Annotated in this window: 58 protein-coding genes, 1 pseudogene and 2 riboswitches (1 of these 61 running past the window's edge); of the genes and pseudogenes, 30 read left to right on the top strand and 29 right to left on the bottom strand. The window is 71.2% G+C overall.

Annotation, left to right across the window (positions count from 1 at the left end):
* The 9 genes from AB0E90_RS38910 to AB0E90_RS38870 form a co-directional block, all read right to left on the bottom strand.
* Nucleotides 1-112: the beginning of a hypothetical protein gene (locus tag AB0E90_RS38910; protein WP_360417070.1), read on the bottom strand. The gene continues 146 nt to the left of window position 1, outside the view; only the first 112 of its 258 coding nucleotides appear in the window; its start codon is at nt 110-112; the stop codon falls past the left edge of the window.
* A gap of 110 nt (nt 113-222) precedes the next feature.
* Nucleotides 223-1,029 (bottom strand): CPBP family intramembrane glutamic endopeptidase, encoded by an 807-nt coding sequence (locus tag AB0E90_RS38905; RefSeq protein WP_360417068.1) that lies wholly within the window; start codon nt 1,027-1,029, stop codon nt 223-225.
* A gap of 93 nt (nt 1,030-1,122) precedes the next feature.
* The gene (locus AB0E90_RS38900; RefSeq protein ID WP_360417066.1) at nt 1,123-1,887 is read right to left on the bottom strand and encodes a class I SAM-dependent methyltransferase; all 765 of its coding nucleotides are present in this window, start codon (nt 1,885-1,887) and stop codon (nt 1,123-1,125) included.
* 46 nt (nt 1,888-1,933) lie between these two features.
* The gene (locus AB0E90_RS38895; RefSeq protein ID WP_360417064.1) at nt 1,934-2,458 is read right to left on the bottom strand and encodes a hypothetical protein; all 525 of its coding nucleotides are present in this window, start codon (nt 2,456-2,458) and stop codon (nt 1,934-1,936) included.
* Between the two features lie 88 nt (nt 2,459-2,546).
* Complete coding sequence (locus tag AB0E90_RS38890) at nt 2,547-3,545, bottom strand: LacI family DNA-binding transcriptional regulator (protein WP_360417062.1); 999 nt, start codon at nt 3,543-3,545, stop codon at nt 2,547-2,549.
* Between the two features lie 80 nt (nt 3,546-3,625).
* The gene (locus tag AB0E90_RS38885; protein WP_360417060.1) at nt 3,626-5,503 is read right to left on the bottom strand and encodes a beta-L-arabinofuranosidase domain-containing protein; all 1,878 of its coding nucleotides are present in this window, start codon (nt 5,501-5,503) and stop codon (nt 3,626-3,628) included.
* Nucleotides 5,504-5,513: 10 nt separating this feature from the next.
* A complete protein-coding gene (locus tag AB0E90_RS38880) occupies nt 5,514-6,323 on the bottom strand; it encodes a carbohydrate ABC transporter permease (RefSeq protein ID WP_360417058.1) in 810 nt (269 codons plus the stop codon).
* Nucleotides 6,320-7,258, bottom strand: a complete 939-nt coding sequence (locus AB0E90_RS38875; protein ID WP_360417056.1) for a sugar ABC transporter permease — start codon at nt 7,256-7,258, stop codon at nt 6,320-6,322. The genes AB0E90_RS38880 and AB0E90_RS38875 overlap by 4 nt, the downstream gene beginning before the upstream one ends.
* A complete protein-coding gene (locus AB0E90_RS38870; RefSeq protein WP_360417054.1) occupies nt 7,255-8,508 on the bottom strand; it encodes an extracellular solute-binding protein in 1,254 nt (417 codons plus the stop codon). The genes AB0E90_RS38875 and AB0E90_RS38870 overlap by 4 nt, the downstream gene beginning before the upstream one ends.
* 145 nt (nt 8,509-8,653) lie before the next feature.
* On the opposite strand from AB0E90_RS38870, the gene AB0E90_RS38865 reads away from it, so the two are divergent.
* The 3 genes from AB0E90_RS38865 (at nt 8,654) to AB0E90_RS38855 (ending at nt 11,429) form a co-directional block, all read left to right on the top strand.
* Nucleotides 8,654-9,673 carry a LacI family DNA-binding transcriptional regulator gene (locus AB0E90_RS38865; RefSeq protein WP_360417285.1) on the top strand — a complete coding sequence of 340 codons (1,020 nt, stop codon included), beginning with the start codon at nt 8,654-8,656 and terminating at the stop codon, nt 9,671-9,673.
* Nucleotides 9,674-9,820: 147 nt separating this feature from the next.
* Entirely contained in the window at nt 9,821-10,807 is a 987-nt protein-coding gene (locus AB0E90_RS38860) for a nitronate monooxygenase (protein WP_360417051.1), read from the top strand.
* A 76-nt stretch (nt 10,808-10,883) separates the two neighbouring features.
* Complete coding sequence (locus tag AB0E90_RS38855) at nt 10,884-11,429, top strand: GNAT family N-acetyltransferase (RefSeq protein ID WP_360417049.1); 546 nt, start codon at nt 10,884-10,886, stop codon at nt 11,427-11,429.
* On the opposite strand, the gene AB0E90_RS38850 is transcribed toward AB0E90_RS38855, so the two are convergent.
* Nucleotides 11,393-11,968 (bottom strand): dienelactone hydrolase family protein, encoded by a 576-nt coding sequence (locus tag AB0E90_RS38850; RefSeq protein ID WP_360417047.1) that lies wholly within the window; start codon nt 11,966-11,968, stop codon nt 11,393-11,395. The two genes, AB0E90_RS38855 and AB0E90_RS38850, sit on opposite strands and share 37 nt — an antisense overlap.
* 38 nt (nt 11,969-12,006) lie before the next feature.
* Between AB0E90_RS38850 and AB0E90_RS38845 the strand changes: the two genes are divergently transcribed.
* Nucleotides 12,007-12,906, top strand: coding sequence for an AEC family transporter (locus AB0E90_RS38845; RefSeq protein WP_360417045.1), 900 nt, complete (start codon nt 12,007-12,009; stop codon nt 12,904-12,906).
* A 134-nt stretch (nt 12,907-13,040) separates the two neighbouring features.
* A complete protein-coding gene (locus AB0E90_RS38840) occupies nt 13,041-13,853 on the top strand; it encodes a hypothetical protein (RefSeq protein ID WP_360417043.1) in 813 nt (270 codons plus the stop codon).
* Here the strand turns inward: AB0E90_RS38840 and AB0E90_RS38835 are convergent, their stop codons facing one another.
* From AB0E90_RS38835 to AB0E90_RS38825, 3 genes are read right to left on the bottom strand one after another with little or no spacing between them, the layout of a single operon-like run.
* Nucleotides 13,854-14,606 (bottom strand): hypothetical protein, encoded by a 753-nt coding sequence (locus AB0E90_RS38835; RefSeq protein WP_360417041.1) that lies wholly within the window; start codon nt 14,604-14,606, stop codon nt 13,854-13,856.
* Between the two features lie 54 nt (nt 14,607-14,660).
* The gene (locus tag AB0E90_RS38830) at nt 14,661-15,335 is read right to left on the bottom strand and encodes a response regulator transcription factor (RefSeq protein ID WP_360417039.1); all 675 of its coding nucleotides are present in this window, start codon (nt 15,333-15,335) and stop codon (nt 14,661-14,663) included.
* A complete protein-coding gene (locus AB0E90_RS38825) occupies nt 15,332-16,495 on the bottom strand; it encodes a histidine kinase (RefSeq protein ID WP_360417037.1) in 1,164 nt (387 codons plus the stop codon). The genes AB0E90_RS38830 and AB0E90_RS38825 overlap by 4 nt, the downstream gene beginning before the upstream one ends.
* A 70-nt stretch (nt 16,496-16,565) precedes the next feature.
* Between AB0E90_RS38825 and AB0E90_RS38820 the strand changes: the two genes are divergently transcribed.
* Entirely contained in the window at nt 16,566-16,775 is a 210-nt protein-coding gene (locus AB0E90_RS38820; protein ID WP_360417035.1) for a glyoxalase superfamily protein, read from the top strand.
* Nucleotides 16,776-16,874: 99 nt separating this feature from the next.
* Nucleotides 16,875-17,198, top strand: coding sequence for a YciI family protein (locus AB0E90_RS38815; RefSeq protein ID WP_360417033.1), 324 nt, complete (start codon nt 16,875-16,877; stop codon nt 17,196-17,198).
* An 8-nt stretch (nt 17,199-17,206) separates the two neighbouring features.
* Here the strand turns inward: AB0E90_RS38815 and lexA are convergent, their stop codons facing one another.
* The 4 genes from lexA to AB0E90_RS38795 form a co-directional block, all read right to left on the bottom strand.
* Complete coding sequence (gene lexA, locus AB0E90_RS38810; protein ID WP_360417031.1) at nt 17,207-17,848, bottom strand: transcriptional repressor LexA; 642 nt, start codon at nt 17,846-17,848, stop codon at nt 17,207-17,209.
* A 73-nt stretch (nt 17,849-17,921) separates the two neighbouring features.
* A complete protein-coding gene (locus AB0E90_RS38805) occupies nt 17,922-18,725 on the bottom strand; it encodes a hypothetical protein (RefSeq protein WP_360417029.1) in 804 nt (267 codons plus the stop codon).
* 30 nt (nt 18,726-18,755) lie between these two features.
* Entirely contained in the window at nt 18,756-19,016 is a 261-nt protein-coding gene (locus AB0E90_RS38800; protein ID WP_360417027.1) for a hypothetical protein, read from the bottom strand.
* 7 nt (nt 19,017-19,023) lie between these two features.
* A complete protein-coding gene (locus AB0E90_RS38795; protein WP_360417025.1) occupies nt 19,024-19,371 on the bottom strand; it encodes a cupin domain-containing protein in 348 nt (115 codons plus the stop codon).
* 16 nt (nt 19,372-19,387) lie between these two features.
* On the opposite strand from AB0E90_RS38795, the pseudogene AB0E90_RS38790 reads away from it, so the two are divergent.
* A pseudogene (locus tag AB0E90_RS38790) lies at nt 19,388-19,642 on the top strand (hypothetical protein); the annotation flags it as partial.
* Between the two features lie 71 nt (nt 19,643-19,713).
* Here AB0E90_RS38790 and AB0E90_RS38785 read toward each other — a convergent pair.
* The 3 genes from AB0E90_RS38785 to AB0E90_RS38775 form a co-directional block, all read right to left on the bottom strand.
* On the bottom strand, nt 19,714-20,433 hold the full coding sequence (locus tag AB0E90_RS38785) for a helix-hairpin-helix domain-containing protein (protein WP_360417023.1): 720 nt from the start codon (nt 20,431-20,433) through the stop codon (nt 19,714-19,716).
* A 53-nt stretch (nt 20,434-20,486) separates the two neighbouring features.
* Nucleotides 20,487-21,434, bottom strand: a complete 948-nt coding sequence (locus AB0E90_RS38780) for a hypothetical protein (RefSeq protein ID WP_360417021.1) — start codon at nt 21,432-21,434, stop codon at nt 20,487-20,489.
* Between the two features lie 213 nt (nt 21,435-21,647).
* On the bottom strand, nt 21,648-23,801 hold the full coding sequence (locus tag AB0E90_RS38775) for a glycoside hydrolase family 3 C-terminal domain-containing protein (RefSeq protein ID WP_360417019.1): 2,154 nt from the start codon (nt 23,799-23,801) through the stop codon (nt 21,648-21,650).
* A gap of 72 nt (nt 23,802-23,873) precedes the next feature.
* Between AB0E90_RS38775 and AB0E90_RS38770 the strand changes: the two genes are divergently transcribed.
* The 15 genes from AB0E90_RS38770 to AB0E90_RS38700 all read left to right on the top strand — a co-directional run bounded on the left by AB0E90_RS38770 (nt 23,874) and on the right by AB0E90_RS38700 (nt 38,164).
* On the top strand, nt 23,874-24,461 hold the full coding sequence (locus tag AB0E90_RS38770; RefSeq protein WP_360417017.1) for a helix-turn-helix domain-containing protein: 588 nt from the start codon (nt 23,874-23,876) through the stop codon (nt 24,459-24,461).
* Nucleotides 24,462-24,548: 87 nt separating this feature from the next.
* The gene (locus tag AB0E90_RS38765) at nt 24,549-25,517 is read left to right on the top strand and encodes an alpha/beta hydrolase (RefSeq protein ID WP_360417015.1); all 969 of its coding nucleotides are present in this window, start codon (nt 24,549-24,551) and stop codon (nt 25,515-25,517) included.
* Nucleotides 25,518-25,526: 9 nt separating this feature from the next.
* Nucleotides 25,527-26,504, top strand: coding sequence for a helix-turn-helix domain-containing protein (locus tag AB0E90_RS38760; protein ID WP_360417013.1), 978 nt, complete (start codon nt 25,527-25,529; stop codon nt 26,502-26,504).
* 135 nt (nt 26,505-26,639) lie between these two features.
* Nucleotides 26,640-27,803: an NAD(P)-binding domain-containing protein gene (locus tag AB0E90_RS38755; protein ID WP_360417011.1), complete on the top strand. Its 1,164-nt coding sequence runs from the start codon at nt 26,640-26,642 to the stop codon at nt 27,801-27,803.
* Nucleotides 27,803-28,954, top strand: a complete 1,152-nt coding sequence (locus tag AB0E90_RS38750; RefSeq protein ID WP_360417009.1) for an ATP-grasp domain-containing protein — start codon at nt 27,803-27,805, stop codon at nt 28,952-28,954. The genes AB0E90_RS38755 and AB0E90_RS38750 overlap by 1 nt, the downstream gene beginning before the upstream one ends.
* Entirely contained in the window at nt 28,954-30,285 is a 1,332-nt protein-coding gene (locus AB0E90_RS38745; protein ID WP_360417007.1) for a hypothetical protein, read from the top strand. Before AB0E90_RS38750 ends, AB0E90_RS38745 begins: the two co-directional genes overlap by 1 nt.
* Nucleotides 30,286-30,465: 180 nt before the next feature.
* Entirely contained in the window at nt 30,466-30,903 is a 438-nt protein-coding gene (locus AB0E90_RS38740; RefSeq protein ID WP_360417005.1) for a CBS domain-containing protein, read from the top strand.
* Between the two features lie 355 nt (nt 30,904-31,258).
* A riboswitch (SAM riboswitch) is annotated at nt 31,259-31,374 on the top strand.
* Between the two features lie 33 nt (nt 31,375-31,407).
* Nucleotides 31,408-32,754: an aminotransferase class V-fold PLP-dependent enzyme gene (locus tag AB0E90_RS38735; protein WP_360417003.1), complete on the top strand. Its 1,347-nt coding sequence runs from the start codon at nt 31,408-31,410 to the stop codon at nt 32,752-32,754.
* Nucleotides 32,755-32,824: 70 nt separating this feature from the next.
* Nucleotides 32,825-33,652, top strand: coding sequence for a hypothetical protein (locus tag AB0E90_RS38730; RefSeq protein WP_360417001.1), 828 nt, complete (start codon nt 32,825-32,827; stop codon nt 33,650-33,652).
* A 201-nt stretch (nt 33,653-33,853) separates the two neighbouring features.
* Complete coding sequence (locus AB0E90_RS38725; protein WP_360416999.1) at nt 33,854-34,189, top strand: antibiotic biosynthesis monooxygenase; 336 nt, start codon at nt 33,854-33,856, stop codon at nt 34,187-34,189.
* A 75-nt stretch (nt 34,190-34,264) separates the two neighbouring features.
* Complete coding sequence (locus tag AB0E90_RS38720) at nt 34,265-34,996, top strand: DinB family protein (RefSeq protein ID WP_360416997.1); 732 nt, start codon at nt 34,265-34,267, stop codon at nt 34,994-34,996.
* Nucleotides 34,997-35,038: 42 nt separating this feature from the next.
* Nucleotides 35,039-35,878: a hypothetical protein gene (locus AB0E90_RS38715; RefSeq protein WP_360416995.1), complete on the top strand. Its 840-nt coding sequence runs from the start codon at nt 35,039-35,041 to the stop codon at nt 35,876-35,878.
* Between the two features lie 342 nt (nt 35,879-36,220).
* A complete protein-coding gene (locus AB0E90_RS38710; protein ID WP_360416993.1) occupies nt 36,221-37,174 on the top strand; it encodes a serine hydrolase in 954 nt (317 codons plus the stop codon).
* A gap of 30 nt (nt 37,175-37,204) precedes the next feature.
* Nucleotides 37,205-38,005 carry a hypothetical protein gene (locus AB0E90_RS38705; RefSeq protein ID WP_360416991.1) on the top strand — a complete coding sequence of 267 codons (801 nt, stop codon included), beginning with the start codon at nt 37,205-37,207 and terminating at the stop codon, nt 38,003-38,005.
* A 6-nt stretch (nt 38,006-38,011) separates the two neighbouring features.
* Nucleotides 38,012-38,164, top strand: a complete 153-nt coding sequence (locus AB0E90_RS38700) for a hypothetical protein (protein ID WP_360416989.1) — start codon at nt 38,012-38,014, stop codon at nt 38,162-38,164.
* A gap of 7 nt (nt 38,165-38,171) precedes the next feature.
* On the opposite strand, the gene AB0E90_RS38695 is transcribed toward AB0E90_RS38700, so the two are convergent.
* The 7 genes from AB0E90_RS38695 to AB0E90_RS38665 form a co-directional block, all read right to left on the bottom strand.
* On the bottom strand, nt 38,172-38,804 hold the full coding sequence (locus tag AB0E90_RS38695; protein WP_360416987.1) for a DinB family protein: 633 nt from the start codon (nt 38,802-38,804) through the stop codon (nt 38,172-38,174).
* Between the two features lie 21 nt (nt 38,805-38,825).
* The gene (locus AB0E90_RS38690) at nt 38,826-39,485 is read right to left on the bottom strand and encodes a Type 1 glutamine amidotransferase-like domain-containing protein (protein ID WP_360416985.1); all 660 of its coding nucleotides are present in this window, start codon (nt 39,483-39,485) and stop codon (nt 38,826-38,828) included.
* 74 nt (nt 39,486-39,559) lie between these two features.
* Nucleotides 39,560-39,913, bottom strand: a complete 354-nt coding sequence (locus AB0E90_RS38685; RefSeq protein WP_360416983.1) for a nuclear transport factor 2 family protein — start codon at nt 39,911-39,913, stop codon at nt 39,560-39,562.
* Entirely contained in the window at nt 39,910-40,359 is a 450-nt protein-coding gene (locus AB0E90_RS38680) for an SRPBCC domain-containing protein (RefSeq protein ID WP_360416981.1), read from the bottom strand. Before AB0E90_RS38680 ends, AB0E90_RS38685 begins: the two co-directional genes overlap by 4 nt.
* The gene (locus tag AB0E90_RS38675; protein ID WP_360416979.1) at nt 40,356-40,700 is read right to left on the bottom strand and encodes a metalloregulator ArsR/SmtB family transcription factor; all 345 of its coding nucleotides are present in this window, start codon (nt 40,698-40,700) and stop codon (nt 40,356-40,358) included. The genes AB0E90_RS38680 and AB0E90_RS38675 overlap by 4 nt, the downstream gene beginning before the upstream one ends.
* A 44-nt stretch (nt 40,701-40,744) precedes the next feature.
* Entirely contained in the window at nt 40,745-41,143 is a 399-nt protein-coding gene (gene coaD, locus AB0E90_RS38670; protein ID WP_360416977.1) for a pantetheine-phosphate adenylyltransferase, read from the bottom strand.
* A gap of 5 nt (nt 41,144-41,148) precedes the next feature.
* A complete protein-coding gene (locus AB0E90_RS38665) occupies nt 41,149-42,246 on the bottom strand; it encodes a glutamylcysteine synthetase (protein ID WP_360416975.1) in 1,098 nt (365 codons plus the stop codon).
* A 165-nt stretch (nt 42,247-42,411) separates the two neighbouring features.
* Nucleotides 42,412-42,514, top strand: a riboswitch (glycine riboswitch).
* A 127-nt stretch (nt 42,515-42,641) separates the two neighbouring features.
* On the opposite strand from AB0E90_RS38665, the gene AB0E90_RS38660 reads away from it, so the two are divergent.
* The 3 genes from AB0E90_RS38660 (at nt 42,642) to AB0E90_RS38650 (ending at nt 49,581) form a co-directional block, all read left to right on the top strand.
* A complete protein-coding gene (locus tag AB0E90_RS38660; RefSeq protein WP_360416973.1) occupies nt 42,642-43,979 on the top strand; it encodes an L-serine ammonia-lyase in 1,338 nt (445 codons plus the stop codon).
* 69 nt (nt 43,980-44,048) lie between these two features.
* Nucleotides 44,049-49,157: a diguanylate cyclase gene (locus AB0E90_RS38655; RefSeq protein WP_360416971.1), complete on the top strand. Its 5,109-nt coding sequence runs from the start codon at nt 44,049-44,051 to the stop codon at nt 49,155-49,157.
* 4 nt (nt 49,158-49,161) lie between these two features.
* Nucleotides 49,162-49,581: a VOC family protein gene (locus AB0E90_RS38650; protein ID WP_360416969.1), complete on the top strand. Its 420-nt coding sequence runs from the start codon at nt 49,162-49,164 to the stop codon at nt 49,579-49,581.
* Here the strand turns inward: AB0E90_RS38650 and AB0E90_RS38645 are convergent.
* Nucleotides 49,554-50,180, bottom strand: a complete 627-nt coding sequence (locus AB0E90_RS38645) for a helix-turn-helix domain-containing protein (RefSeq protein ID WP_360416967.1) — start codon at nt 50,178-50,180, stop codon at nt 49,554-49,556. The genes AB0E90_RS38650 and AB0E90_RS38645 overlap by 28 nt on opposite strands.
* Nucleotides 50,181-50,264: 84 nt before the next feature.
* On the opposite strand from AB0E90_RS38645, the gene AB0E90_RS38640 reads away from it, so the two are divergent.
* Nucleotides 50,265-51,359, top strand: a complete 1,095-nt coding sequence (locus AB0E90_RS38640; protein ID WP_360416965.1) for an epoxide hydrolase family protein — start codon at nt 50,265-50,267, stop codon at nt 51,357-51,359.
* Here AB0E90_RS38640 and AB0E90_RS38635 read toward each other — a convergent pair.
* Complete coding sequence (locus AB0E90_RS38635; protein ID WP_360416963.1) at nt 51,356-51,949, bottom strand: TetR family transcriptional regulator C-terminal domain-containing protein; 594 nt, start codon at nt 51,947-51,949, stop codon at nt 51,356-51,358. The two genes, AB0E90_RS38640 and AB0E90_RS38635, sit on opposite strands and share 4 nt — an antisense overlap.
* 127 nt (nt 51,950-52,076) lie before the next feature.
* Between AB0E90_RS38635 and AB0E90_RS38630 the strand changes: the two genes are divergently transcribed.
* From AB0E90_RS38630 to AB0E90_RS38620, 3 genes are read left to right on the top strand one after another with little or no spacing between them, the layout of a single operon-like run.
* Nucleotides 52,077-53,555 carry an APC family permease gene (locus AB0E90_RS38630; protein ID WP_360416961.1) on the top strand — a complete coding sequence of 493 codons (1,479 nt, stop codon included), beginning with the start codon at nt 52,077-52,079 and terminating at the stop codon, nt 53,553-53,555.
* Nucleotides 53,552-55,495 (top strand): primary-amine oxidase, encoded by a 1,944-nt coding sequence (locus AB0E90_RS38625; protein WP_360416959.1) that lies wholly within the window; start codon nt 53,552-53,554, stop codon nt 55,493-55,495. The genes AB0E90_RS38630 and AB0E90_RS38625 overlap by 4 nt, the downstream gene beginning before the upstream one ends.
* Nucleotides 55,492-55,821, top strand: coding sequence for a hypothetical protein (locus tag AB0E90_RS38620; RefSeq protein WP_360416957.1), 330 nt, complete (start codon nt 55,492-55,494; stop codon nt 55,819-55,821). The genes AB0E90_RS38625 and AB0E90_RS38620 overlap by 4 nt, the downstream gene beginning before the upstream one ends.
* Nucleotides 55,822-55,982: the final 161 nt, after the last annotated feature.

Below are 55,982 nucleotides of genomic sequence, written 5' to 3'. Positions count from 1 at the left end.
GCTGCACGAACAATACGGTCGGACTGGCGGCGTGGAGCAAGCCGCGCCCGCTCCACGCCGCCGTCGCGGACGGCTCGGTCGGCTGATCGACCGGATTCCACTGGAAGTCCATGGCGAGGATCTTGCACTCGCGTTCACCACTCACGGAAGGCCGTGCACGAAACCTCCACACGATCTCCTTGCCGTCGGACCGTCTGAAGCAGACGGTCCGACGGCTTCCGGTCAGACGAGGCCGAGGGCCAGGGCGAGGGTGCCGATGGTGGCCATGAGCAGGGTCGTGCCGGCGTGCATGCCGATCGAGATCCGGAGGTCGCGCTTGCGCCAGACCAGCCAGATCGCCGGGAGCATGAAGATCACCTTCGAGACGGCGGTCCACGGTGCCCAGAAGTGGTAGATCGCGAACAGGACGGCGCTGAGCACGGGCGCCTTGGCGCCGAGGTGGGCGATGCGGGGCAGCAGGAAGCCGCGGAAGTAGAGCTCCTCGATCAGCGGGAGGGCGAAGCCGGTCAGCGGGAGGCTGATCAGCATGGTGATGACCAGCAGTGAGTGGGGGTAGCCGTCGAGGTAGGTGGTGGCGCTGCCGCCGGCGCCTTCGAAGGGGATCCAGGTGAAGAATCTGTCGAAGATGACGTTGTCGAGCGGGGTGAGCGCGAGCGAAACGACGGTCATCCAGACGATGAGGCCGGCGATCAGGGCGACGATCTTCCCGCGTGGGATCGGTTTCTCCCGGTAGGCGACCACGCCGCGCAGTGAGAGTCGGCCGTTGCGTTCGCGGCCGAGCCAGAGCAGGCCGATCAGGACCGGCACGAGCACCATGACCAGGGCGATCGCCCAGGCCAGGAAGATCGGGTAACCGATGGCGGTGACGAGGGGTTCGGCGAGCAGCAGGTAGGCGGCGACGATCAGGATGCCGGGCACGAGGTGCAGAGCGATCGACAGCCTGAGGGAGTGGCGGTCAAGCAGAAGCTCGGTGAAGCGGCCCAGGCGGGAGGTCTTGACGGTGGCGGCGGGGATCAGCGTGTCGGTCATGCCGCAAAGACTCGGCGTCCGGTCAGTCACGGCCCTGCCACGCCCCTGACACGACGGGAAGACCGCTGACAGCCACGGGTGGCCTGACGAAACCTAGCCGGGTTTCGTGGCCTTGATGACGTAGTAGGCGGGCAGCGCGCCCGCGTCGTCACCCAGCCCGGCGTAGAGAGCGGGCGCCGCCCCCTCGACGAACGCGTCCAGCCGCAGGCCGGCGTTGATCAGCGCCATCACGACATCGCTGATCGGCCACACGAATACCGACAGCGCCTCGCCGCGCGCGCCGGTCGGCCGCTTGGTGTCGTCCTGGTCGGCGTTGGGCCGGTCGCGCCCGAAGTAATCGCCGGCCACCGCCAGCCGGCCTTCCTCGCGAACGGCCAGCACCTCCCAGGCCGGATGGTGGTCGCACAGAAGGACCGACCCGCCCGGTTGTAGCCGCGCGGCGACGATGCCGGCGAAGACCGCGAGATCCGGCACCCAGCAGATCGCACCCCAGCTGAGGTAGATCAGGTCGAGGTCGACCAGGTCGGCGGGCAGGTCGAACATGTCGGCGCGGCGGAAGTCGGCCGCGATGCCCGCCTCGGCGGCGCGCCCCCGGGCGGTCTCGACGGCGACATCGGAGATGTCCGCCCCGATGGCGGTCGCGCCGAGGGTGGCCCACGAGAGCACCTCGTCGCCGTAGGAGCAGGCCAGCTGCAGGACGCGGCGTCCGGTCACGTCGCCGGCCAGTTCCCGCTCGAAATCCTCGAGGCACACCTCGCCCCGCCGGTGACGCTCGATGGAGATGCCGGACCGGCGCTGGGCGATCAGGTTCCAGCCGGCGCGGTTGGCCTCGGTGACGGTCTCGATCGCCGCATCCACGACGATCAACATATACCGGTCCGGGCCGGCGGACGCTGCTTCCCGTTCAGGCGCGTTTGAGGGCGACTGCCACCTGGTGCGCGGTGGCGAAGATCGCGCCCGCCCAGCCGCCGGCGTCGCGGAACGCCAGGCTGGTCGCATCGTGCTCGGTCCGGTCGCCGATGATCGTGAAACTGCCGAGTGCCAGCTGACGCCGGTAGAACGCCAGCACGGTCTGCGAGTCGGGTGCGGTCAGAACGAACGACGCCCCGGATTCCTGGTCGGAGAGGCGAGTCACGTTGCTGCCGGGCGGCAACGCGAAGGCGGCCGGCACGTTCGTCATGCCGGTCTGAGTCATGCCGGTCTGAGTCAAGCCGGTCTGAGTCAAGCCGGTCTGAGTCAAGCCGGTCTGAGTCGAGCCGGTCTGAGTCGAGCCCACGGCGCGAGCGGCGGTCCGGCCGACGACCGAGCGGCCGGGGGTGACCGCGGCGGCCTCAGTGCGCCGTGCCTCGGCGGTGACGGTCCCGCCGGCGCCGGCGCCCACGACGGCCACCAGGGCGGCCACGACGGTGGCGAATCGCTTGGCGATCATCGCTCGCCTTCCTGTTGTGGTTCGGTCCCGTGGGACCGATCCTCGATCACCCGGTTCATGCTCGAATTCTCTCAGGGAACCTTGCCGCTCAGGCCGACACCGTCGAGTCGCGGATCACCAGCTTGGCGGGATGGCGGTGGAGGCCCGGGGCCGGGCTGCCGTCGATGGCCTTGAGCAGCAGTTCGGCGGCCGCCCGGCCGAGGCCTTCCAGGTCCATGTCGATGCTGGTCAGCGGGGGCCGGCTGGCCAGGGCGATGACGTCCCAGTTGTCGAAGCCGACCAGGGCCACGTCGCGCGGGACATGCCGGCCGGCCTCGCGCAGGGCGTCGGCCACGCCGCGGGCGATCTGGTCGCTGCCGCAGACCACGGCGTCGAAGTCCACGCTCTGGGCCAGCAGCAGACCGGCCGCCTGGCGGCCCCACGCCTCGCTCCACTCGCCGTGCAGCGGGGGAGCGGCGAGGGCGTCGCCGAGGTGGGTGGTGGCGGCCTGGGCGCGGACCCGGGCGGAATGGTGATGCTCGGGACCGGTCACCACGGCCACCCGGCGGCGGCCGACGGTGCGCAGGTGGTCGACGGCCAGCCGGGCGCCGCCCTCCTCGTCGGGGACGACCGAGCAGTCGGCGGGGGCGGCCGAGGCCAGGAACGCGTAGACCACCGGGACGCCGCCGGCGGTGCTGAGCGGGGCGCGGGTGCCGGCCCGGCGGCCGGTGACGATGATGCCGTCGACCCGGCGGCCGAGCAGCACGCGCAGGTGGTGCTGCTCGCGTATCGGGTCGTCGCGGGCGTCGCACAGCAACACTGACATCTCGCCGGCGCCGAGGGTGTCTTCCGCCCCGATGAGCAGCGGGATCGAGAAGCGGCCGATCGTGTCCGTGGTGATCATGCCGACCGTGAAGGTGCGGCCGGCGTGCAGGCTGCGGGCGGCCGGGTTGGGGTGGAAGTCGAGCTGCGAGGCGGCCTGCTTGACCCGGGCCACGGTGTCGGCGCGCAGCGAGCCGCGCCCGTTGAGCGCCTTCGACGCGGTGCCGACCGAGACACCGGCGAGCGCGGCCACGTCACGGATGGTGGCGGTGCGCGGCCGGGTCATGCCAGCAAACTACCGTGCCGTCGCGAGAAGAGGCGGGCGGGCCGGGATCGCGCAGGCGGCCCCGGCCCGATCACCTCAGGTCAGCTGGAGGGAACATCCAGGGGGATCCAGACCCGCATCGGCCCGGCTTCCCGGTTCGCCCACAGGAAGTAGGGGATGGCGGGCACGGCCGCGACCGGGCCGCCGGCTTCGCTGGGGGAGAGCGGCCGATAGGGCAAATTCGATGCGGGTGTACGGGCGTGAAGAGTGGGCAGGAGCGTCACCGGCGCGATGCCGGTGCCGAGCCCGATCGGCGCACCGGCGTCGAGCGCCAGGTCCTCGAACTCGATGCCGTCCAGCGACCGGGGCAGGTCGGCGTGCTCGAGGCAGTAGACGACCGGACCGCGGGTGAGGGCGACGCTGCCGCGTACCGCATCGACCCGCGGGTGGGCGGCCACCACCTGCGGCGGCATGGCGAGGGTGAGCTCGACGACGTCCCCGGCCTTCCACACCCGATGAATCGGCAGATATCCGGACTGTGCGCCGGTCCGGATCAACGACCCGTTGACGGTCAGACGGGCGTCACGGCACCACGCGGGCACCCGCAGCGACAATGTCGACGGCTCGTCGGCCGACGAAACGACGGTCAGCGTCACGGTGGCGTCCCACGGATACGACGTCCGGACGTCCAGGGTCAGGCCGCCGCCGGTGACCGTGCCCGCGGCGTACAGATGCAGCTGAAGCCCGGCGGAAGTCGACGTCGCCGCGTACGCATGCAGCGAGGCCATCAGCCGGGCCAGGTTGGGCGGGCAGCAGGCGCAGGAGTACCAGGTGAGCCGCTGCGAGGGGGTGTCCTCGTGCGAGCCGTCGTGCCCGGTGCGCAGCTGCAGCGGGTTGGAGTAGAAGAACGACTTCCCGTCGAGGGCGGTGCTGGCGGCGATGCCGTTGTAGAGCAGCCGTTCCATCTCGTCGGCGTAGCCGGACCGGCCGGTGGCCAGCAGCAGCCGCCAGGCGAGCTGGAAACTGCCGATCGCCGCGCACGTCTCGGCGTAGGCCCGGTCCGGCGGCAGCTCGTACGGGTCGCCGAAGCCTTCGTCCTTGTGCCGTGACCCCTGCCCGCCGGTCAGATAGGTCTTGGTGGCCAGCGCCGAGTCCCAGAGCCGTTCGACCGCTTCCAGGAGAGGGGCGTCGTGGGTCTCCACCGCCACGTCGACCGCGCCGGCCAGCAGGTACACCTGCCGCACCGCGTGCCCGGCCATCTCGGTTGCGGAACGGAGCGGCTCGTGGTCCTGCCAGTAGCGCGGCCCGAACCGGCCCTCGCCGAGCATCCCGTGGCCACGCAGGTCGAGGAACCGCTTGGCCAGCGCCAGGTACGGCTGGTGGCCGGTGACCCGGTACAGCTCGACGAGGGCGGTCTCCACCTCGGGATGGCCGTCGATCAGCTCTTCGCCGCCGGCGCCGAAACGGCGTACGAGCAAATCGGCGAACCGGCGTGCCACCGTGAGCAACTGGGGAGCCGCGGCGCCTCGCGCCGCGGCGACGGCCGCCTGGATCAGATGCCCGGCGATGTACATCTCGTGGCTGAAGCCCAGGTCGGACCACTGCTGGTCGTGCCGGTCGACCTGGTAGTACGAATCCAGGTAACCGTCGGCCTCCTGCGCCTTCTCCAGCAGCGCGGCGGTGTCGGTGAGGAAATCCGGGAAGGTGCCGGACCAGGCGGCCGCCTCGAGGGCCTTGTAGACGTCGGTGTCGGCGAACCACATGCCCTTGAACTCGGCGTCCGCGTCACCGGTGACCCGGCGCAGGTTGTCGAGGTTGCCGTAGGCGGTCAACTGCTCGATGACGTGCGGCAGCGTGGCGTCCACGTTGCGTTGCTGCCAGCCGCCGAGCAGACCGTCCGGGTCGAGCCGGACCGCGTCCAGCGGGAGCGGGTGCAGGGCGGCAAGTGCCGACGGCGTCGGCGCGGCGGGGCCGGTCATGGGCGTTTCCTCAATCTTTCACGGCGCCGGCGGTGACGCCGGCGGCCACGTAGCGCTGAGCCAGGATGAGCAGCAGCGTGGCGGGGATGGAGGCGACGACGGCGGTGGCCATGATCGCGTTCCATTGCTGGTTGTTGTTGCCGATGTAGTGGTAGATGCCGAGCGTGATCGGCTGTTGCGTGCCGCCGCCGTCGAGCGTGCTGGCGAAGATGAAGTCGGACCATGCCCAGAGGAACGCGAACAACGAAACCGTCACGACGGCGTTGCGGCTGACCGGCAGAACCACCGACCAGAAAGTCCGAAATGTCCCCGCGCCGTCGATTTCAGCCGCGTTGATCAGCTCGGTGGGAATCCCCGACATGAATGCGGTGAAGATCAACACACCGAACGGCACCGCGATGGTGGAGTCCGCCAGCACCAGACCCGCAGCGCTGTTGAGCACGCCGAGCTTGAGGTAGATGGCGTAGAACCCCATCGCCATGATGATCCCGGGAATCATCTGCGCCATGAGCAGCACGAACGACAGCGCTCCGCCGCCGCGGGGCCGCAGCTTGGCCAGCGAGTAACCGGCCGGCGCGGCCAGTGCGACGGTCAGGATCACCGTGCCCAGGCCGACGAGCAGACTCGTACCCAGATAGGGCATTTGCTGGTGAAGGACGGCCCGGTAACCCTCGAGCGTGCCGTGGAAAGGGAACAGCAACGGCGGGTCATGGCGCATGTCGGTGTCGCGAGTGAACGACACGTTGACCATCCAGTAGACCGGGAACAGCATGATCGCGGTCAGCACGATGCCGATGCCAGTTTTGACGTGCCGGGTCATGACGCCTGCCTGCGCTGCATGCGGATGTAGAGGAGCCCGAAGATCAGCGCGATGATGATCAGAAGGTTGCCGACCGCCGCGCCCGGCCCGAACTGCGGCACGAGGGTGCCGAAGCCGAGCTTGTACGACCAGGTGGCGAGGGTGGTCGACGAGTCCGTCGGGCCGCCCTTCGTCATGATCCAGATGATGTCGAAGACCTTGAGCGTGTAGACCAGCCCGAGCAACAGGGTGATCGCCGAGACCGGCCGCAGCAGCGGGAACGTGATCCGCCAGAACCGCTGCCAGCCGCTGGCCCCGTCGAGCGACGCCGCCTCGTAGATCTCCGACGGGATCGCCTGCAGCCCGCTGTAGAGGACGACCAGGTTGAACGGGATGCCGATCCAGATGTTCGCGATGATCACCGACGTGAGCGCCCAGCTCGGCGAGGTGAGCCAGTTGACCGGGTCGATCCCGACGGCGTGCAGGGCGAAGTTGACCACGCCGGAATCGCTGTTGAGCATCCACGACCAGGTGGAGGCGCTCACGATCAGCGGCAACAGCCAGGGCACCAGGAAGAGTGCTCGAAGTGTCGCCGACAACTTGAAGTTCTGGGCGAAGAAGACAGCTAGAACCATCCCGATGGAGAACTGGAACAGCAGCGACACCCCGGTGAACACGAAGGTGTGCAGGAGCGCCGGCCAGAACGTCGCGTTCTCCACCACGGTCCGGTAGTTGTCCAGACCGCTGAACGGCGCGTCACCCTGCACGAAGGACCGCACCGTGTAGTGCCGCAGCGACAGATCCAGATTGCGGTACAGCGGATAGGCGTAGAACGCGACCAGGTAGATCACGACCGGGGCGAGGAACGCCCAGGCGGCCCACTGGCGGCTCTTCTTGTCCGACCGCGCCGAGGCAGCCGGAGCCGCCTCGGCGCGGGTCATGAGATCCATCGTCATTTGGTAGCCGAGGCCGCCGCCGTCTGCGCGGCCTTCAGCGCATCCTCGGGCGACTTACCACCCGAAAGGGCGGCCTGGAACGCGCCCCAGAGCGGCTCGGAGATCTTCGGGTACTTCGTGCCGAGGTTGTCCGACGTGCGGCCCTTCGCGGCCTTGACCGCCTCGACCCACACCTTCAGGTCCGGGTTCGCCGCGACCTGCTTGGCCTGCACGGCGTCGGTGGCCGCCACGTAGGACAGCGTGGTGTCGGTGGTGAGCGCGTTGTCGGCGCTGGACAGGCAGCCGATCAGCTTCGCGGTGGTGGCATAGCGCTTGGTGTCGGTCTGCACCGGCGCGGTCACGAACTCGCCACCCGTCGGCGCCGGGGCGGTGCCGCCCGCCTGCGACGGGATCGGGATGATCCCGTACTCGAAGCCGGTCTTCTTGGCATTGGCCAGTTGCCAGGTGCCGTTCTCGCTGAACGCGAAGTTGCCGGCGGCGAACTCCTGCCAGCTGGTGGTCTGGGTGTTGTTGAGCACCGAGTTGGGCGCGTAGCCCTTCTTCAGCCAGTCGGTCCAGAGGTTGAGGGAGGCCACGCCCTGCGCCGAGTCGAGCTGGGTGAGCTGCGCGCCGGAGCCCCAGAACCACGGCAGGAACTGGAACGAGCCCTCCTCGGTGCCGATCGCCGAGAACGTGATGCCCTTCTTGCCGGCCGCCTTGACCTTCTCGAGCGCGGCGGTCAGCGAGGCCCAGTCCTTGATCGTGGCCGGGTCGACCTTCGCCGCGTCCAGAACCTTCTTGTTGTAGTAGAGCGCCAGGGTGTTCGCGCCGATCGGAATGCCGTACGTCTTGCTGTCGAGCTGCCCGGCGGCGAGCAGGTTGGGCTCGACCGCGGAAGTGTCCACCTTGGTGTCGTCGGTGGTGGTCAGCACGCCGGCGTCGGCGAGCGTGGAGACGACCGGGTTGTCGACGATCAGCACGTCGGGGGAATTGCCCTGCTGGGCGGCGAGCAGCGCCTTGTTGGTGAGGTCGGTGGTGTCGTAACCGGTGCGCTTGACCGTGACACCGGCGTCGGTGCCGCACTTGGTCAGCAGCTTGACCCAGTCGGACGAGTCGTCGAACTGCGGGTACGGATCCCAGATGTTGTAGGTGCCGCCACCGCTGGAGGTCGTGGTGTCGTCCTTGGCGCTGGAGTTCGAGCAGGCGGTTACGAGGCAGGCCGCAACAGAGAGAGCCGCGATGGCGCGCAGCCCCCGGCGGGAGAGGGTCATTTCAGGTACCCCTTGGCTGTGAAGAGGACGAGCATTGGAGGCAACGGAAGGAAAACGATTGCCCTGACGCTAAGGAGGGCCTTGCGGGCATGTCAAGAGGAAGTTACGGTTCGATTGCCGGAGCCGGGAAACGCGGGAGGAAACACTGGGAACCATCGATCGGGCCGCCACCATCAGCGAGGTCGCGGCCCTTGCCGGAGTTTCCCCGGGCACCGCGTCCAAGGCGCTCAACGGGCGAGGCGCGCTGCGTCCCGAGACCCGCCAGCGCGTGCAGCAGGCCGCCGAACAGCTCGGTTTCGTGGCGAACGCCGCGGCCCGCAGCCTGCAGGCCGGCCGCACCTACACGGTCGGCATGATCACCACCGACAGCATCGGCCGCTTCAGCATCCCGCTGCTGATCGGCGCGGAGGACGCGCTCGGCGCCGGCCAGGTGAGCGTCTTCCTGTGCGACGCCCGCGACGACCCGATCCGCGAGCAGTACTACCTGCGCACCCTGCTCGGCCGCCAGGTCGACGGCATCATCGTCACCGGCCGCCGCACCCAGGCCCGCCCCCCGATCGGCCCGGCCGCCCTGCCGGTCCCGGTCGTCTACGCCTTCATCAGTTCCACCGACCCGGACGACTGCTCGGTGGTCCCCGACGAGGCCGACGGCGCCCGCCGCGCGGTCGAACACCTGCTGGCCATCGGCCGCCGCCGGATAGCCCACGTGACCGGCCCCGAACACCACCACTCCGCCACGGTCCGCGCCGACGCCGCCCGGCACGCCATCGAAAATGCCGGCCTCGAACCCGCGGCCCCCGTCCTGTTCGGCGAGTGGAGCGAAGCCTGGGGCCGCCAGGCCGCCGGCATCCTGCTCTCCACCGGCGCCGACGTGGACGCGGTCTTCTGCGGCAGCGACCAGATCGCCCGAGGCCTGCTCGAGGCCCTCCAGGAAGCCGGAAAACGCATCCCCGGCGACGTGGCCCTGGTCGGCTTCGACAACTGGGACGTCATGGTCGACGGCTGCCGCCCCGCCCTGACCAGCATCGACATGGACCTCGAGGGCATCGGCCGCACCGCCGCCGAACTCCTGCTGGCCGCGATAAACGGCACACCCGCCCACGGCCGCCTGGCCTTGCCCGGCCGCCTGATCCCCAGAGGATCAACAGCGGTAAACCCTTTTTGATACGGCGTGGACCGGTCCCGCCACCCCAGTTGAAGCCGCCTGCAACACCGGGCCGTCCGCCCGCTGCGGCCCGGCTTCTGCGTGCCCGGCCGCTCGGCTGTCCGGCGGCTGACAGGATTCGGCGGCCGGATCGGACAAGGTCGGGGGATGGAACTCCGCACCCGCTTCACCGAGGCCTTCGGCCTGACCACCCCGATCGCCCAGGCCGGCATGGCCTTCGTCGGCATGACCCCCGACCTGGCCGTGGCCGTCGGCAACGCCGGCGCGCTCGGCTCACTGGGCGTCGGCCTGATGCCACCACCGGCGATCACCGAGGTGATCACCGCAATCCGGGCCGGCACGCCCGCCCCGTTCCACGTCAACTTCATCACCGTCTTCACCGACCAGGCCCAGATAGACGCCGTCTGCGAGGCCGCGGTCCCGGCCGTCTCGTTCCACTGGGGCCACCCGTCGCAGGCCTGGATCGACCAGCTGCACAGCGTCGGCATCAAGGTCTTCGAGCAGGTAGGCGCGGTCGACGCGGCCAAGCGAGCAGCCGGCGACGGCATCGACGTGATCGTCGCCCAGGGCTCGGAGGCCGGCGGCCACAACTACGCGACCCTGCCCACCTTCGCCCTGATCCCACTGGTCGTCGACGCGGTCTCCCCGGCCCTGGTGCTGGCGTCCGGCGGCATAGCCGACGGCCGAGGCCTGGCCGCCGCCCTCATGCTGGGCGCCGACGGCGCCTGGATAGGCACCCGCCTGGTGGCCACGGACGAGTCCCTGGCCCACGACGACTACAAGGCCCGCCTGGTAACGGCGCCAGCAACCGACACCGTCCGCACGTCCCTGTTCGGCCCGGAGACCCCCGAGTTCAACCCGATGCGAGTGCTCCGCACCCGGGTGATCGACGAGAAACCACGCTTCACCGCCGAGCGCCCGATCATCGGCCACACCGTGCTGGGCGGCCGGCCGATGGACGTCCCACGCTTCTCCAACCTGGTCCCGATGCGCGACGTGACCACCGGCGACCTGGAGGAGATGCCGCTACTGGCCGGCCAGGGCGTGGGCCTGGTCGACGCGGTGAAGAGCGCCGGCTCGGTGATCGCCGACATCACCGCCCAGGCCCGCGAGGCTCTGGACCGCTACCGCTGATGGGATATCGCGGCAACGGTGGGTGTGGAGTGCCGTCTGATATCGACAGTGACCGAACAGCTGAGAGGCTTGCCGGGTGACGCCACTTGTTCGCATCGTGCATCTGACCGGGCCGGCCTTTCACGCGCTGGCGCGCGGCGACCTGGCGGCTGCTGAGGCGCTCAGTCCCGTACCCCTGTCGGATTTTCTTGCCGGGCCGGAGTGCCGCGGGGTCTGGGCGTTTCGCGCCCGGCAGGCCGACGAGGACCCGGAGTGCGCCGGCTGGGTGACCGGGGTGATCTGGGACGAACAGCAGAGCCTGGCGGTCGGGCGGGCCGGTTTTCATGCGGCGCCGGACGCGGCCGGGCTGGTCGAGATCGGGTACGCGGTGGAGGCCGCCCACCGGCGGCAGGGTTACGCGCGGGCCGCGCTCGAGGCTCTGCTGCGGCGGGCCGCCGACGATCCGCTGGTCAAGACCGTGCGGGTGTCGATCGCGCCGGACAACGTCGCGTCCTACTCGCTGGCCGCGCACTACGGCTTCGTGAAGGTCGGCGAGCAGTGGGATGAGGAGGACGGGCGGGAGATCGTCTACGAGGTGCCGGCCGATCAGTTCAGCCGGTCGAGGAAGGCCAGCGACCGCTGAACGGCCAGCTCCGTCGCCGCCTTGTCGTAGGAGGGCTTCGAGCTGTCGGTGAACAGGTGCTGGTCGCCCGGGTAGACGAACAGCGCCGCGCCCGGCACCGTCGACGCGAGTTCCTGGGCGGCCTCGAGGTCGCCCTCCAGGCCGAAGAACGGGTCCTGCTCCATGCCGTGCACCTGCACCGGGACCCCGGCCGGCCACGGGCCGATCGCCCACTCGCCGCTGATCGGCAGGCACGCCTCGTAGAGCAGCGCGCCGCGGGCGCCGGGGCGGGTCTGGGCGAGTCGTTGGGCGGCCATCACGCCGTACGAAATCCCGGCGAAGACCGACCCCGTGCCGGCCGCCTCGTTCGCCCGGGCCTCGAGTTGCTCGTCGCCGATCTGGCGCGTCAGCGCCAAGCCTTCCTCGATCGTCGCCGGCAGCGCGCCGCCGAACAAATCGGGCGTCTCGACGGTGTGCCCGCCGGCGCGCAGGCGCGACGCGAACTCCAGCACTCCGGGCGTGAGCCCTTGCACATGATGGAACAGCACGACCGTGGCCATCTCTAGACTCCTAAGATCAAGACGATGGAAGAAGTTTAATGGCTCACGCGCTCGACGGGTTCGCCCTCATCGGCGCGATCGTGCTGGTCGGCTGGCTGGTGGGCCGGTTCCTGGGGCTGAGCGCCGAGGCCGAGGAGGCGCTGGGAAAGCTGGTCTACGCGGTGCTGGCGCCGTGCCTGCTCTTCACCGTGGTGGCCCGCGCCGACCTGCACGTCCTGTTCAGCGAGCCGCTCCTGGTGTCGGGCGTGGCCGCGGTGCTGACGTTCCTCGCGTACGCCCTGATCTTCCACCGCCGCGACCGCGGCACCCGGATCGTGGGCGCGCTCGGCGCCGGTTACGTCAACGCGAACTACATCGGCATCCCGATCGCCACCTACGTCCTGAACGACGCCGCCCTGGTCGTTCCGATCGTGATGCTGCAGCTTCTGGTCATCACCCCGATCGTGCTGGCGATGCTGGCCGGCGGCGGCAACATCCGCGCAACCCTGGCATCGTCCCTGCGCAACCCACTGATCGTCGCCGTCGCGCTCGGCACGGTGGTGGCCGCGACCGGCGTAGAGCTGCCCACCCTGATCGTCGACCCGCTGACCGTGATCGGTCAGGCCACCGTCCCGCTGGTGCTGATCGCCTTCGGCATGTCGCTGCACGGCCGCCGCATCCTCGCCCCCGGCCCGGACCGCCTGCCCACGATCATCGCCGTAGCCTTCAAAACCGCCGGCATGCCGGCGACAGCCTTCCTCTTGGCGCTTCTCCTGCGCCTACCCCGCACTGAGGTGTACGCCGTGACAGTGCTGGCGGCATTGCCAACCGCACAGAACGTCTTCCTGTACGCCCAGCGCTTCCAGACCGGCCTGATCGTGGCCCGAGACGCCATCTTCCTGTCCACGATCGTGTGCGCCCCGGCCCTGCTGCTGATCGCGTTGCTGTTCACGCTCTGACCCCCCCCGTTCGCGAGCGTCGACCGGGCACCCGGGAATGCGTTCCGCATGGTTGACTGCGTGCAATCGATGACGCCTGCCGCTACTTCTTCGACCAGGAACCGCCCCGCCCGGGTGGACGAAGGAGGACTGTGATGGCTGACAACCCACCGGGTGGGGATGCCCCGAAGCCACCACCACCGCGGCCACCGGAGCAATCGCTCAAGCCCAGCCCCGAATTCCAGCAGAAGCTGGACACTTTCCGCGCCCAGAAGGAAGCCAAGCAGGACACCGGCCAGATCGCCGACCACCGCGAGGCCAAGGCGGAGAACCAGGCCGCCCGTGAAGTCGGCAACCAAACCGTGCCGCGCCAGACGGCCGGCGAGCAGAACCGGCCGCGGCAGACGGCGTCCGACCAGACCACCCGGCCGGCCGCCACCCCGACCGGTGAGCAAGCCGCCGGTCGTCCGCCCGCGACGACAGTGCGCCCGCCGGAAACGGTCGTGCCGCGGCCCGGCGATCAGCCGGCCGGCAAGCCGCAGGCGGTCGATCAGCGCCCGGCCACCGCGCCGCCGATCGAGCCGGCCGGACCGCAGCCTGTGGCGAACGAGCAGAATCGCGGCGCGGCAACGGAAACCGGACCCGCCGCGGAGACAGCGAAGCCTCGCCCGCATGCGGACCAGCTGCAGACCTCGGGCGACCAGGTCGCCCGCGCGGGCGATCAGAGTCCAGGCGACAAGGGCGATCCGGTGAGCCGGGACACCCATCTGCTCCACGAGGACCGGCTGCACGGCTACGTTTCCCTCGCCTGGGCCGCCATCATCGGACTCCTGGCCGCGGAGACCCGGCAGTCGCGCCGGGCCGCTCACGACGCCTACGCCAAGCTCGAACCGGCCGACCAGGGGCTGTTCCTGACGTACGTCGAAGCGAGCTCGATCGAGGATGCCCACCCAAAACTGCAGTCATGATCAGGCGGTAAGGACGATGCCGGTGAACGGCTCGCCGGCCAGCAGACGGCGGTTGAGATCGTGCACGGCGGCCGGGCCGCCGTTGGTCGCGAGCCAGCGGTCGACCACGCAGGCGCCGTTGCGGTAGAAGTCCTGGCCCGCGTCGGGCGCCGGAACCGTCACGGCGCGCGTCGCCGCCAGCGCCTGGGCATAGTTGATCGGGCAGCGCTCGCCGGCCGGCTTCGCGGTGAGGTAGCGCGGATCGTCGGCGATCACCACCGCGAGTCCTTCGTTGAACCAGCGGGGCACCCGGTCGTAGCGGGACCCGAGCCGTCGGTACTGCTCGGCGTGCACCAGTTCGTGTGCGGCGATCACCAGGTCGGCGCCGCCGGGGGACAGCGCCACCGTGATATCGCGCCAGGTCCGGCCCTTTTCGCCGCCGCCGATGTGCCCGTAGCACCCGGCGCTCAGGCAGATCAGAATCCGTGGATCGCTGCGGATCTCGCCGTAGAAATCGCGAACCCGCTGCCGCGCCGCCGCGATCATGTCGACCATCTGGCTCCGCTGGGCCGGTGTCGCGCTGCTCTCGACGTAGACGCCCGGGGCGGCCTCGTGGAGCCCGAAGCAGGCCGGGCAGGCGGCCGCGGCCGCGATGGGGTAGGCCACGACGACCCCGGCAACCGCGATGAGCAGCGCGGCGGCGAGCCCGGCGGCGGTACGCCACAGCCATCGACGGCGTCGCGGTTTTCGGGGATTGTGGGAAGGTTCGGTCACGCCATCAGATTGCCGCCCCAGGAGCCGCGCCGCGTCTGCCTGCAGGCAGAGAGACTATCGGCGGACCGCGGTGACCAGGCCGCTCTCGTAGGCCGCCACCACCAGTTGGGTCCGGTCGCGGGCGTTCAGCTTGGCGAGCAGCCGGGAGACGTGCGTCTTCACCGTTCCCACGCCGAGATGAAGGTGGGCGGCGATCTCCAGGTTGTTGAGTCCACGGGCGACCAGCTCCAGCACCTCGCGCTCCCGGTCGGTGATCCCGGTGGGATCGGTCCGGGCAGTCCGGGCGGGGGCGGGAAGCCGGGAGAACTCCGCGATCACCCGGCGGGTGACGCTCGGGGCAAGCAGCGCCTCCCCGGCCGCCACCACCCGAATCGCCGCCAGCAGCTCGGCCGGTGGGGTGTCCTTGAGCAGGAAACCGCTGGCGCCGGCGCGCAGGGCCGCATAGACGGTGGCGTCCAGATCGAACATGGTCAGCACGAGGACGCGCACCCCGGCGGTCTCCGGCGCGGCGCAGATCTGGCGGGTCGCCTCGACACCGTCCATCCCCGGCATCCGGATGTCCATCAGCACCACGTCGGGCCGTTGGCTGCGGGCCAGCGCCACCGCCTCGTCACCGGTCGCCGCCTCCCCGACAACGGTGAGACCGGGACCGGTGCTGACCAGCAGACGGAAGCTGCCGCGCAGCAGCGCCTGATCGTCCGCGATCAGCACCCGCACCGGCGCCGTCACGACGCGACCAGGCTCGACGAGGCGGGCAGCGGCTGAAACGGCAGATCGGCGTACACCGCGAACCCGCCCAGCGGGGACGGCCCGGCATGGAACCGCCCGCCATGCACCGCGACCCGCTCCCGCATCCCGGCCAGGCCGTGCCCGGCTGTCGCGGCGCCCAGCAGGGGCCGGCCCGGCAAGGCCCGGCCCGGCAAGGCCCGGCCTGGCCCGTCGTCGGTGACGTGCACCGCCAGCACCGCGCCGTCGACAAAGACCCGGACCCGGCAGGCCGCCGGCGCCGCGTGCTTGACCACGTTGGTCAGCGCCTCCTGCACGATGCGGTACGCCGACAGCTCCACCCCGGGCGGCAGCGGCACCGTCGCGTCCACCCGCAGGTCGACCTGGACGCCGGCCGGCGCGGCCCGGTCGGCCAGCGCGGCGATATCGGCGAGTCCGGGCAGCGGGACGAGATCGGCGGCGTCGGCGGCCGGACGCAGGACGTCGAGGAGCTGGCGCAGCTCGCCGAGCGCGGCGCGGCTGGTCGTCTCGATGACGCCCAACGCCTCGTACGCCGCGCCGGGGTGTTCCCGCATCACGTGATGGGCGACGCCGGCCTTCACCGCGATCACCCCCATGCTGTGCGCCACGATGTCGTGCATCTCCCGGGCGATCCGCAGCCGCTCGTCGGTCAGTGCCCGCTGGACCGCCGCGGCCTCGGCGCGCTCGGTGTAGGCCCGCCGTTCCCGCGCGACCCGCCCCAGCCACCAGGCCCCGCCGAGCAGGACGACGTTGCCGACGACGACCGAGAACCCGGCCATCGCCGCGGTCGGCGCGCCGACCACCGAGGCGACGAAGACGCCGACCCCGGCGAGCCCGCCGACCACGGCGGTGGGCAGCAGACGGCGCGGCGGCTGGGTCACCGCGACCAGGTAGAGGGCGTACGCGGCGCCGACCAGGTACATCGTGCTGCCGGCGAACGTGGCGGTGAGCAACGACAGCGTCAGCACCAGCGCGAACACCGGAACCGGCCACAGCCGGCGTACCGCCACCGGCAGGATCGTGGCGGCCAGGAGAAAGCGATGGTCGGCGCCGGCGAACAACAGATAACCGGCCGCCACGACCGCGTCCACCAGGATGAGCTGGGCGAGGGTGAACGGTCGCCGCACCGGGTCGTCAGCCACCCGGTGACGGTACAGTCCCGCCCCCGCCGCCAACCACCGATGACCGCGGTCACCGGGCTTTCCGCTCTTCGTGTGTGTCACCCGCGGGCCGATGCAGCTCTTCCTGTCGGAGCACCGTGGCGATGCCCGGCCGGACACACTTCTGTCCCTGCACCTCGATGACGTCGATGCGGTAGCGGCCGAGTTCGGCGCGGCCGTCGAAGACGCCCCGTGGGGCCGGGAGGTCCATCTGCGGGACCCGGACGGCAATCGTCTCCGGGTCGGCATCGCTCGGAGTTGAAAAGAAATTTGGCGGGCGTTGTCGGACCGGGCGGGTGGTGTTCGTTGCAAGGGTGAGGCCGTCGACAAGGGCGGCGCCGAGACAGGAGATGATCCGAAGATGCAGTACCTGGTTTCCGTCATCGACGACAAGGACAACCCCGGCAGCACGGACCGGCAGCCCGCCATCAGCGCGTTCAACGAACGGCTGATCGCCGAGGGCTACTGGGTCTTCGCGGGCGGACTCGCCGACACCGGCACGGCCACGGTCATCGACAACCGGGGCGAGCAGGCGGTGCTCAGCGACGGCCCGTTCGTGGAGTCGAAGGAGTACCTGGCCGGCGTCTGGGTCTGGGAGGCGCCCGATCTGGATGTGGCGCTCAAGCTCGCCACCGAGGCGTCGAAGGTCTGCGACCGGAAGATCGAGGTGCGCCCGTTCCAGTGAGCGTGTGCCTACGTCCGGCGCAGGACGGAGACGACTTTGCCGAGCACGACGGCCCGGTCACCGTCGATGTCCTCGTACGCCTTGTTGCGCGGCTCGAGCACGACGTGCCCGGCACGTCGGCGGTAGACCTTGACCGTCGCCTCGTCGTCGATCATCGCGGCCACGATCTCGCCGTTGAACGCCTCGTGCTGCTGCTTGACCACGACGATGTCGCCGTCGCAGATCGCCGCGTCGATCATCGAGTCGCCGCGGACCCGCAGCCCGAACAGGTTGCCCCGGCCGACCAGATCCCGAGGCAGCGCGAGCACCTCGTCGGAGTTCTGCTCGGCGAGTATGGGTGTGCCGGCCGCGATGTCGCCCAGCAGCGGCACCCCCACGGTGGCCGGGTCGGCGCGCGCCGGCTCGGCCGGTTGCAGGAACATGCGCACGTCGACCGGCCGGGTCGACCGGCCGCGCCGCAGGAAGCCGATTTCCTCGAGCGCCCGCAGATGCCGCGAGACGGTGGAGGTGGAGGCGAGCCCGATCGCGTCGGCGATCTCCCGGGTGGACGGCGAATAGCCGTACCGCAAGGCCCATTTCTGAATCACGGTGAGGATCTGCCGTTGCCGCTCGGTCAAAACCGACGTGTCGAGGTCCTCATCCGCTAGCACTCCAAGATCCTGCCGGGCAGCACCGCGTTCGCCCGGCAGGCGCGCCGACCCGATCGCGTGACATTCCCGGGGTTCAGCTCAGCGTGGCCGCCTGCATGTCGATGTTTCCGCAGGTCGGGTGGTAGACCTTGGTGGCCGTCCACGTTATCCGGAGAGTGTCCGCGGCCGGGGCACGGAAGCGGATCGTAAAGCGCGCGGTCCTGATCGCCTCCGGGTTCTCCAGGACGGCGTCGGCGGTCTGCCCGGCGAGGCCGAGCGTGAGCCGGCCCTGCGCCATCCAGACGCCGGCGTAGAAATGCAGCGTGCGCAAGCCGGGCCCGGCCGGGACGCGCAGGGTGAACGTGCTGCCCACCCCGCACGAGTAGACCCCGGTCGGCGTGCGGCCGGCCGCGGCCGTCGGGGCGCCACCGGTCCAGCTGAACAGCTCCGGGTTGTTGTCGTAACGCCCCCGTTTCCCGGTGCCGTCCACGTCTTGGATCTCACCGGTGCCGCCGGCCTTGCGGTCGAGACCGTCCGCGCTGGTCAGGCCCCAGTGCAGCCAGTCGCGAGTGCCTTCGGCAGCCAGGTCGACCGCCGCCGGAACACTAGCCACGCTGACCGAGAGCACCGCCGCTTTCGGCGACGAGCTGGTCCGCACCGGGGCCGCCGAGGTGCTGGTGGCCAGCGAGGTGGCGGCGGGCGCGGGCGTTGACGGGGCCGGGAGCACGGAAACCGCCGGGCTCGGCACGAACGGATCCCACGGCGCCGCCTTCTGCACCGGCGGCGCGGGCGCGTCCTTCGGCCGCCCGGCAAGGGCCAGCCCGAGTACGGCGAGGAGCGCGACCCCCGCGGTGACCAGCACCCAGCGGCCACGGAGAACCCAGCGTTGCCCGTTCACGGACGGATCCTCCGTTGTCAGGTGCCGACATCACCCTTCGGGGCGGTAAGAATACGCGATGGATATTGTCGTGCGGCGATTCGGGCTGGGCCGGCTGAGCGCGGAGCCGGTGCGGGTCAGCGGCGGCCTGTCGAACGAGTTGTGGCGGGTCCCGACCACCGGCGGCGTCTTCGCGATCAAACGCATGACCGTCAACGCGGATCGCCCGGATTTCAACACCAACATCGAGATTGCGTACGCCGTGGAGAAGCGCGCCTGGGAAGCGGGTGTCGCGATGCCGGCGCCGATCACCGCCTGCTCACTGCCCTGTCGTAGCGACCTCCGAGTGGTACCGCCCCCAGACGGCCGCACGCTCCTCGTCGGTGGACGCCGTGTGCAGCTCGGTGACCAGCTGATCAACCTCAGGCGTCATGACCGCGAGCACCCGAGCGCCACCGTCGTCGACCGTCGCGAACGTGTGCACCGTCCCGGCCGGCACAACCACATGGTCGCCCGGCCCGAGGATCCGCCGCTCCCCACCGACCAGCACCTCGAGCCGCCCGTCCAGCACACAGAACCCTTCATCGGACCGATGGTGCACATGCGGCGGCGCCTGATCGCCGGGATAGTGCGCGAGCTCCCACCGCTTGATGACGAAATCACTCACCGACCGATAATCAGGCATGACCTCCGACACCCGCGACGGTCCTCTCATCTTTCTGGATGTCGACGGGCCACTGATCCCGTTCCGGGCCCGGGGCGGCGGCCGGCAGCCCGAGGAGGGCAACCCGTTGCTGGACCGGCTGGATCCGGCGGACGGCCGGCGGCTTCTCGCACTGGGCGGCCGGCTGATCTGGGCAACCACGTGGATGGCCGACGCCAACGAGGTCATCGCACCGCGGCTCGGGCTTCCGCAGCTGCCCGTGGTCGACTGGCCGGGCGGCAACGAATGGCGAGCCGGCGACCGACCTCGGGGAGTGGAGCTGCGGCCCGGCGCGTGACGTGCGGGTCAGACCGGGCGGAAGATCAGGTAATCGCGGATCATGGCGAGGCGGTCGTCGGTCATGCCGGGGCAGTAGACGATCAGCTCCTCGGGGGAGGTGAGGCCCTCGTGGACGGTCCGGGCCTCGACGATCTCCTCGGCCAGCGGTGGCGGGATCTGCAACACGTAGGTCAACCAGCTCGCCGGGACGTGGTTGATGTCGACGAGGCCGCCGTCGTCGTACTGCCGCTGTTTGATGTCGGGCCGGCCGATGCGCAGCTCCCAGGCCATCGCGGGGTTGCTCTGCAGCAGTTGGCGCGCCTCGGCGCGGCGGTCGACCCGCCATTGCGCGGCGGCGATGGCCGGGTCGGGGCTGTGTGTGGGCAGTGGCGGCGGGGCCGAGGGGAGCCGGCTGACCCGCAACGCGAGGTAGAGCGTGTGGAGGGTGCCGGCCAGCCAGGCCACGATCAGGTAGACGGCCAGGACGACGCTGCCGGCCGTGCCCGAGGCGGGCTCGGTCTCGCCGGTGGTCGACGACGGCGTCAGCACGATGCCGAGCAGGCAGAACGCGTTGGCGAGCAGATAGACGCCGGCAGCGAGCATGTGCGCGCGTGACTTCAGCTTCCAGCCGCCCAGGAAGACCATCAGGAACGACGCCGACCCGAGCGTGAACGCCGGGATCAGGAACCACCACCAGGTGGAGGTCCGGGCCGGCGGAGGCTGGGCGGGGCGAGCGTTCGGTTGCACGAATCGATGGTAGAAACCGGCGGAGATTTTTAGGTTCCCGGCCGGTCAGCCGTTCAGGCGTAAAAGACCGGCCGACGGGACGGCGCTATGGTCCGTCGATGAACCCACCATCCCCGGCCGTCCTCGCGCTTCTCGCGGATCTCCGCTATCCGGCGCGAGCGGTGCCGGTCGACTGGGCGGCTCTGGAACGGGCGGTCGGGGTGCGTTATCCGGCCGAGTTCCGCCAGATCGCCGAGGCCATGCCACCCGGCTCGTTCCAGACTTTCATCAAGTTCCATCACCCCGCCGAATGCGATGCGGGGGAGTTCGCGGAGCAGGTCACCGCATGCGCCGAGATGCTCGAGAGCGACGAACTGCCCTATCGGTTGTACCCGGAGCCGGGCGGTCTGGTGCCGTGGGCCGTGGTCGGCTTCGACTTCCTCATCTGCTGGCTGACCGAGGACGACGATCCGGATCGGTGGCCGGTCGTGGTGTGCGGCAGTCATGGAAACGAGTGGGAGGTGCACCAACTCTCCACGGCCGACTTCCTGCGCGCGGTCATCAACCAGCCGTCCCCGAGCGCGTTTCTGGAACACGTTGCCGATCACGTGCAGCCGCCCGAGTTCTTCGGCAATGACGGCAGTCGATCCGGGGCCACGCTCAACGCGCCGGATGAGGCGTACTGGAACGGCGCGGCCGAGGGCCGGGAGCTGATCGGCCCGGCCGATTGCGTGGAACAACTGCGCGGGCTGATCACACCGGACCCGATCACGACCCGGCGCTGGCTGGACGATTGGATGAAGGTGCAGGGCCACGTGGGTTATCCGCCGCCGGAGGACTACCAGCATCTCATCGAGGTGTTCGGCAACGTCCGCGTCGGCCCGGTCACGGTGGCCGCGCCCGGCGGACGCCTCGACTTCCTGGCGTCCTACCAGAAACTCCTGCGCCGGGTCCGCAAGGAGCGCAAGGCCGGTGGCGGACCGCCCGGGACGGTGTGGCCCGAGGACCGGGGCGTGCTGCACTGGGCCGACCTCGACGGCGGTGGTCCGGTGTGCTGGCTGCCGGTGGTGATGGACCCGAGCCGCTGGCCGGTCATCGTCTTCGACGCCGAGATGCGCAACGGGACCGTGCACCTGATGAGCACGACCCGTTTCTGCTGGAACTGGCCACCAACGCCGACTTCCGGCCTTGAGTCACGTTCGGGCTCGACCCAAGGCCGTACAGAATCGAAATCGTCAGTTGTTTGCCGCGTCGGCGAGTTCCTGCAGGGCCTCGGGGGTGAACAGGCTGCCGGGGATGAACATGGTCAGGCGGGTCAGCGGGAAACCGGCCGCCATCTGCATCATCGCCGGGTCGGCGGTCAGCGCGCCGGCCATGCCGCCGCTGGCCTCGGCCGCCATCTTGGCGAACACGTCGCCGAGGATCTCGGCGCCGCGCGGGTCGGAAAGCCATTCGGCAATGGTGGACTCCGGGGTGAGCGGAATGCGCGCCTCGTCGCCCGCGATCTCCACCGTGGCCGTGGTGTGCAGATCGCGGGAGGAGGAGCCGACGGCGATCTCGTAGGTGCCGGCCTCGACCACCCAGCGGTTCAGGCGGATCTCCCAGTAGGCCAGGTCGGCGCGGTCGATGTGCATCTTGACGGCGACGGTCTCGCCGGCCTTGATCTCGACATTGGCGAAGGCCTTCAACTCGCGCGGGGCGCGAGAGACCCGGGAAGAGCCGAGGCTGACGTACGCCTGGACCACCTCGCGGCCATCGCGGTCGCCCGTGTTCGTCACGTCGAGTGAGATCTCGATGCCACCGGGCGTGACGGTCGCGGCCGCCTGGCCATAACTGAACGTGGTGTAGGAGAGGCCGAAGCCGAACGGGTAGGCGACCTCCTGCTCGCGGGCGTCGAACCCGCGGTAGCCGACGTGGATGCCCTCGCCGTAGCGGACGTGCCCGGCCTCGCCCGGGAAGTCCAGGTAGGACGGGTGGTCCTGCAGCCGCAGCGGGATCGTCTCGGTGAGCCGGCCGGACGGGTTGACCGCGCCGAACAGCACGTCGGCGAGGGCGCTGCCGCCGGCCTGGCCGAGCAGCCAGCCCTCGACCACGCCGGCCACGCTCGCCTCCCACGGGGTGGTGCGGACGACGGCGCCGTTGGAGAGGACGACCACGGTGCGGGGGTTGGCGGCAGCCACCCGTGAGATCCGGGCCAGCTCGGCGGCGGGCAGGTCGAGCGACTCCCGGTCGGCGCCCTCCGTCTCGTTGGCCGTCGCCGCGAACACCACGGCTACGTCGGCGTCCCGGGCGATCTCGGCGTCGTCGGCGCTGAAGCGGATCCGGCCGGGCGCGGCCGCCTCCAGTGCGGACAGCGCGTCATCGAGCCGGGTCGGGGTGATCTGTGAGCTACCGCCACCCTGGTAACGCGGAGTGCGGGCGGACTCGCCGATCACCGCGATGGTCTGCGCCGGGTTCAGCGGCAGGACCGCGCCCTCGTTCTTGAGCAGGACGATGCCGCGGGCGGCGATCTCGCGGGCCAGGGCGTGGTGGGCGTCGGCGTCATAGTCGGTCCTGGCAGCGCCGAGGGCCTTGCCGACCAGGGCCTCGACCCGGCCGGCCGACGTCGCGAGAGTGTCGGCGGGGAGCCGGCCGTCCCGCACGGCGGCGATCAGCTCCCGGTCGCCGGAGTCGTCCGGGCCGGGCATGGTCAGGTCGAGCCCGGCGCGGACCGCCTCGACCCGATCCACCACGGCGCCCCAGTCCGACATCACGAGACCCTCGAAACCCCACTCGTCGCGGAGCACCTCGGTCAGCAGGAAGTGATTCTGGCTGGCGTACACGCCGTTGATGCGGTTGTAGGCGCACATCACGGTCCACGGCTGGGCCTGCGTCACCACCCGCTGGAACGCCCGCAGGTAGAGCTCACGCAGCGTGCGCTCGTCGACGTCGGCGCTGACCCGCATCCGGTCCGTCTCCTGGCTGTTGACCGCGAAGTGCTTCAGCGACGCGCCGACGCCGCCGCTCTGGATGCCCTGCACCCACGCCGTGGCGAGCACCCCGGCGACCAGCGGGTCCTCGCTGAAGTACTCGAAGTTGCGGCCGCCGAGCGGGGTGCGCTTGAGGTTGATGCCGGGCCCGAGCAGCACGTGCACGCCCATCGCCCGGCACTCCTGCGCGAGCGCCTCGCCCATCCGGCGCAGCAGCTCGGGATCCCAGGTCGAGCCGGACGCGACGGCCGGCGGGAAGCACGTGGCCGGCTGCCCGGCGAGGATGTCGTCGGCGTCGGCGACCTGCAGGCGTACGCCGTGCGGGCCGTCGGTCAGAGTGATCGCCGGAACGTCACCGGCGGCCGTGGTGGACCAGAAGGCGCTGCCACTGGTGATGGCGGCCTGTTCGTTGAGTTCCATGTGCGATCCTTACTGAGTACCTACTAAGTAATAAGTATTCTGCAACATAGACTTACCCGCTGTGAAGGAGCTATGCGTGTGATCCGGCGTGAACGGCTCCGCCTGCCCGCCGCCGAGAGGCGCCGGCAGATCATCGACGTCACCGCACGGCTGATCGCCGAGCGCGGTTTCTGGGGCCTGTCGATGCAGGACGTGGCCGACGACTGCGGGCTCACCGTGCCCGGCCTGCTGCATCACGTCGGATCCAAGGACGGCCTGCTGCTCGCCGTCCTCGACGACCGCGACCGGGCGGACCGGCGCGCGCTCGACGAGACGAGCAGCGACGAGCCCCGCGAGCTGTGCGCGGCGCTGGTGCGGCGCAACGCCGGGCAGCCCGAGATCGTCCGGCTGTTCGCCGTGCTCGAGGCCGAGTCGCTGACCCCCGGCCACCCCGCGCACGACTACTTCGCGGCCCGCCAGCGGAAGACCCTGGACGGGCTGTGCCAGATGCTCGAGGGGCGAGCGCCCGACCCGGCCGGGCTGGCCGTCCGGATCGCCGCGATGATGGACGGCCTGCAGGTGCACTGGTTGCGCAATCCGGCCGAGATCGACCTGGTCACGCAGTGGGAAGCGGCGGCCGGCGTGCTCTTCCGCGACGTGGACCCGCCAACTGGCGGGTAGATTCCGCCGGATGGCGCTCGGGCGAGGCGACGAGCGGACGCATCCTGGGTGACAGCGGTCACATTCCCGTCCACCAGGAGGTTCGCCGTGACTCAGACTCTCCCGCCGCCACCGTTCGACCCTGAGCTGGCCGCCGCCCTCGGCGTGATCAGCGAGATGCTCCCGCCCTTCAGCCTCGACAGCATCGCCGAGGCCCGGGGCGGCGGAGCGTTTCCCGCGCTGACCGACGAAGAGCTGCGTCGCGACGGCGCGTTCACCGTCGAGGAGCGCCAGGTGCCCGGGCTCGGCGACGATCCGGACATCACGCTGCTGATCTGCACGCCGACCTCGGTCGAGGGCGCCCTCGGCTGCGTTTATCACACCCACGGCGGCGGCATGGTGCTCGGCAACCGGCGGATGGGCGTTGACGGGCTCCTGGACTGGGCGGCCGAGTTCGGCCTGGTCGTCGTCTCGGTGGAATACCGGCTCGCGCCGGAGACGCCCGACCCGGGCCCGATCGACGACTGCTACGCCGGCCTGAAGTGGACCGCCGAGCACGCCGCCGAACTCGGCTTCGACCCGAGCCGGTTGATCGTTGCCGGTGGCAGCGCGGGCGGCGGTCTGGCCGCCGGGCTGGCCCTGCGCGCCCGGGACGAGGGCGGCCCGGCGCTGCTCGGGCAGATGCTGATGTGCCCGATGCTCGACGACCGCAACGACACCGTCTCGGCGATCCAGATGGCCGGGCTCGGCGTGTGGGACCGCGAGGCCAACCGGATGGGCTGGTCGGCGCTGCTCGGCGACCGGCACGGCGGGCCGGACGTCTCGCCCTATGCGGCGCCGGCTCGCGCGGCCGACCTGTCCGGCCTGCCGCCGGCGTTCATCGACGTCGGCTCGGCCGAGACGTTCCGCGACGAGGACGTCGCCTACGCGACCCGGATCTGGCAGGCCGGCGGCCAGGCCGAACTGCACGTCTGGCCGGGCGGTTTCCACGGCTTCGACATGATGGCGCCGGCCGCCGCGATCAGCCAGGATGCCCGCAACGCGCGGGTACGCTGGCTCAACCGGTTGTTCTCGTAAGGGGGCGTCGTGCGGGATCTCGCAGTGCGGCTGGCGGCTCTCGACGCCGACGCGGGCGCCGCGCTGCGAGTGATCTCGTACTTCGACAGTCTCACCGAGACCAGGGCGGGCCTGCAGGCGATCGTCCGTGGCGCCGCCGTGCTGGCCGGCTGTGCGGCCCGGCTCGACGACCACGGTCGCCGGGTCCACGTCCGGGTCGACCCGGACGGCAACGCCGCTCCGCTGCCGGGGCCCGGCGATGACCGCTGGATGCGTACCCTCGTGGTCCCGGACGGCTCGGCCACGCTGGCGCTGGAGCGTGCCGGTGAGCCCGGCCCGGTCGAAGCCATGATCTTGGAACGCGCCGCCGGCGCCGCGCGTGCGGTCCTTGATCGCACGCGCGGCCGCGTGCCCGCGGCCGACCCCGCGCTGGTCGAGCTGATCGTCGATGCGTCAGCTCCTTCTGACGTACGCGACCAGGCCCTCCACAAACTCCACCTGGCCGCGGCCGCCGGCGTGCGCGCGGTGGCCCTGCCGTCCGGGCCGGCGCTGCTCGGGCCGGGCGCCGCCGTCGCCTTCGCCCGCGCCGGCATCGGGCCGTCGGTCGCCCCGGCCGAGCTGCCGGCCTCCTACGCGGCGGCCCGGGTGGCCCTGCGCTTCGCGGCCGACGGCACCCCCGAGGACCCGGGCCCGACCGTCGTCCAGCACGACTCGCTGGGCGCCCTCGCGGTGCTCGCGTCGCTGCCCGCCGACACCGAGGTGCCCGACCTGAGCGCGCTCGAACACGCCACCGCCGCCGCGCCGTGGGTCCTGTCCACGCTGTACGCGTTCGCCGACGCCGTCAGCCTGCGCGCCGCCGCCACCACGCTGCGGCTGCACCACTCGACGCTGCAGGACCGCATCGCCCAGGCCGCCCACCTGCTCGGCTGGCCGATCACGACCCCGGCCGGCCGCCTGCGCCTCCAGGTAGCCCTGACGTTGCGCCGCCTGCGCCGCCATCCCGCTTAGCACAAATGAAAGATCGTTCGCTTAAACCGAGCGTGTGAATCCGCTTTGGACTCACGGACGGTGTTGCCCCGCTTACGGATAGGTGATGCTGGGTCCCGACGATGTCGACGAATGTCGATCAGGGGGGATCGCGTCATGACCGACGTGGCAGTTCTCGGCGCGGGGCCGTACGGATTGGCGGTCGCCGCCGCGCTGAGTGGTGCCGGCGTGGAACACCGGGTGATAGGCGAGCCGATGTCCTTCTGGAAGGACATGCCGGAAGGCATGCTCCTCCGGTCGAACTGGACCGCCACGTCCATCGCGGACTATCGGGGGCCGGTGTCCCTGGACGCCTATGTGGCCGCAACCGGCGCGGAGTTCGGCAAGCCGGTGCCGCTGGAAAACTTCGTCGCGTACGGCGAATGGGTGCAGTCGCAGGTCGCGCCGGAGGTGGACCGCCGCGCGGTCCGCACCGTGACGCGGGTGGGGGACGGCTTCACGCTGTCCTTCGGCGACGGCTCGTCGCTGCGGGCCGGGCGCGTCGTGGTGGCGGCCGGGATCGCGCCCTTCGCCCGCCGCCCGGCGCCGTTCGCGGGCCTGCCGCTCGCCACCCATGCCAGTGAGCACCGCGATTTCAGCCGCTTCAAGGGGGAGCGGGTGATCGTCGTCGGGGGCGGGCAGAGCGCGCTCGAATCGGCCGCGCTCCTGCACGAGTCCGGCGCCGAGGTGGAGGTGCTGGTCCGCCGCGACCAGCTCACCTGGCTGCACGGCGGGAAATATCAGCGCATGCTCGGCCGGGCCAAACCGCTGTTCTACGCGCCCACCGACGTCGGGCCGCTCGGCCTGTCCCGAGTGGTGGCCGCCCCGTCGCTGTTCCGGCGGCTGCCCCGGTCGGTGCAGACACCGGCCGCCCGGCGGGCCATCCGGCCGGCCGGCGCGGAGTGGCTCATCTCCCGGCTGCGCGAGGTGCCGATCCGGCTCGGCTTCCCGGTGCGGTCGGCGTCGGTCTCGGCCGACGGCAAGCAGATCCGGGTCGAGTCGGCCGGCGGCGACGTCGTCACCGGCAGCCACCTGATCTACGGCACCGGCTATCAGGTCGACATCACCCACTACCCGTTCCTTGCGCCCGAGCTGATCCGGTCGGTGCGCCGGGTGGAGGGCTACCCGGTGCTCGGGCCGGGCCTCGAGTCGACCGTTCCCGGCCTGCACTTCGCCGGCGCGCCCGCCGCGTGGAGCTTCGGGCCGATCATGCGGTTCGTGTCGGGCGGCTGGTTCGCGAGCCGGGCCGTCGCCGGGCGGATCGCGGGCCGGCGGCAGTGATGCGGTCACCCGGTGCCGTGGTGCTCGGCGGTGACTACCAGGGGCTCGGCATCGTCCGCAGCCTCGGCGAGCACGGCATCCCGACCGTCGTCGTGGACGACGAACGCTCCATCGCCGCCGCCTCGCGGTGGACCGGCGCGTCGGTGCGGGTGCCGAGCCTGCGCTCGGACACCGACGTGCTCGACGCGCTGTCGCTGGCCCGCGCCCGGTTCGGCGATCTCGACGGCTGGGTGGTGTTCCCGACCCGCGACGAAAATGTGGCCGCCCTCAGCCGGCACCGGTCGCTGCTCGCCCGCAGCTGGCGCATCCCGGCGCCGCCGTGGGACTGCGTGCGGACGGCCTGGGACAAGCGCGAGACCTACCGGATGGCCCAGAAACTTGGGGTGGCGTCGCCACGCACCTGGTTCCCGCTGTCGGTCGCCGACCTCGACGAGGTCGACCTCTCCGCCCCGGTGATCATCAAGCCGGCCATCAAGGAGAACTTCTTCTACGCGACCCGGGCCAAGGCGTGGCGGGCCGACTCGCTGCCATCACTGCGGCGGCAGTTCACGCGAGCGGCCGAGATCGTGCCGGCCGGCGAGATCCTCGTGCAGGAGATGATCCCGGGCGACGGGCAGTTCTCGTACTGCGCGTTCGTCCGCGACGGCGCCGCGGTGGCGAGCATGACGGTGCGGCGGACCCGGCAGCACCCGTCCGACTTCGGCCGGGCCAGCACGTTCGTGCAGACCGTGCCGCTGCCCGCGCTGGAAGCGCCGTCGCTCACCTTCCTGCGCGAGATCGGCTACTACGGGCTGGTCGAGGTGGAATTCAAGCTGGACCCGCGCGACGGCGAATTCAAACTGCTCGACGTCAATGCGCGGACCTGGGGTTACCACTCGCTCGGGCGGGCCGCCGGCGTCGACTTCCCGTACCTGTTGTTCCGCGATCAGATCGGCCGGCCGGTGCCGCCCGGCGTGGCGCGCAGCGGCGTGTCATGGATCCGGCTGGCGACCGACGTGCCCAACGCCGTCGTCGATCGGGCGCGCCCGGCGCCATACCTGCGCACGCTGCGCGGCATCGACACCGAGGCGGTCTTCTCCCGGCGCGATCCGCTCCCCGGCCTCTACGAGCTCGCCCTGTTGCCGTACCTGGCCGTGAAGCGTGGTCTGTGATGTTCGAAGCCACGGCGCCGTTCGCGTTCTTCGACTACTTCCGTGTCCCGTACCGGATCATGCAGTTCCTGACCCCGCCCGGCCGGCACGCTCTCCGCCTGGCCGGCACCGACGGCCCGTTGCTGACCTGGCCGTCGGCCGGGGGAGTGCTGGGCCGGCAGGTGATCGACGGCATCCCGATCTTCGCGCACCACACGGCGCCGTCCTCGTCCCCGTTCGCGCTGCCCTTCGACCCCGGCGAGGTCATGTGGCGCTATTGGAGCGAGCACTACCAGGACCGATCGGCCGTGCGGGCGGCGCTCGTGCGCCTCTATTACCTGCTCCGCCCGGCGATCCCGCGACCCGCGCAGATCCGGCTGCGGCAGGCGTTCACCCGGGTGCAGGAGCAGGCCACCTTCCCGGCCTTCCCGGTCGAGACCGCGCTGCACGATTTCCACGAGTGGATGTTCCAGCTGGTCGCGACGTTCGCCGGCCGCCCGGTGCCGTGGCTCGGCCTGTGGCCCGGCGGCCACACCTGGGCCCTGGTGCTGACCCACGACGTCGAGACCGCCGCCGGCCTGGCCAACATCGAGGTCCTGCGCGACATCGAACGCGCCGCCGGCCACCGCTCCTCGTGGAACTTCGTGCCCCTGCGCTACCGCACCCCCGACGGAGTCCTGACCGCGCTGCGGGCCGAGGGCTGCGAAATCGGCGTTCACGGCCTGCGACACGACGGCCGCGACCTCGGCTCACGCCGGCTGCTCCGGCGCCGGCTTCCCACCATCCGGGTGTACGCCGAGAGGTGGCAGGCCGCCGGATTCCGCGCACCCGCCACCCAGCGCACCTGGAGGTGGATGCCGGAGCTGGGTTTCGCCTACGACAGCTCCTACCACGACACCGCCCCGTACGAGCCGCGCCCCGGCGGCAGCCTCAGCTACCTGCCCTACTTCATCGGCTCCCCGGGCGCCCCCGGCGACATGGTCGAGCTGCCGATCACCCTGCCGATGGACCACACCCTGTTCGCCATCCTCCAGCACCAGGACGCAACGCTCTGGCTCGACAAGGCCACCCACCTGCGCGACCGGAGCGGCCTGGCCCTGATCCTCACCCACCCCGACTACGCCACCGACCCACGCGTGACCGACGGCTACCGCCAGCTGCTGGACAAGTTCCACGACGACCCCACCGCGTGGCGCCCCCTGCCCGCCGAAGCCGCCGCCTGGTGGCAACGCCGAGCGGTCTCCACGGTGACCAGATCTCCGGCCGGCTGGACGATCGAGGGCCCAGCCAGCACCGAAGGCACCGTTCACCTCTGCCGCCCAGGCACCCCAGCCCTCACCAACCCGCAGTGACCGGCCGCGCCTGCGCTTGCCGGATCGCGCACGTGAGAGGGCTTGTCATGTTGACGCCCTTGACATCAGGACGTGATTGACTGCATCTCTAGGCATATGCCCGCAACGTGGCGGGGCACTCCGTCCTTGGGCGGCCCGCCAGGCGGCTTTTCGCGGACCGGCACGAGATGGGGAGCAAAGATGCGTATCAGCGACATTCTCCGCGTCAAGGGCGACCGAGTCGTCACGGTACAACCCACCGCAGACGTGACCCAGCTGCTGACCCTCCTGGCCGAACACAAGATCGGCGCCCTGATCGTCTCAGCCGACGGCGCCCGCGTCGACGGCATCGTCAGTGAGCGCGACGTGGTGCGCGCCCTGGCCGCCCGAGGCGCCGCCGTCCTGACCGAACCGGTGTCGAACATCCACACGGTGCAGGTGCGCTCGGTCGCTCCCGAGGCCCCCATCGAAGAAGTAGAGCGCCTGATGACCGACAACCGCTTCCGCCACGTGCCGGTGGTCGAGAACGGCGCCCTCAAGGGCGTGGTGAGCATCGGCGACGTGGTGAAGAACCGCATCGACGAGCTGGAAGCCGAACGAAGCAGCCTGACCGGCTACATCACCGGCGAACGAGTCTGACGCCCACCACCCACCCGGCGACCATGCCGTTCCGCCGGGTGGGCGGCAGCCGAGCCTGGCCTCGCCCGAAGGAATCCGGCGTTCGCAGTCGGCGGACGCGTTTCCGCCCGGGTGCTTCGGCCGCCGAATCGAGCAGCGAGTGAGGCCGGCGATTCTCGACCCCACCGAACCCCTCGCGCGCCGCTCGGACCGTCGGCCTGCCTTGACGGGCCGACCGGCCCGCCGGGGTGCGGCGGAGGCCCGCCGGAGCTGGCACAACGCTGCTGGACTGGGGTTTCTCGGCCCGGCCGTGTGGGCTGGACCACTCGGCCCATGCGTCAGCGAAGCGGGTGGGTGGCTGCTAACGTGTCGGGCAGGTCATGAGTGTCAGCGCGTAGCCCCGGCTTGCTGACCGGCAACCCTTGCGTTCGCGATGGGGTGCCCCGGGTGAGGACCGGGCCCGGCGTCGACCGACGCGGGCAAGCGCGGACCCTCCTGGGTCCCTGATCCTCGCAGAGGTCTGCCATGTCCCTTGCCGTCCACACCACCGACCTCGACGTCATCGGCGCCGGTTTCGTGCACCTCGACTACGCCGCCACCGCGCCCTGCGTCCGAGCCGCCGCCGACGCCGTGAACGCCCTGCTCCCCAGCTACGGCAGCGTGCACCGCGGCACCGGCCCCCGCTCGCAGACCTCCACCCTGGAATACGAGCGCGCCCGCGCCGTCATCGCCTCCTTCCTCGGCTGTCGCCCCAGCGACCACGTCGTCTTCACCCGCAACACCACGGACGCGCTGAACCTGCTGGCCCGCGCCCTCCCGCCAGGCACCACCACCGTCCTCTTCGACGGCGAGCACCACGCCAACCTCCTGCCCTGGCCCAACCAACTCCGCCTGCCCGCCCCCACCAGCCCGGAAGAGGCCGTAGCAGCCGTCGACCGCGCCTTAACCGCCCTCCGCGCCACCGAGTCCGCCGCCGACCAGGTCTCCGCACCCGCCGCCCGTGATTCCGCCTACACGGCCGTGCGCGACTCAGGATCCGCGTCGGCCGCCGTGGGTGGTTCCCAGTTCGCGGCCGCCGGCCTGGGTGGCTCCGTGCCGGCTGGCCGCCGCCCCGTGCTGCTGGCGGTGACCGGTGCCAGCAACGTGACCGGCGAGCTGTGGCCGATCACGGCCTTGGCCGAGGTCGCGCACTCCCACGGCGCCCGCATCGTCGTCGACGCCGCCCAACTGGCCCCGCACCGGCCGATCGACCTGCGCGAGATCGGCGCCGACTACGTCGCGCTCTCCGGCCACAAGCTCTACGCCCCGTTCGGCGCAGGCGTGCTTGCCGGCCGCGCCGACTGGCTGGACGGGGCTCCGCCCTACCTGGCCGGCGGCGGAGCGAGCGCCGCAGTCGGCGACACGATCGGCGACGTCCGCTGGCAGGCCGGCCCGGCGAGGCACGAGGGCGGCACGCCGAACCTGCTGGGTGCGGTGTCCTTGGCAGCGGTCTGTGCGGCCTTGACCGAGGCCGACCGAGCCGAGCTGCACGACCGTGAGCAACAACTGCTGACCCAGCTGCGCGACGGCTTGCGGTATGTGACTGGCGTGTCCGAGGTGAGCATCTTCGGACCGCGGAGCGAGCGTGTGGGAATCGTATCGTTGTCGCTCCCGGGCCACGACCCGTCCGGCGTGGCGACACGCCTGGCCGACGAATTCGGCATCGGCGTCCGCGCCGGCCTGTTCTGCGCCCACCCGCTGGTCCGCCGATTGACCGGCGCCACCGGCAACAACGGCTGCGATGGCGGCCTGCTGCGCATCAGCTTCGGCTTGGGCACCACCCCGGCCGACATCGACTGCCTGCTGGCCGCCCTGCAATCAGTGCTGAGGTAGGAAGACCGCGGACATCTACGCGCCAGGATCATGGAGCTCGGCGTAGATCTGGTTGATCTAAGGTGCCGGCATGTCGATTCTCGCCACGGACGCGCACCGTGCCGGTCACCAGATGCGGCACCGAGCGCTGCGCTGGGGCGCGGTGCTCTGGGTGGCGGTCATGTTCGCGGGCGCGCTGGCCTCGATCGGCACATGGGTGGGATGGCGGAACGCCGATCCTCTGCCCAGCGATCAGCAGATGACGGAGATCGTCGGCGAGGTACTACCGGCGGCTACGGTCGGTGAGGTCGAGCGGTGGGACGTGACTTTCGGCGACCGGATGCCTGACTGGGTCAGTCTGCTGATCACCGACGACGAGTACGACGGCGGATCGGCACTGGTGACAGTGCCGGTGACGGACATCTCGGCGGTTCGCGAAACCCTGGCGCGGACCGGCTGGCGGATCCTGCCGAACTCAGGTGCCAAACGGCTCAGCGATGCTCAAACCGTGGAGTTCGTAACCGCGCGTCGTCACGGCGTGGAGATGGCCGTCTTCCACGACACTTCGTACGGCGGCGACGGCATTGTCTTCCAGCATCCCGAGCCCACTGCGGTGCGGGAGTTGGCGCTGGTCGGCGGCATCGTCGGGCTGCTGATCGGCGGATGGGTGGCGCTGAGGTTCACCGCCCGGCACGTCGGTCGCCGGCCCTGGAACGTGCCGGCCTGGTCCGGGGGCGCTCTGCTGGCGCTTCCGACGGCCGCAGCGATCTCACAACTGCTCCGCCCCTCAGCGGCGATTCCACCGGACGTGCCCGGAGCGCCGTGGGAGGCGTACATGATCTTCAAGCTGTTGACCGGCCTCGGGTTGATCGGCTGGGGATATGCCCTGGCGTTGCGCCTGCGGCACCGATCCAGGTGACGCCCTGAAGCCGGGGCATGCGGGTTGATCATCCGGCCGGGAACTGCGTCTGGTGAGCCGATCCAGCTCGGCAAGGGCCGCTCGGTGTAGCCGCTCCAGCTTGGCGATCAGACCCCGGCGGGCGTTCACGGGCAGAAAGCGCCGGGTCGTATCCCGCTGGGTCCGTCCCGGCCGGCGACGCCGGCCTGAGAGACTCGGACCATGACCATCGTCAAGATCAACGCCATCACCGTGCCGGCAGACAGCGGCGACGAGCTGGCACGCCGTTTTGCCGCGCGGGCCGGCGCCGTGGATGACCAGGACGGTTTCGAAGGCTTCGAGTTGCTCCAGCCGGCCGACGAGCGGACGACGTGGCTCGTGGTCACCCGCTGGCGTGATGAGGAGGCATTCCAGGCATGGGTCAGTTCACCGGCTTTCGCGCACGGGCACCGCTCAGCCGCCGAGCGCGGCGGCAACCCCGCGCCGCCGCCGGTCGGGGTGCACAGCGAGGTCTGGACCTATGTGCCCGCCGGGGGATCGAGTCCGACGCGGTCATGACCGACGGTACGACGCCGATATGGCCACTGGCGTCGGTGGCACACGACTGTCCCCGCCAGCCGCGATGATGGAGCGATGACGACCTATTCCGGCACGAAGGAGTTCGAAGGCGCGACCTTCGTCAAGGCCAGCTTCAAGGGCGCCGCCCTGCGATTCTGCGATGTCAGCGGTGTGACGATGCGCGGCGTCGATGTGGACGGACTCGACATCGACAGCCACGACCTGTCCTTCGGCAGCCTCTTCGTCAACGGGGTCGACGTGGTGCCGCTCGTGGATGCCGAGCTCAACCGGCAGTTCCCGGGCCGCGAGCTGCAGAAGGCGCAGACGCTCGAGGGGCTGCGCGAGGGCTGGGTCGCCGTGCAGTCCGCGTGGCAGACGACGGTGGCGGGCACGCCGCCCGGCCTGGTGGACGCCCACGTCGAGGACGAGTGGTCCTTGGCCCAGACCCTGCGGCACCTGGTCCTGGCGACCGACGCCTGGCTCCGCGGCGCGATCCTGCGGGTGCAACAGCCGTTCCACGAGATCGGCCAGATCTTCACCGGGGCCGACGAGATGGGCTTCGACATGTCGATCTTCCGCGCGGAACCGCCGGTCTTCGCGGAGATCCTCGCGGTGCGTGCCGAGCATCAGCGGCTGGTGACCGATTTCCTGGCCACGGCCACGACGGAGCTGCTCGCCGAGGAACGCGAGAACCCGTGGGGCGGCGGTGACTGGCATCCCAGCGTCGGTGACTGCATTCGCGTGATCCTGGAGGAGGAATGGGCGCACCTGCGCTACATCCGACGGGATCTCGCTCGTTTGCGATAGCCCAGAAGAAGCCGGCCATGTGCTGAACTGGGAGGCGTGCAGATGCGTCCCGTAGAACTGGAGGCGATCCGTGCCGGGGATGTCGAGGTGGCGTTCCGCCGGTGGGAACGGCCACGGCTCAAGGTCGGCACCCGGATGCGTACCGCGGTCGGCCTGATCGAGGTCACGTCGGTCGACCCCGTGCCGGTGAGTTCGCTGACCGCTGCGGACGCCCGGCGGGCCGGCGCGGCGTCGCTGGCCGCGCTCCGTCACGGGTTGGAGCGCGTGCACCCGGACCGGCCGGTGTATCGGATCGGGCTGCGGTACGCCGGTGTCGACCCGCGGCAGGCGCTGCGGGAGGCGGTGCCCGACGCTGCGGAGATCGACGCGATCGTCGGGTGGCTGGACCGGCTCGACCACGCCTCGCCGACCGGGCCGTGGACCCGGGCCACGCTCCTGCTGATCGACGAACTGCCGGCCACCCGGGCGCCCGACCTCGCACAACGGATGGGGCGAGACACCCCGTCGTTCAAACTGAACGTGCGAAAGCTGAAGGAGCGCGGCCTGACCGAATCGCTCGACATCGGGTACCGGCTCTCGGCGCGCGGCGCCGCCGTCCTGGACCACGAGGGTCATCCGCGGTCGGACCGGGGCCGGTCGGAACCGGAGCCGGGCATCCCGCTGCCACACCTCGGCGTTGCCGCGACGCGTGCGCTCACGGCGAGCGGCGTGGTCCGGCTCGAACAGGTGGCCGAGCTCAGCGAGGGCGAGGTGCGGGCACTGCACGGCGTCGGGCCCTACGCCCTTCGCCACCTGCGAACGGCGATGGACGCGGCCGGTCTGGCCTTCCGCGACGATGCCGGCGCCACGCCAGAGACGTCCGTTCGCAAGCCGGTGCGGTAAGGGCGACAGCCACATCGAAGAAACGGAGCTGTCGGCGGCCCGGTAGGGTGCCGCCGTGACAGCCCCTCTTGTCGAGGCTCATCGCCGTGATGCCGGCGACGGGCCTGCACGCCTTGGCCGACCGTAAAGGCTGGCGGTGGAACGTCCACGAGATCACCGACGGGCTGGCGGCCCGGGAACGGGACATCGCGACGATCGGCCGTACCCCGGTCGAGGCGTTTGTGCTCGGTCACGACGTCGGCGAGGGTCAGGCACGGGAGCAGGGCCTGTTCGTCGGCGCCGTGGCCCTGGACGGGCGCGGGCGACTGCGGTGGGCGACACGGCTGCCGGTGGGCTGCGCCGGTGCGCCGGTGTTCACCAGCATCCCTCTCGGCGGCGTCGGCCGGTCGTCCGCATCTTCTTTATTCCTTGACCAAGTCGTTCACCTCGGTCGCCGTGGGGCTCGCGATCGGCGACGGGCTGCTGTCGCTGGACGATCGGGTGGTGGACGTGCTGCCCGACCACGTGCCGGCCGGCATCGGCGAGCGGGGCCGCAGCGTCACCGTCCATCACCTGCTGTCGATGACGTGCGGGCATCCGACGGACAGCCTCGCCGAGGCCTGGCAGCTAGAAACCGGAAGACCTGGTCAAAGGCTTTCTGCGGGTACGGTTCCCAGAACCCGCCGGAACACGGCACGTCTACGACAACGCGACCACGTCCTCCTCGCCCGGATGGTCGATCGGGTGACCGGCCGCGGCCTGCCGGAACTGCTCGACGAGCGCCTGTTCGCGCCGATCGGCATCGATCACGCCGAGTGGGACCGGGTGGCGAGCGGCGCCGCCTTCGGATTCCACGGACTGCACCTCACGACCGAGGCCGTCGCCGCGTTCGGCGAGTTGCTGCGGCGCGAGGGCCGGTGGGGCGGCCGGCAGCTCGTTCCGCGCGACTGGGTGCGGCTCGCGACCAGACGGCACATCGAGACCCGGCCGGCGGAGATCGGCGCGGGCGGCGCCGACTTCCTTTGCGGGTACGGATACCAGTTCTGGATGTCGCGGCACGGCTATTTCGGCAACGGCGCCAACGGCCAGCAATGCATCGTGGTCCCCGAGCACGACCTCGTGGTCGCCATGACCTGCGCGACGGTCGACCTGTTCGTCGCCGACCTCTACGTCGTCACCACCCCGCACCGGGTCCGGCTGGTGGTTGACGCCGAGGCAGGCACCGCCGTGGCGACCTGGAACACCGTCCCACTGACCACACCGGATCTGACGCTGCACCTGCGGTCGCCACTGATGACCCGGCCCGACGTCGCGTAGATCAACCCACCGCCATTACGATGGCTGGCCATGCCTTCGCTTGCCTGGTGGGGAAAGCTGCTCGTGTTCGTCGCCGGGTTGACGGCGGTGATCGATGTGCTCGATCCCGACCGGTTGCGGGCGCGGGGAGTAAGGCTCCGCAAGCGCGCCATCCGGGCGGCCCGGCGCCGCCATCGGCGCAAGGGGATCCACGCTGTGCTGCAGCTTCGCCGTACGCTGCTGGCGGAGTTCGTCGTTTCGCGGTCCTACGACAATGTCGCCTTCTACGAGATCGTCGGCAAGCCGCCGGCCGAATCGCCGGTCGCCGAGATCGACAGCGCCGCGTTCATCGCGTTCTGGCACGAGGTCATGACCGAGGCGCGGGCCAGGTTCGATCTGCGTTTCCGGGCTCTGGACGACAGCGAGGTAGTTCGGGTGCGAGCATTCGCCGAGGACCGCATCGATGCTCTCCTGCGGAAGACCATGCCACCGCGCGAAGCGAGCCTGCTGAACGCGGCCTCGCAGGCCGAAAAGCGGTCCTGGAACGCCTTCGGAGCATTGATGGTCGTCGCGTTGGTCCTTCCGCTGGTGGGCGTCAAGGTCATCGGTGATGCGCACTGGGGCCGGTTTCCGGTCGTCCTTCTTATACTTCCGGTCCTCTTCGGCCTCGCCGGTCTCGCCGCCACTGCCTACGAGGCGCCCGGCGCCATCAGCGCCGTGATGTGGCGCGTCGCCGCCTGGCCGGCCCTGTGGAGCGCCCGGCTGCTCAACCGCGCCCGGCCACTGCACCCGCTGCGCCGCGTCGCGCTCTTCCTCTTCGTCGCCGGCTCGCTGATCGACCTGATCACGTAAACCAGGTTGTTCGGCGCCGGCTTCGCGCTCGCGTTGCACTCGGTGTTCACGCTCGCCGATTACCACTTCGTCGGTTACGCGATGAGCGCGGCCGGGTCCTGGCTCGCGGTGTATGGATACTTCGGCCGGTCGTTCCGGTTTCGCACCACAAAAAGGTAGTGGTGGATCAGCGGGCAGCCGCGGCGGTGGAGTCCCACCGCCACGCACGTCCCCGGCTCTCCGGCGTGCGGCCGGTGGCAGCCAGCAGGTCGTGCCAGGGGTCATCGGAGCGGGTGGCGTGGGCGAAGATGCGTTCCAGGCACGGTTCCACGATCGGCGCCGGCGCGCGGTGGTCGAGGTGGTGCGCGCCCAGGATGTCGCGGGTGTGCAGGGCCAGTTCGACGATCCCCATCGCGGCCAGCGCCGAGCGGTCGGGGTTTCCGTAGGGATGCCAGCCGGTGCGGTCCGCGGGCACGCTGGCGATCACCGCGACAAGTAGGCCGCCGACGGCGTCGAGGCAGTCGAGAACCGCCCGGGTGCCGCCTTCTTCCTCCGGCCAGAACATGCACGGGGGCCGCCCGGGGCTCAGCGAGAACTCCATCAGGGGCGCATAGCCCTCGTGGCCATGCGCCCCGGACAGCTGCATCGCATAGGCGCCCAGGTCATCCAGGATGTGCGCCATCGTCTCCCGGCAGGTCCAGTCGAGACCGTCCGCCGGCCGCCCCCACCCGTCGTCGGGGATCTGTCGAAGGCCCGCGCGCGCATGCTCCAGCGCCGCCGAGACCAGAGTGCTGTCGGGAATGCCGATCGGAGCCACCATGGGGGCAGTCTCCCAGCCACGTCACCTGAGTTTCTTCCATGTCCCTTCGGAGATCACCTCGACGGTGCCGTCGACGACCTGGATGGCCGTCTGCTCGTCGATGACGTAGGCCGGGCCGCCGATGTCCGCGGCCCACCGCTCGGCCTCGGCCATGGTGTTGGTCGGGAAGGCGTCCAGATGCGGGAAGATCGAGAAGTCGACGACGCCCAGGGTGCGGTCGTCCGGTGCGGACTTCCACTCGACGAACAACTCGCCGATCCGGGGCGTCATCACCATGCTCCCGGCGCTCACGCCGACCCAGACCGTGTCGGGCAGCGTGGGCAGCAGATCGGCCAGCCCGGACTCCCGCATCCAGTGGTGCAGATACGTCGCGTCGCCGCCGTCGACCAACAGCACGTCGGCCTCCCGGACCCAGGGGATCCACCGCTCGGCGCCGATGGTGGGCAGCGCGGTGAGCTCGAGGGCGCCGAGCGACGCCCAGCCCAGGCCGGTGAAGTGTTGCCACCTGGGCTCGGCGGCCAGCAGACCCCGCACCGATGCCGGCCCGCAGCTCGGGTGACCCCACTGTGCGGTCGGAATGCAGAGGGCGCGGGACTCGGCGATCGGCTTGCCGAGAAGCTGCACGAGCGCCGCGTTGATGCTCGGGTTCGTGACGCCGCCCGACGTGAGCAGGAGCTTCAAAGGTGCCTCCAGATAAGCGCGCGGAAGGTGAATGTCCCTATAGACCAGGGACCGCGCCGGAACTCATCGCGGACTTAAAGATTTAGGGGTACGACGTAGGAGTCGACCCGGGCGATCAATCCGTCGCGGAACGTGAACAGGTCGTTGAAGGCGAAGTGGAACGGCCCGCCCTGGACACTGACGCCACGGCCCTCGCCGGTGGTGACGACGACCGGGCCGTCCTCGAGGACGCGCTTGACGTCGAGTTGCGGGCTGCCGGTGAACGCCGGATTTTCGATCTCGCCGTCGAACTCGGTCCGCCCGCGGGTGGTCCGGTGGCCGTGGATGACCCACTCGACGTCGTCGGTCAGCGTGGCCAGGATTCGTGGGTGGTCGCTGGTGCGGAAGCCGGCGAAGTATTCGGCGACGAGGTCGCGCTGGGCAGTCATGGGGTTCTCCGGAGGTGTGCGGCCAGGGCGTCGAGGATCGCGGCCAGACCGTCGGCGGCCTGGGCGGTTCGCAGCTCGGGCGGAAGCCGGCGCTGGTGGACGGTGAGGCGCGTGCCGCCGTCGGCGGCGCGCAGGGTGACGGTCGTGCGGAGGCCGGTGACGGGTTCGTCGAAGACCAGCTCATGCGGTGCGGTGATGCGCACACAGACGAACCGGAGTCGCCGGGTCGCGCCGGACGGCGCCTGGGTGTCGAGGGCGAACTCGCCGCCGACACTCAGGTCGACCGTCACCGACGCCGGCGGCACGGTGGCGTGCGAGCCGCCCCAGAAAGCGGCGATCCCGGCCGCCGTGGTGAAGGCGGCCCAGACGCGCTCGGGCGGGGCCAGAAGATCGCGCCGGGCGATCAGCTCGTCGCCGCGAAGCTCGCGGCGCACCTCGGCGCTCACTGATCCGCCAGGGGCTGCGAAAGGGGATCCGCCAGGTGCTGGGAGAGGGCGTCGAGGCGGTCGGCCCAGGTGCGGCGCTGGTCGTCGATCCAGGTGCTGAGCAGCGCCAACTGGTCGGCGCGGAGCCGGCACGGTCGGCGGGTGCCCTCGCGCCGCTGCTCGACCAGGCCGCATCGGCGCAGCACGCCGACATGGTGGGAGATCGCCTGCGGGGTCAGGTCGAACGGGCCGGCCAGCTCACCCACGGTGGCGTCACCCCGGGCGAGGCGCGAGACCAGGGCGCGCCGGACGGGATCGCCGAGCGCGGCGAAGGCCAGATCGAGGTCCGGGACGGGCGGCATGGCACCACTATAATGAAAACGACCGCTTGCACAAGTGGTTGTTTTCAGATGCGGAGCGCGGTGGAGGAGACCCGGGCCAGCTCGGGGCGGGCCGGGACCAGCAACGTCGTGACGCCCAGCTCCTGGTTGACCGCGGCCAGCTGGTATTCGTAGAGCATGTCGGTGTGGTTGCGGACGCCACGGACGATCACGCCGGCGTGGTGCTCGCGGCAGTAGGCGACGGTCAGGCCGGCCCAGGCGGCGACGCCCACATTGCTCCAGCTCGCCGGGAGCGAGGCGCGCAGGGCCGCCAGCCGCTGCGCCTGGGTGGCGGCCGGCTCCTTCTCCGGGTTTATCGCGACGAGCACCACGACCCGGTCGAACAGATGCCGCACCCGGTCGACGACATCGCGATGCCCGGGCGTGAAGGGATCGAAGGTCCCCGGGTAGACCGCGTCGGGCACGGGCGTCAGGCCTGGGCGGCGATGCGGTCCAGGATGTCGTCGGCAGGGGTGCGGGCGCGCAACACGTACCGCTCGGTGTAGTCGGCCGTCGCGTCGCGCAGCGTGCGCGCGGCACCCAGCCGGGCCATCGCGGCGTAGGCGGCGATGAAGCACTCCCGCGCCGCCGCGGCGAGGATCGGGTCGGTCAGCGCGTCGCGCGCGGCCCGCTCCCACAGGCGCGGCTCGCCGGCCAGGTGCGCGGTCGCGGCATGCGCGTCGAGCGCAGCCTGCGGATCGTCGAGCAGGGTGGTCACGACGGCCACCGGGACGCGCCAGTCGTCGCCGGGCAGGTGGTCGGCGACGTCGATCTCCAGATGACCGCGAGCGGCAACCGGCGGCCGCAGCGCATCGACGTGGCGGCACAACTCGGCCACGGAGGGCGGCGAGGCCACGGAGGGCGGCGAGGCCACGGAGGGCGGCGAGGCCACGGAGGGCGGCGAGGCCACGGAGGACGGCGAGGCCACCGAGGACGGCGAGGCCACGGAGGGCTGCGAGGTCGCAGAAGGCGGCGAGGGCCGGAAGCGGGCGCGCAGGCTGCGGCCATGCGGGTCCGGGGCATCCATGGCGTACGCCACCCAAGCCGCCCGTGGCGCACCTGGCGCAAGCACCGGGAGATCTCGCCGTGCGGCCTGCCGCACGCTGCGCCACCCGGCGCCCGGGGTGTTCGCGAACGCCGCCGCCAGCACCGGGGCGAGAGTGTGCGCGAGAGCCCACCGCCGGGACAGGCCGAGCGGCCCGCCGCCCTCGAGGCCCGCTTCGAGACCGACCCGGATCCCGGCGCCGTCGGCAACCGGCAGACCGGGATCCGCGATCATCGGGCGGGCCAGCTCGAGATCTTCCGACATGCGGGAAAGGCAGATCGCCAGGCCGGGGGAGGGCGGCCCGCTCACCACCGCGGTGCGGGCCCGGCGCGCCGCGAGGAAGCCGTGGCGCAGACGGGTGCGCTCGGCGACCCCACCCGCCGCCGGCACGTCGATCGCGGCCCCGACGAAGCCGGGCGGCGCGGGCGCGAAGGCCCGGTCGGCGATGAGCAGCTCGGCGGCCTGCTCGGTCAGCTGTGTCACGTGGCGCCCCGCTCGGGTCGGCTCGTCCGGAGACGCCAAGATAGCATTCCTATCTGCTCGATAGGAATAAGCCGTTCGGCCAGTCCCTTTCGACGGCATTAAGTCGGGTTGACGGTCCCGGACGCGGCTGTGACCCTGGGGACCACAACCGAAGAAAGCGCCGCACGAACCACGGCGGAAGAGTTCCCGGATCGGCGAGCCGAGCCGGGGCGCCGAAGGAGCAAACCCTCCCCGGGAATCTCTCAGGCTCCGATACCGTCGCATGGCAGGCGTCTCTGGAAAGCCGGGACGACGTGGTCCCGCACCCATGGTGCAAACCGCCCGAGGCCGGGCGGCGAAGCTCTCAGGTACCCATGACAGAGCGGGGAGGCCACCCTCAGCAGGGAGCCTTTGCCGTGCCGGTCAGCGCCTTCGATCTCTACTCCATCGGGATCGGCCCGTCGTCCTCCCACACCGTGGGACCGATGCGTGCCGCCCGCCGTTTCGCCGCCGAGTTCCCGCACGCCACCCGCGTGCGAGCCGAGCTGTTCGGGTCGCTCGGCGCCACCGGCCGCGGCCACCACTCGGATTCCGCCGTACTGCTCGGCCTGGAGGGCGAGGACCCGGCGACGGTCGACACCGCCCGCATCGCCGAGCGGTTCGCCGCGATCCAGGAGAGCGGCACGGTGCTGCTCGGCGGCAAGCGCCCGGTCCCGTACGAGCTGGTCCTGCACCGCCGCCGCAGTCTCCCGCTCCATCCCAACGGCATGCTCTTCACCGCCTGGGACGAAAACGCCGATATGTCCCAGCAGGTGTACTACTCGGTCGGCGGCGGTTTCATCCTGGCCGAGGACGAAATGCGCCAGGCCTCGGTGGGCACGCCGGAGGAACAGCACGCGTTCGAGACCGGGGACGAGCTGCTCGCGATCTGCGCCCGGGAGAACGCCCCGATCTCCGAGATCATGCGCGCCAACGAGCGGTCCGCGCGCACCGACGACGAGATCGACAGCGGGCTGGCCGAGATCTGGGCGGTGATGCGCGGCTGCGTCGAGCGCGGCCTGCATGCCGAACAGGCCCTGCTGCCGGGCGGCCTGCGGGTGCGCCGCCGGGCCCCGGCCCTGTTCCGCGACCTGACCGCGATGCCGGACCGGCACGACCCGCTGCACGTGATCGACTGGGTCAACCTCTACGCCCTGGCGGTCAACGAGGAGAACGCGGCCGGCGGCCGGGTGGTCACCGCCCCGACCAACGGCGCGGCCGGCATCATCCCCGCGGTGCTGCACTACTACCACCGGTTCGTGCCGGGCGCCGACCAGGCCGGCGTGGTGCGCTTCCTGCTGACCGCGGCGGCCGTGGGCATCCTGATCAAGGGCGCCGCGTCCATCTCCGGCGCCGAGGTGGGCTGCCAGGGTGAGGTCGGCTCGGCCGCCGCGATGGCCGCGGCCGGCCTGTGCGAGCTGCTCGGTGGCAGTCCCGCCCAGGTGGAGAACGCCGCCGAGATCGCCCTCGAGCACAGCCTCGGCCTGACCTGCGACCCGGTCGGCGGCCTGGTGCAGGTGCCGTGCATCGAGCGCAACGCGATCGCGAGCGTGAAGGCGATCAACGCGGCCCGGCTGGCGCTGCGCGGCGACGGCACCCACCGGGTCAGCCTGGACACCGCGATCGTGACGATGCGCGAGACCGGCCGGGACATGTCGACCAAGTACAAGGAGACGTCGCGGGGCGGCCTCGCTGTGACGGTTGTCGAGTGCTGAGCCGAACCAGAAGAGTCAGGTCGACTGCGCTGCTGCCGATGGGAGCCATGAACCGAGAGCAGCGGAGTGATGTCAGTGTTGGAGACGGCGGCAGACCTGACGGGCCTGACCCTCGACCAGGAGCTGGGCCGTGGTGCGTTCACCACCGTGCACCGGGTCCGGCGCGGCTCGGACCTGTACGCCCTCAAGCGCCCCAACCCGGACAGCGCCGGCGCGCCCGGCCTGCTGTACGCGTTCCAGCGTGAGGCCGCCCTGCTGGCCTGTGTCGACGACCCGAGCGTGCCCCGCATCCTGGCCGCCGGCCGGCACGAGGGCGTGCCGGCCCTGATCCTCGAGTACATCCCCGGCGGTTCGCTCGCCGACCAGCTCACTCACGGCCCGATCGCCCCGGACCGGGTGGTCGAGCTGGCCGCCCAGCTGGCCCGTGGCCTGGCCGCCGTGCACCGGGTCGGCCTGGTGCACCGCGATGTGAAACCCGGCAACATCATGCGGTCCCCGGACGGCGTGGCGAAGCTGATCGACTTCGGGCTGGCGATGCTGGGTGCGGAGCCGGAGACCGCCGAGGACCGCGCGGTCGGCACGTTCCTCTACACCTCGCCCGAGCAGTCCGGCATGCTCAAGCGCCCGGTCGACGGCCGGTCCGACCTCTACTCGCTCGGTGTCGTGCTCTACGAATGCCTCACCGGCCAGGTGCCGTTCGAGGCCGGCGACGTGGGCGAGCTGCTGCGGATGCACCTGACCGCGCCGGTCCCGGAGATCACGACCGGCGGCCCGGCCCTCGCCGCGATCATCACCCGCCTGCTCGCCAAGGACCCGGACGACCGCTACCCGGACGCCGGCGCCCTGCTCACCGCCCTGCGGGAATGCCCGGGCGGCGAGGCCGCGGCCGTGGCCGCCGTCACCCGCTGGCCGCTGTGCGGCCGGGAGACCGAGCGGGAGGGTCTCGCCGACCGCTGGCGCCGGGCCCGCACCGGCCGTGGCGGCCTGGCCGTCATCCGCGGAGCGGGCGGCGCCGGCCGCACCCGCCTCGCCGAGGAGGCGGCCGCCCTCGTCACCGACGCCCTGGTGCTGCGGGCCGCCTGCCAGGAGGACGAGGCGCTGCCGCTCGCACCGCTGCGGGCCGCCGTCGAGGACCACCTGCGCTCCATCGCCCTGCTGCCCGCCGGGCGCCGGGCCGAGGCCGAGCAGCACATCCGCCAGGCCGCCGCGGCGGCCGGTCCGGCCCTGATCGCCCGGCTCACCGGCTCGATCGAGGAGCTGCTCGGCGACGTCGCCCGCGCCGGCGACCCCGGCCGCGACGATCACCTGTTCGCGGCCGTCGCCACGTTCCTGGCCGAGCTGGCCCGCCGGAGCAACGGCATGCTGCTGCTCTGCGACGACGCCCACTGGCTCGATCCCGGCAGCCGCGAGGTCCTCGCCCTGCTGCTGCCCGAGCTGCCCCGGGTGCCGCTTCTGCTGCTGCTCACCGAGCGGGACGGCAGCGGCGAGCCGGTCGCGGCGGAGCCCGACCTCGAACTCCGCTGCCCGTCGCTGGACGCGGCCGCGGTGGAAGCGCTGGTCGCCTCCCGGCTGCCCGGCGCCACCGTCCCGGCCGAGCTGATCGCCCACGTCGCGGCCCGCACCGGCGGCTCGCCCCTGGCCGTGGTCACCTACCTGTTGCGGCTGCTCGACGCCGGCCTGATCACCCCGTTCTGGGGCACCTGGAACTTCGACGCGGCCGCCGCCGACGCGCTGCCCGCCGCCGAGGACGTCCGCGCCCTGCTCGCCTCGCGGCTGGCCACCCTCACCGACTCCGACCGCGACTTCCTGGTCACCGCGGCCGTCGCCGGACCCCGGTTCCGCACCGAGACGCTGGTCGCCGCGGGCGGCGGCGCCGACCAGGTGGTGGCCACGGTCGCGGCCGCGGTGGACCGCCGGGTCGTGGAGGTCCGGCCCGGCGGCTGGTTCGTCTTCATGCATCCGCTGCTGCGCGAGGCCCTGCTCGACGGGGTCGGCCCGGACCGCCTGGAACGGCTGCACGCCGCCATCGCCGACGCGCTCGAGGAACTGCCCGAGCATCTGCGCGACGCCGACCACGTCTACGCGCTCGCCCGCCACCACCGCCGGGCCGGCGAGCTGATCTCCGCCGACCGTCGCCGGCGCAGCGCGCTCGTCGCCGGCCTGCGGGCCCTCGACGACATGGCGCCGGGCGAGGCGGTCGGCTACCTGGAGGACGCGTTCGCGCTCGACCCGTCGCCGAGCTCCGAGGTGCTGCACCCGCTCGCCCTGGCCTACCTTCGCGCGGCCCGGTTCGCCGAGGCCGGCTCCACCCTGGGCGCGGCGATCGGCGGGGAGAAGGACCGGCGGGTCCGCGCCCGGCTGCTGACCACCGAGATCGAGCTGCACCACACCGTGTGGGACGACCTGAGCGCGCTGAAGTCGACCGGCAAGGCGCTCGCCGAGCTGCGCCGCCCGCTGCCACGCAACCCGTTCGGCGTGGTCGTCTCCACCCTGGGCATCGGGCTCGCGGGCGCCGTCGTACGCCGTACCGGATGGGGATCTGGAAAAGCACAGGGCCGGCGCCGCGACGATCTCGCCGCACTCGCCGCCGCCCTGGATGCCGGCGGCTATGCCGCCGGAATCGGTCTTCACCTGCGCGAGGCCGGGGTGTTCGGCATGCGCGCGATGTACGCGGTGAACCGCCTCGGCCCCTGCCCCGAGTACGTCCGGGTCTACGCCCTGGTCGGTTACGTCGCCGCGGTGGTCAAGCTGCGCGGCACCGCCGAACGGCTTTTCGCCCGCGCCGCCGAGGTGGCCGGGCAGCTCGGCGATCCGGCCCTGACCGCCTACGTGGACTGGCTGCACGGCGCGGCCTGGTTGTTCGGGGCCCACGACGACGGCAGCTCCTACGAGGAGGCCATCACCAAGCACGCCCGCTGGTACGGCCCGGCCCAGCTCATCCCCGGGTTCGCCACCATGGGCCTGCGGCTGCTGCTGCGTGGCTACATCGACCAGAGTCAGGCCGAGTACGACCGTGGCCTGCGCTGGCTGGACGACCCGTCGCTGGTGCGCGGCAGCTCGTTCGCGATGCTGTCGGTGATGATCCCGGCCATGCAGGGCCGCCACGGCGACGCCGCCGCCGAGCTGACCGTGATCCGCGAGGCGCTGTCCGCGCCCACCACCCCCACCGTGCAGCGTGCCCACCTGCTGGTCGCCAACGCCTGCGCGCTCATCGAGCAGGGCGAGTTCGGCGAGCCGTTCAACGAGCTCGTCGCCGAGTGGCAGGCCCTCGGCCTGCGCGTCCGCGACATGATGACGCAGCACAAGCTGTTCTACCTCTTCCAGTCGCACGGCCGGATGGCCCAGTTGCGGATGGCCAACGACGCCCAGCGCCCGGCCCGGCTGGCCGCGGCCCAGGCCGCCGTCGACGACCTGCGCCGGGTCCGCAAGGCGTCACCGACGCTGAATTCGGCCTACCTGATCGGCGAGGCCGCCCTCGCGCAGATGGGCGGCGAGCCGCGCAAGGCCATCGAGTGGAGCGACAAGGCCGAGCGGGTGGCCCGCGAATCCGACGCGCCGGTCGTGCACTTCGAGGTGGCCCGGTTCCGCGCTCGCGCGTTCCGCCAGCTCGGCCTGCTCAACGAGTCGGACCGGCAGGCCCGCCTCGCGATCGCCCTGGCCGGCCACTACGGCTGGGAATCCCGCCGCCGCCAGGCCCGGCTCGAGTTCGGCGCCGACGAGAACGCGGCCACCAACCGGCACACGGTCGTGGACCGGCGCGACGGCGGCCGCAACCGCCGCCTCGAAGCGCTGCAGCAGGTCGGCGCGGCCGCGGCGACCCTGCTCGACCCGCAGGAGCTGGCCCGGGTCGCGCTGGACGAGATGCTGCGCATCCTGGGCGCCGAGCGCGCGCTGTTCTTCCTGCTCGACGAGGCGGGGGAGCCGGTGCAGTTCGCCGGTCGCTCGGCCGGCGGCGCCGACCTGGCCGAGATCGCCGATTACGGCGCCTCCCTGGTGCGGCGGGTCGCCGGCGACGGTGAGGCGCTCGTGGTCAGCGGCACCGAACAGGGCGCGGCACTCGGCTCGCGCAGCGCGGTCGTGCACGGACTGCGCAGCATCATGGTCGTCCCGGTGCAGTTCAAGGGCACCATGCTCGGCGTGGTCTACCTGGACAGCCGGCTGGCGCGGGGCATCTTCACCGCCGACGACGTCGAGGTCCTGATCGGCGTCACCAGCCACGTCGCGGTCTCGCTGGAGACCGCGCGGGCGGCGCAGCTGCACCTGGCCGTGCAGTCCGCGCAACAGCAGCAGGCGTTCGCCGAGATGCTGCGGGCCAGCCTGGCCGAGCTCAGCGGCATCCACGAGCCGGCCGAGCTGCTGCGCACCCTGTTCGGCATGCTCGCCGATCATCTCGACGCGGACGGCGGCCTGCTGCTCAGCCCGGACGGCTCGACCGTGGTCGAGGTGGTCGGCAAGGCCGATCCGGCCCTGCTCGGCGGTCCGGCGCCGACGGCGGTGACCGTGGGTGAGACGCCGGAGCTGGTCGGCGGCGTGCTCGCGGTGCCGCTGGCGCACCGGGACGGCCGGGCCGGGATGGCCCTGTTCAGCGCCGACTCGTTCGGCGACGGCGCCGCGCAGATCGCGTCCGCCCTGGCCACCCAGGGGATGAGCGCCTACCTCAACGCCTGCCTGTTCAGCCGGGTGCAGGAGCTGGCCACCAGCGACGAGCTCACCGGCCAGCACAACCGCCGGCACTTCTACGCCCTCGCCGGCACGCTGGTCGAGGCGGCCGCCCGGGGCGACCGGATGCTCGCCGCCGTTATGCTCGACATCGACAAGTTCAAGATCATCAATGACACGTACGGGCATGGCGTCGGCGACGAGGTGATCCGCGCCGTGGCCACCCGCGTGCGGGCGAGCATCCGCCAGTCCGACGTGCTCGGCCGCTACGGCGGCGAGGAGTTCGCCGTCGTCCTGCCCGACCATCTCGGAACCGCGGGCGAACTGGCCGAGCGGATGCGCTGTGCCGTGGGCGATTCGCCTATTCCTACCCAGGCCGGCGAGCTGACCGTGACGATCAGCGTCGGCCTGGCCCACCTCGACCCGTCCGACGCCGGCCTCGACCAGCTGCTGGCCCGCGCCGACCACGCGCTCTACCGCGCCAAGGAGAGCGGCCGGAACCGGGTTGTGGTTTCCTGAGCCGATGACGACATATCCCCGCATCCGGCAGGTCGTCCTCGACTCCACCGACGCGCGCAGACTTGCCGAGTTCTACCGCCAGATGTTCGGCCTGGACTATCGCCCCGGCGACGAGCCGCCCGCGCCCGGCGAGCCGGACGAGAACGGCCAGGACTGGCTGGTGCTGCAGGATCCCTCCGGCAGCGTCTCACTCGCTTTCCAGCAGACCGAGCCGTTTCCACACACGACCTGGCCCGAGCCGGGCGTGCCGCAGCAGTACCACCTGGACACCTCGGTCGACTCGGTGGCCGAGCTCGACGCCCAGCACGAACGGGCGCTGGCGCTGGGCGCGACGCTGCGCTTCGACCGCAGCGACGACAAGGAAGAACCCCTGCGGGTGTACGCCGATGTCGACGGTCACCTGTTCTGCGTGTTCGTCGCCTGAGTCCAGCGCCAGTTCAGTTCGGCCACGGTCGGCGCCGGCCCGGGCAGCGGCCCGCCCGCGCGCAGCCCGTCCAGCAGCATGGTGAGGTAGCGGCCGCGTAGCTCCCGGGTCCGCTCGGCGTCCGGGACCCGCGCGGCCGCGCACATCTCCAGGATCATCGTCACGTCGGCCGGCGCCGCGTCCGCGCGCATGAACGGCCGCGCCCGCTCGAACAGGCCGACGGCGAGCTCGTTGGCCCGGGTCGCGTCGGCGGCGAGCTGCTCGTCCGGCGGGAACGTGCCGGCCAGATGCACGGTCAGCGAATGCACGTCGGCGTCCACCACGCCGCGCAGGAACGACTCGAACGCCGCCCAGTAGTCCTTGATGGCCGCCGCCCGCTCGGCCTCGGCGATGAAGCGTTGCAGCCCGTCGGCGCAGAGCGTGCGCAGCATGTCCTCCTTGGAGGCGTACCGCCGGTAGAGCGCGCTGATGCCGACGCCGGCCCGCTCGGCCACCGCCGAGATCGGCGCCCGCTTGTCGGCCAGGAACACCTCCCGCGCCGCCGCCAGGATCGCCTCGTTGTTGCGTACCGCCTGTTGCGCGCGCCCAGCCGTGGTCATACCGCCGAATCTAGCAGTGGAACGGATCATTCCGCTCTGCTAGGCTGGACCGGAACGAAACATTCCGTTCCGAAAGGCCTCGTCATGATCCCCTTCCGCATCGCCATCCCTCAGGCCGACGTCGACGACCTCCACGACCGCCTTCGCCGCACCCGCTGGGGCAGCGAGATCCCCGGCCAGGGCTGGCGCCGCGGCGTCCCGGTCTCCTATCTGCGCTCGCTGGCCGATTACTGGGCCGGCGGTTTCGACTGGCGAGCCGCGGAGGCCCGGCTCAACGAGCTCCCGCAGTTCCGCACCGAGGTCGACGGCCAGACGCTGCACTTCGCCCACCTCCGCTCGGCCGACGAGCACGCCACCCCGCTGCTGATCAGTCACGACTGGCCCGGCTCGTTCGCCCTCTACCTACCGGTCGTCGAGGCGTTGCGAGACCACTTCCACCTCGTCCTGGTCAGCAACCCCGGGGTCGGCTTCTCCGGCCCGCTGACCTCGGCCGGCTGGACCACGGCCCGCAGTGCCGCCGCGCTGAACGAGATCATGGCCCGCCTCGGCTACGACCGCTACGGCGTGCAGGGCACCGGCGGCGGCGCCGCCATCGCCGTCGAGATGGGCCGCCGGCAACCGGCCCGGGTGATCGGCACGCACGTCAACGGCCACATCACGTTCCCGGGCGGCGACCCGGCCGACTTCGCCGGCCTGACCGAGGCCGAGCAGGGCAGACTGCAGCGCCTGCAGGAGTTCCGCGACGACCGGATGGGCTTCAACGCCATCCAGTCGACCCGGCCGCAGACCCTGGCCTACGGCCTGCACGACTCGCCGGCCGGCCAGCTCGCCTGGATCGCCGAGAAGTTCACCGAGTGGACCGACCCGGCCGCCGCCTTCGACCGCGACCTGCTGCTCACCAACGTGAGCCTCTACTGGTTCACCGGCACCGCCGGCTCGTCGGCCAACCTCTACTGGGAGGCCGCACACGACCCCACCGCGTGGGCGCCGAAACCCCGGTCGGTGGTCCCGCTGGGCGTCGCACTCGGCGTCACCGACATCACGATCCGCCGCTTCGCGGACCGGCAAGCCCCGGTCACCCACTGGACCGAACTCCCGGCCGGCGGCAACTTCCTGCCCACCGAACAACCGAAGCTGTACGCCGACGACGTGCGCACCTTCTTCGCCGGGCTGGCCTAGGAGGTGCGCCAGGGGCGCAGGCAGGTGTCGAGCAGGGACCACTGGCGGGCCGGGTCGGCCAGGGGGGAGCGCATCACGACGTGCACCTGCTGGCCGATCGACATCGAGAGCAGCATGTCGACCAGGCCGCTGACCGGGGTCTCCGGGCGGAGCTCGCCGTCTGCGATCGCCTCGCGCAGGAAGTCGCGCAGTTGGCCGCCCCAGAGCTCACCGACGTCGGCATCCGCCGCGGCCAGGCGGTCGTTCGCGGCCAGGCGGCCCCAGAAGCCGACCACCACGTGCGCCTCGTCCAGGGTCTCCTTGGCCAGCGGCAGGATCTCGCGCATCATCGCCTCGATCGCGTCCAGGCCGCGCCGGCCCGCCGTCGCGGCGGCGATCCGGCCGTTGGTGCGCTCGAAGACCCGCTGGTAGGCGGCCGACGCCACGGCGTCGAAGTCGTCGAAGTAGTGCCACAGGGCGCCGGTGCCGATGCCCAGCTCGGACGCGATGGCCCGGCTGCTGGCCGCGGGCAGGCCGTCGCGGGTGACCACCGCCAGGAACGCCTCGACGATCTCACCGCGCCGCTGGTCATGGTCGACGATCTTGGGCAACGTTCGTCCCTTCCTCGCGGATGAGATTACCGAGGGTGAGTTACACGGCCGTCATACGGGCGTCATCTATTTCGAGCAAGCGCTCAATATCTTTCGCTGAGCAGCGCTCAAAATAAGAGGAGCCGCAATGACCAGCCCCAGCCCCAGCCCCGGCCCCCGCCTCTCCGGCCGCCTCGGTCCCGTCGCGATCGTCTTCATGGTCGTGGCCGCCGCCGCGCCCCTCACCGTCGTGATGGCCAGCCCGATCGGCATCGCCCTGACCAACGGCGGCGGCATCCCCGCCAACTACCTGCTCGCCGGCGTCATCCTCCTGCTCTTCGCGGTCGGCTTCACCACGATGGCCCACCACATGAAGGACGCCGGCGCGTTCTACACGTTCGTCGGCGCCGGGCTCGGCCGGCACCTCGGGTCGGCCGCCGCGTTCCTGGCCCTGTTCACCTACCTGGCCATCCAGACCGCGATCTACGCGTACCTCGGCTTCTCGGTCTCCGCTCTGATTCAGACCTTCGGTGGCCCGGCGACGTCCTGGTGGCTGTGGACGCTGATCGCCATCGCGGTCGCGGCCTGGCTCGGTTTCCGCGACATCGACCTGTCGGCCAAGGTCCTCGGGGTGCTGCTCGTCCTCGAGGTGCTGGTCATCGTGGTGCTGTCGGCGGCCGTGGTGATCCGCAACGGCGTCTCGTTCGACTCGTTCAAGCCCTCCGTGGTCACCTCCGGGCCGCTCGGGCTCGGCGTGATGATGGCGTTCGGCGGCTACAGCGGCTTCGAGTCCACCGCGATCTTCCGGGACGAGGCGCGTGACCCGCAGCGCACGATCCCGCGGGCCACCTACGCCGCGGTGATCGGGATCGGCGTCTTCTACACCCTGGCCACCTGGCTGCTGGTCTGCGCCTGGGGGACCGGCCAGGTGCAGGGGATCGCCCTCGACCACCTGGCCGCCGCCGACCTCGTGCAGGTCACCGCGGTCGACTACGTCGGGCAATGGCTGTCCGACACGATCGGCGTGCTCATCTGCACCAGCCTGTTCGCCTGCGCGATCTCCTTCCACAACGTGGTGGCGCGCTACCTGCATTCGCTCGGCCGGTCCCGGCTGCTCCCGATCCGGCTGTCCGCCACGCATCCGGTGCACCGGTCGCCGTACCGGGCCTCGCTGCTGGTCACCGGGATCTCGCTGGCCCTGCTCGCGCTCTGGATGGGGCTCGGCTGGGACCCGCTCACCCAGGTCTTCACCTGGATCTCCTCGACCGGCGCGATCGGCATCCTGGGCCTGTTCGTGCTCGCGTCCGCCTCGGTCGTGGTGTTCTTCGCCCGCACCCGGCTCGACCGGCGGGTGTGGAACACCGTCATCGCGCCGATCCTCGCCCTGATCGGGCTGGCCATCGTCGGCTGGACCGCGATCAGCAACATCAGCGCCCTCACCGGGTCCACCGACTCCGGGCTCAACGCCGTCCTCATCGCCGCGCCCGTGGTGGCGCTGCTGGTCGGGCTCGCCGTCGCCGCCTATGTGCGGAGGCGGAACGAAGCGCACTGGCTCGACCTGCGCTTCGAGACCCGCGAGGCGGGACTGGTCGGCCAGATCACCGAAACCGAAGGAGCAACCGCATGACCACCAGCACCGAGCGGCACCCGGCCGGGCCTGGCGACCGCCTCGCCCACCCCCTGGCTCCCTTGGCGGCCGGCGAGATCGAGGCGCTGCGTGTTGCCGTCGAGAAGGCCGGCCTCGGCGGAGCGGCTACGCGGTTCTCGTACGTCATGCTTCGTGAACCCGCCAAGAGTGACGTGCTCGCCCAGCGTGCCGATCTCCCGCGCGAGGTCTCGGCCCTGCTCACCGACCTCGGGACGGGTGCGGTGACCTCGGTGATCGCCGACGTCACGGACGTCGCGTCGCCCTCGCTCACCAGCGCCGACGTGCTCGACCCGGCGGTCGACGGGGTCGCGCCGAGTCTCGACGAGGACTTCGTGCTGGCCGACGAGATCTGCAAGGCCGACCCCGGCTACGTGGCGGCCCTGGCCCGGCGCGGCATCACCGACCTGTCCCGGGTCCGCGTCGTGGCGCTCTCCGCCGGTGTCTTCGGCTACGCCGACGAGGTGGGGATCCGGGCATGCCGGGCGCTCGCGTTCTGGCAGGAGTACCCGAGCGACTCGGTCTGGGCGCACCCGATCGACGGCATCGTCGCGCACATCGACCTGACGAACCGGAAGATCCTCCGCCTGATCGATACCGGACACCTCGAAGTGCCCGCCGAATCGGGCGACTACCTCGACCCGGCGGTCCGCGGCCCGGAGCGGACCACCCTGCGGCCGATCGAGATCACCCAGCCGGACGGGGTCAGCTTCGCGCTCGACGGCGACGTGCTCAGCTGGGAGGGCTGGAGCGTGCGGCTCGGCTTCAACGGCCGGGAAGGGCTCACCCTGCACCAGCTCAGCTTCGGCGGGCGGCCGATCCTCTACCGGGCGTCGGTCAGCGAGATGGTGGTCAACTACGGCGACCCGTCACCCACGCACGCCTGGCAGAACTACTTCGACGTGGGGGAGTACCAGTTCGGTCGGCTCGCCAACTCCCTCGAGCTCGGCTGCGACTGCCTGGGCGAGATCGTCTACCGCTCGGCGACCGTCGCCGACGACCTCGGGCAGCCGCGGGAGATCGCCAACGCGATCTGCATCCACGAGGAGGACTTCGGGGTGCTGTGGAAGCACACCGACATGTTCGCCGGCACCAAGGAGACCCGTCGCCAGCGACGCCTGGTGATCTCGTTCTTCGTCACGGTCGGCAACTACGATTACGGCTTTTACTGGTACCTCTATCTGGACGGCAAGATCGAGCTGGAGGCGAAGGCCACCGGCATCGTCTTCACCTCCGGCCATCCGGGCGGCGATTATCCGTACGCCACGGAAATTGCTCCTGGTCTTGGCGCTCCCGTTCATCAGCACCTGTTCTGCGCGCGCCTGGACACGATGATCGACGGTCCCGCCAACGCCGTCGACGAGATCGACATCGCCCGGGTCCCGGTGAGCGACGCCAATCCGTGGGGTAACGCGCTGACCCGTACGATCACTCGCCTCGGCACCGAGAGTGAGTCCGCCCGGGAGGCCGACAACCGCATCGGCCGGGTCTGGCGCATCTCCAGCTCGTCGACGACGAACCGGATGGGCCACGCCCCCGCCTACGTGCTGCACCCCGAGGGCAAGCCGCTGCTGATGGCCGACCCGTCGTCGTCGGCCGTGTCGCGTGCGGCGTTCGCGACGAAGAGCCTGTGGGTCACCCGCTACGCCCCCGACGAGATGTGGGCGGCCGGCCCGGTCGTCAACCAGCACCCGGGCGGGGCGGGTCTGCCGTCCTATGTGCGGGCCGGCCGGAACATCGACGGCGAGGACATCGTGGTGTGGCACACTTTCGGCCTCACCCACTTCCCGCGCCTGGAGGACTGGCCGGTGATGCCCGTGGACTACGCCGGTTTCACGCTCGCCCCGGATGGTTTCTTCGACCGCAACCCGACCCTGGACGTGCCGGCGACGCCGGGCTCCGGCGACCACTGCTGCCGATGAGACAGCTGACCGGGCGGGCCGCCGCGGTCCTCGGCGTGGCCGGCTCGCTCGGCCACCTCGCCCTGGCCGGCGAGCACGCCCGGCACGCCCCGGTGCTGACCGCCGGAATGCTGCTGCTGGCGCTGGTCTGCGCCCGCTGCAGCGTCCACCTGTGGCGCCGCCCGGCCGACCCGGTGGCCTGGCGCGACACGGTGGTGCTCGCGGTGGTGATGGCCGGGATGCACGCGCTGGCCGGCGGCCTTTCGGCCACCTTCCTCGCGGTGCCGTTCCTCCAGGTCGGCCTGTGGTTGCTGGCCATTACGGCGGTACGCTCGCCCAGTGGGTAAACAGAATGGTCGCATCGGGCTCACCACCGCGATGATCCGGATGGCATTCCTGGTGAATGCGGCCTAGTAACTAATCAGGTCGGCTGTTTCGGGCCGGTTTGATCTTGCCGGGGTTGTTCGGCAGGATGTCCGGGTGCCTGAGATGCCGTCCATCGTGGAGC

Origin of the sequence: Actinoplanes sp. NPDC026619, from assembly GCF_040638295.1 — a bacterium.
Classification (GTDB): Bacteria; Actinomycetota; Actinomycetes; order Mycobacteriales; family Micromonosporaceae; genus Actinoplanes.
This window is presented reverse-complemented; position numbering and strand designations above follow the sequence as displayed.

Bases quoted from the DNA above. Each gene is read 5' to 3' on its own strand.
- AB0E90_RS38895 (WP_360417064.1), bottom strand. From the start codon at position 2,458: ATGATCGCCAAGCGATTCGCCACCGTCGTGGCCGCCCTGGTGGCCGTC.
- AB0E90_RS38905 (WP_360417068.1), bottom strand. From the start codon at position 1,029: ATGACCGACACGCTGATCCCCGCCGCCACCGTCAAGACCTCCCGCCTG.
- AB0E90_RS38640 (WP_360416965.1), top strand. From the start codon at position 50,265: ATGATCCCCTTCCGCATCGCCATCCCTCAGGCCGACGTCGACGACCTC.
- AB0E90_RS38620 (WP_360416957.1), top strand. From the start codon at position 55,492: ATGAGACAGCTGACCGGGCGGGCCGCCGCGGTCCTCGGCGTGGCCGGC.
- AB0E90_RS38725 (WP_360416999.1), top strand. From the start codon at position 33,854: ATGACCATCGTCAAGATCAACGCCATCACCGTGCCGGCAGACAGCGGC.
- AB0E90_RS38735 (WP_360417003.1), top strand. From the start codon at position 31,408: ATGTCCCTTGCCGTCCACACCACCGACCTCGACGTCATCGGCGCCGGT.
- AB0E90_RS38745 (WP_360417007.1), top strand. From the start codon at position 28,954: ATGTTCGAAGCCACGGCGCCGTTCGCGTTCTTCGACTACTTCCGTGTC.
- AB0E90_RS38650 (WP_360416969.1), top strand. From the start codon at position 49,162: ATGACGACATATCCCCGCATCCGGCAGGTCGTCCTCGACTCCACCGAC.
- AB0E90_RS38875 (WP_360417056.1), bottom strand. From the start codon at position 7,258: ATGACGATGGATCTCATGACCCGCGCCGAGGCGGCTCCGGCTGCCTCG.
- AB0E90_RS38675 (WP_360416979.1), bottom strand. From the start codon at position 40,700: ATGCCGCCCGTCCCGGACCTCGATCTGGCCTTCGCCGCGCTCGGCGAT.
- AB0E90_RS38840 (WP_360417043.1), top strand. From the start codon at position 13,041: ATGGCTGACAACCCACCGGGTGGGGATGCCCCGAAGCCACCACCACCG.
- AB0E90_RS38695 (WP_360416987.1), bottom strand. From the start codon at position 38,804: ATGGTGGCTCCGATCGGCATTCCCGACAGCACTCTGGTCTCGGCGGCG.
- AB0E90_RS38715 (WP_360416995.1), top strand. From the start codon at position 35,039: ATGCGTCCCGTAGAACTGGAGGCGATCCGTGCCGGGGATGTCGAGGTG.
- AB0E90_RS38685 (WP_360416983.1), bottom strand. From the start codon at position 39,913: ATGACTGCCCAGCGCGACCTCGTCGCCGAATACTTCGCCGGCTTCCGC.
- AB0E90_RS38750 (WP_360417009.1), top strand. From the start codon at position 27,803: ATGCGGTCACCCGGTGCCGTGGTGCTCGGCGGTGACTACCAGGGGCTC.
- AB0E90_RS38860 (WP_360417051.1), top strand. From the start codon at position 9,821: ATGGAACTCCGCACCCGCTTCACCGAGGCCTTCGGCCTGACCACCCCG.
- AB0E90_RS38845 (WP_360417045.1), top strand. From the start codon at position 12,007: ATGGCTCACGCGCTCGACGGGTTCGCCCTCATCGGCGCGATCGTGCTG.
- AB0E90_RS38880 (WP_360417058.1), bottom strand. From the start codon at position 6,323: ATGACCCGGCACGTCAAAACTGGCATCGGCATCGTGCTGACCGCGATC.
- AB0E90_RS38655 (WP_360416971.1), top strand. From the start codon at position 44,049: ATGTCAGTGTTGGAGACGGCGGCAGACCTGACGGGCCTGACCCTCGAC.
- AB0E90_RS38775 (WP_360417019.1), bottom strand. From the start codon at position 23,801: ATGGAACTCAACGAACAGGCCGCCATCACCAGTGGCAGCGCCTTCTGG.
- AB0E90_RS38630 (WP_360416961.1), top strand. From the start codon at position 52,077: ATGACCAGCCCCAGCCCCAGCCCCGGCCCCCGCCTCTCCGGCCGCCTC.
- AB0E90_RS38755 (WP_360417011.1), top strand. From the start codon at position 26,640: ATGACCGACGTGGCAGTTCTCGGCGCGGGGCCGTACGGATTGGCGGTC.
- AB0E90_RS38770 (WP_360417017.1), top strand. From the start codon at position 23,874: ATGCGTGTGATCCGGCGTGAACGGCTCCGCCTGCCCGCCGCCGAGAGG.
- AB0E90_RS38645 (WP_360416967.1), bottom strand. From the start codon at position 50,180: ATGACCACGGCTGGGCGCGCGCAACAGGCGGTACGCAACAACGAGGCG.
- AB0E90_RS38730 (WP_360417001.1), top strand. From the start codon at position 32,825: ATGTCGATTCTCGCCACGGACGCGCACCGTGCCGGTCACCAGATGCGG.
- AB0E90_RS38625 (WP_360416959.1), top strand. From the start codon at position 53,552: ATGACCACCAGCACCGAGCGGCACCCGGCCGGGCCTGGCGACCGCCTC.
- AB0E90_RS38815 (WP_360417033.1), top strand. From the start codon at position 16,875: ATGCAGTACCTGGTTTCCGTCATCGACGACAAGGACAACCCCGGCAGC.
- AB0E90_RS38870 (WP_360417054.1), bottom strand. From the start codon at position 8,508: ATGACCCTCTCCCGCCGGGGGCTGCGCGCCATCGCGGCTCTCTCTGTT.
- AB0E90_RS38890 (WP_360417062.1), bottom strand. From the start codon at position 3,545: ATGACCCGGCCGCGCACCGCCACCATCCGTGACGTGGCCGCGCTCGCC.
- AB0E90_RS38720 (WP_360416997.1), top strand. From the start codon at position 34,265: ATGACGACCTATTCCGGCACGAAGGAGTTCGAAGGCGCGACCTTCGTC.
- AB0E90_RS38885 (WP_360417060.1), bottom strand. From the start codon at position 5,503: ATGACCGGCCCCGCCGCGCCGACGCCGTCGGCACTTGCCGCCCTGCAC.
- AB0E90_RS38740 (WP_360417005.1), top strand. From the start codon at position 30,466: ATGCGTATCAGCGACATTCTCCGCGTCAAGGGCGACCGAGTCGTCACG.
- AB0E90_RS38705 (WP_360416991.1), top strand. From the start codon at position 37,205: ATGCCTTCGCTTGCCTGGTGGGGAAAGCTGCTCGTGTTCGTCGCCGGG.
- AB0E90_RS38850 (WP_360417047.1), bottom strand. From the start codon at position 11,968: ATGGCCACGGTCGTGCTGTTCCATCATGTGCAAGGGCTCACGCCCGGA.